Below are 56,980 nucleotides of genomic sequence, written 5' to 3'. Positions count from 1 at the left end.
CGACGCGCAGGCCCGCGACCCCGACAAGGCGTCCGCGCAGCGCCGCCTGGCCGACTCCCTGGCCACCCTGAGCCGCGTCCAGGCCGTCCCGGAGAACGCGCGGACGCTGGACAACCCGGCCTGGATCGACGTCCTCCTCCACGACAACACCGGCGCGGTCCGCAAGTCGCTGCGGCCGTTCTTCCCGAAGCCGTCCGCCGCCCAGATGGTCACCCGGCTGCGGGGCAACGCCTCGCTGCAGGAGGAGGGCGACGGCGCGCGGGTGGTCGAGCGGGCCACCGCCGGGCTGCGCTTCGACCACGCGTCGCAGATCACCACCGGCGCGCCCGTCCTGCTCCGGAACATCAACAACTACCTCCGCGGCGGCTTCCTCACCCTCGGCGCGATCTCGCTGGCGCTGATGGCCGGTCTGCTGCTCGCGGCGTTCGCGGTGCGCTGGCGGCTGCTGCCGCTCGGCGTGGTGGGCGTCGGCCTCATCTGGGCGTTCGGCCTGGCCGGATATCTGGGCGTGCCACTGTCGGTGGTGACGATCGCGGGCCTGCCGGTGCTGCTCGGGGTGGGCATCGACTTCGCCGTGCAGCTGCACAGCCGGATCGAGGAGGAGGCCCAGCTCGACCGGGCCGGCCGCGGGGCCGTCGCGGCGGCGCTGCGCGGACTGCTGCCCGCGCTCGTGGTCGCGACCGTCGCCGCCGTGCTCGCGTTCCTGGCGCTGGAGTTCAGCCAGGTCCCGATGATCCGCGACTTCGGCACCCTGCTGGCGCTCGGGCTGCCGGTCGTCGTCGCCGCCACCACTCTGCTGCTCGCCCTGCCGCTCGACGCGCGCGAGCGGCGCCGGCCCACCCCGGCGAAGGACTACACCCACGGCCCGCTCGGCCGGCTGGTCATCCGGCTAGGCGGCCTGCCCCGGATCACGGCGATCCCGCTCGTCCTCGCCGCCGTGGCGGTGTTCATCGGCGGTATCGCCGCGGACGGGCGGCTGACGATCCAGACCGACCCCGAGAAGTGGGTCGACCAGAACAGCCAGGTCATCAAGGACATCAACACCCTGCGGGCGCGCACCGGCTCGGCCAGCGAGCTGGGCGTCTACGTGCGCTCCACGAACGTGTTCGACGACGCCACCGCGAGCTTCGTCGGACGGTTCGCCAACACGCAGATCGCCGCGCACCCGGGCGACCTGCTGGACGCCTCCAGTCTGGTGACCACCGTCAGCTACCTGATGGAGGTGCCGAACACCACGATCATGATGCCGACGGGTCAGAACATCCGGCTCGCCTACGAGGTCGCGCCGCCCGACATCCAGCGCAGCACGGTGAACCTCCAGCACCAGGCCCTCAACATGATCTTCCGCACCGGCTCGGGCTCGCTGGAGCGGCGGGCCGACGTCGTCGACGACATGCGGGCCAACACCCGGCCGCCGGCCGGCGTCCAGGCGACGCCGTCGGGCCTCGCCGTCGTCGGGACGGCGCTGCTGGACGCGTTCGCCCACAACCGGGTGGTGCTCACCTACTACGCGCTCGCCGCCGTGTTCGTCCTGCTGGCGCTGTACCACCGCGGTCTCGTGCGGGCCGTGCTCTCACTCGTGCCGGTGCTGATCGCGGTCGGGCTCAGTTCGCTCGTCGCGCTGGCGATCGGGGTGAACCTCAGCCCGCTGACGGCGGTCAGCGGTCCGCTCGTCATCGCGTTGTGCACGGAGTTCACGACCCTGTTGGTGCTACGCCATCTGGAGGAACGCCGGCGCGGGCGCGACCCGCGGGAGGCCATCCGGGCGACCGCCGGGCGGACCGGGCGCGCCTTCATGGTCTCCGCGCTCGCCGCCGTGATCGGCGTCGGTGTGCTCGCGTTCAGCTCGCTGCCGCTGCTGCGCGACTTCGGCCTGGTGGTCGCGCTGAACGTGGCGGTCGCCCTGCTGTCGGCGCTCGTCGTGCTGCCGCCGCTGCTGGTCTGGGCGGACGAGCGCGGCTGGGTGCACCGCGACGGCGGAAAGCTGACCAATCGGCGTCAACCCTCCGGACCGGGCGCCCCCGGCTCCCAGGACGCCGCGGCGAGCCCCGGCGCCGCCGGGCCGAGCGCTGCCGCTCCGAGCATAAGCCCAGTTCAGAGGGCTAATCACCGAGGTTGACGGCGTGCCGCCGGGCCGCCGCGAGCTGGCTTTGCGGCCCCTGGCGGCCGGGCCGCACGTCCCGCCCTGCCCTTCGTTCCCCTGCTGGCATGTGGCACGCTCAGGACACATGTTCCCGGGCCGGCGCAGCACGGCCACCGCCGCCCGGCGGGTGATTCCCGGGACGAGGCACCCGCCACCCAGGCTCGGCAGCCGCCCGAGCGTCGAAGGAGTAGGGCATGAGTTTCGACTTCAAGGTCGCGGATCTCGCGCTGGCCGAGTTCGGCCGCAAGGAGATCCGTCTTGCCGAGCACGAGATGCCCGGGCTGATGGCCACCCGGGCCGAGTACGCGGCGAGCCAGCCGCTGCGGGGTGCCCGGATCATGGGCTCCCTGCACATGACGATCCAGACGGCCGTGCTGATCGAGACCCTGGTGGCGCTCGGCGCCGACGTCCGCTGGGTGTCCTGCAACATCTTCTCCACCCAGGACCACGCCGCGGCGGCGGTCGTCGTCGGGCCGAACGGCACCAAGGACGACCCGAAGGGCGTACCCGTCTTCGCCTGGAAGGGCGAGACGCTCGAGGAGTACTGGTGGTGCACCGACCAGGCGCTGGCCTGGCCGGACGGCGGCTACCCCAACATGATCCTCGACGACGGCGGCGACGCGACCCTGCTCGTCCACAAGGGCGCGCAGTTCGAGGAGGCCGGCGCGGTCCCGGCGACCGACCCCTCGGACAGCGAGGAGTACGCGATCGTCCTCGACACGCTGCGCAGCACCATCGCCGCCGCGCCCGGCCGCTGGTCGGCGACGGCGAAGAGCGTCAAGGGCGTCACCGAGGAGACGACCACGGGCGTCCACCGCCTGTACGAGATGGCGAAGGCCGGCACGCTCGCCTTCCCGGCGATCAACGTCAACGACTCGGTGACGAAGTCGAAGTTCGACAACAAGTACGGCTGCCGCCACTCCGTCATCGACGGCCTCAACCGCGCCACCGACGTGCTCATCGGCGGCAAGGTCGCCCTCGTGGCCGGCTACGGCGACGTCGGCAAGGGCTGTGCGGACGCGCTGCGCGGCCAGGGCGCCCGGGTCATCGTCACCGAGATCGACCCGATCTGCGCGCTGCAGGCGGCGATGGACGGCTTCCAGGTCTCCACCCTGGATGACGTCGTCGGCATCGCCGACATCTTCGTCACCACCACCGGCAACTTCAACATCATCACCGCCGCCCACATGGCCGCGATGAAGCACCAGGCGATCGTGTCCAACATCGGGCACTTCGACAACGAGATCGACATGGCCGGCCTCGGGAAGATCGCCGGCATCGAGAAGATCAACATCAAGCCGCAGGTCGACGAGTGGGTCTTCCCCGACGGCCACTCGATCATCGTGCTGGCCGAGGGTCGGCTGATGAACCTCGGCTGCGCCACCGGCCACCCGAGCTTCGTGATGTCGAACAGCTTCACCAACCAGGTGATCGCGCAGATCGAGCTGTTCACGAAGACCGAGGAGTACCCGCTCGGCGTCTACGTGCTGCCCAAGCACCTCGACGAGAAGGTCGCCCGGCTGCACCTCGACGCGCTCGGCGTGAAGCTCACCGAGCTCACCAAGGAGCAGGCTGACTACATCGGCGTGCCGGTCGAGGGCCCGTACAAGGCGGACCACTACCGCTACTAGGCCACGCCGCGACCCGTGATCTTCCCGCCGCCGCGGCGGGCAACGGCAGCGTGATGGCAGCGTCACGGCGGCCCGTGTCGCGAACAGGGTGACAGAACGGACACGACACGCGGAGTTCGCGACACGGCGCCGTTCTCCCCCCGCACGCGTTTCCCATTCACGGGAAGTCCGCCCCATCCTCGGCCTTCTGATCGAGGCCGACACCGCCCCCGGTCGTCGTCGCGTCCGGGGGCGGTGTGCTGTCCGCGTCAGTTCGCCGGCGGCTCGGTGCGCAGGCCGCGTCAACGCCCAGCGACCGCGTCAACGCCCAGCGACGGTGTCAGTGCCCAGCGACCGCGTCAGTGCCCAGCGACGGTGTCAGTGCCCGGCAGCGGGCACCGGGACGCTCGCGGAGGCCGGAACACCCGCCGACGCGGGAGATGCCGGGGCGGGAGACGCCGAGGCCGCAGCGGCCTGGGCGGAGGACGCCGCCGTGGCGGCCGCGGGTGCGGCGGGTGCCGGGGCGGCCGGCGGCGTCAGGTGCGGGCGCCGGGTCGGCGACCAGCACAGCGCCGTCCAGTTCGGATCGTCGTCGCCGGTGGGCAGGTCGTACCAGCCCTCCGGCAGGAACGTGCCCCAGGTGACGGGGGGCCCGCCCACGCCGGTGCCGCCCGCGGTGGGCCGCGGCACGCCGAAGGTCACCAGGCCGTCCGCGCAGCCCTGGTGCAGGACCTTGAGCTTCGGCTGACCGGCCGCCGGCCCGCGACCGGCCTGGGTGCGGCACAGGATGTCCGTGGACGGCGGCCAGAACGACCCGATGTGCGCGTAGAAGCCGGCGTGCACCAGCGTCTGCCCGCCCGGCTCGCCCGGTCCCGGTAGGACGCTGACGTTGGTGGTCTGGTTACTCGGGCAGCTCGCCCAGGTGGCCCCGCCGGCCTGCGCGGTCCCCGCGCCGGCGACCGCGAACGCGCCGGTCAGCGCGACCGTGGCGCCGGCCGCGACGAGCGAGGAGCGAAGGCGCCGGGAGCGCGGGAGCGCCCGGGCGAATCCACGGGGACGGCGGGGCGAGGGGCCGGGGCGGCCGATCGGATCCGTCGACTGTGCGGGCGGAGGCGACGGCAACCGCCCGTCCCCCCGTCCCGACGATGCGGCACACGGCATTGAATGCCTCCTTCTTGAACCCGCCACGGAACGACCATCGACGAAGCGGCCCGCCCGGGATCGGAACACCCGTTCCACCTTCTGGTTCGGGATTCCCGTAGATAGAACAGCAACCGGTGGCCAGGATAGCGACAGTTGCGCACGCGTTGGGTCTTGGCGTGCGGATCGGAGCCATCGTGGTCATGACATCGGATCCAGGCGTTCCGCCGCGATAGCGCGGCCCGGATCAGCCGGGCTGGGCGATTCATCCGATCCGGCCGATTAGTCCGTCCGCCGCACGCCGCGGCACCGCCGCCACCGACAGTGCACGGCGAAACTCGATTTCCGTCGCCGCGGAGAACTCGCGCAGGTCACGCGACCGCCCGGTCGCCGCATACCCGAGCCGGCGGAGGAGCCGGTCCGCGCCGGCGAGGCGGGTATCCGTCCACAGCCCCAGCTCGGCCGCTCCCCAGCCGGCGGCCTCGCGCTCGACCCGGCGCACCAGCGTGGTGCTCAGCTCCCACAGCCGGCGCGCCGGCTCACCGGCACCGGCGGAGCGGGCCGAGGCCAGGCCACCCAGCGGGGACTCCCCCGCCGGCCAGGCCGGCCGTTCGGCGGCCAGCCCGTGACCCGGGCACTCGCCGGCGGCCGAGTCCATCAGCTCCCGCAGCGTCGCGGCGTCGCGGTCGCGCGCCGCCCGCAACCCTGGCAGCAGCTCGCGTCGCATCCAGATGTGACGGACGAACACGGCGTGCCGCAGCGCGCGGGCCGTGGCCGGCGGGCCGCCGGCAACGGCCCGCGCGACCTCGAGCGCCACCGGGCCCACACCGGACCTTCCAGCGGGCCACGGTTGGACTACGGACATAGGCCGGCAGTCTAGGCCGACGTGGCCCTCCGAAACAGATCCGCCACACCCGGGAGCGGGTGCCCGCGCGGATCCCCCGAGGCGGGTCCGCGCCGTCACCGGCGCCGGGCATCCCACCGGACAGATGCGGACATCGGCGGACCCGGCATGGTCGCTGCCCCCAAGGCCGGGGTAGAAAGCAGGCCAGTACCCGCCAATGCGACCACATCCGTGCGAAGAGGAAGCAATCTGCCATCGTGAATTTCCCGCCGATGACCTGGCGTGACGACGCATGCGCACCGGAGGTCCACTAAGGATGGCCGCGACCCTCTACCCGCCGGCCCGACTGCGGCCGGTGCGCAACACGTCCGGATCGATGATCCAGCCCACCCGTGGCCTCGTCGCGCACGTCCAGGTGGGCACCGGATCCCTGTTCGGCTGGTTCGACAACGCCGCCAGCCAGGTCAGCTCACACCTGTGGCTGTCGCGGACGGGCGACTTCGAACAGTACGTTCCCTTCGACCAGCGGGCCTGGGCCCAGGCCGCCGGAAATCCCTACTGGATTTCCTGCGAATGCGAAGGATACGAAACCGAGGACTACACCCCCATACAGGTGACCCGCCTCGCGGAGCTGTATCGCTGGGGCATGCAGCAGTTCGGCTGGAAAGGCGAGATCACCGATTCGCCGGACGGCTACGGGCTCGGGACCCATCGCATGGGCGGCGCCGCGTGGGGTGGGCACAGCTGCCCGGGTGACATTCGCGCGAACCGCCGCCGCGACATCCTGGCACTGGCCCTGGGCACGTCGGCCACTCCCCTGGACCCGCGGGAGCGCTATGCCGGCCGGCCGACCCTGCGTGAGGGCGCGACCGGCGCCGACGTGGTGGAGCTGCAGAACGCGCTGAACATCATCTTCAACCACGAGGCGCCGGTCGGCGACCCGAACCGGATCACCCCCGACGGGGCCTACGGGCCGCGCACCACCGCGCGGGTGGCGTCGCTGCAGCGCTACGCCTCGCCGTGGTTCGGCCGGATCCCGGATGACGGCATCTGCGGGCCCACCACCTGGAAGAAGGCCGGCTGGATCCTGACCGGGATGAAGCGCACGGTCTGAGGCCTCAGGCCGCGTCCGCCGCGAGCCGGGCACCCGCCGCGCGCAGCCATCGGGTCGGCTCGGCCATCGCCGGCGCCGTGCCGCCGGCGAGCGCTGCCAGGGCGACCGCGGCGACGACCCCGTCCGGTTCGGGGGCGTCGATCTGACCCGCGGCGACGAGGACCGGCACGCCCGCACCCCGGGCAAGGGCGACCACGCCGCCGACGACCTTCCCGGTCAGCGACGTCCGGTCGAAGCGGCCCTCGCCGGTGACCAGCCAGTCCGCGCCGGCCAGCGCCGCCGGCAGGCCCGCGACCTCGGCGATCGCCGGCACGCCGGGGACCAGCGTGGCGCCCCAGGCCGCGGCGAGCCCGTACGCGGTGCCCCCCGCCGCACCCGCGCCCGGCGCTTCGGGCGTGCCGGCGAGCAGCCCGGCCAGGCGGCGCAGCCCCAGGTCCAGCCGGGCGATGTCGGCCGGGCTCGCGCCCTTCTGCGGACCGAACACGGCCGCGGCACCGGCCTGGCCCAGCAGGGGGGTGTCGACGTCGACGAGGCAGCGCACACCCCCGGCCGGCGCCGGCGCCAGCCCGGCGAGGTCGACCGCCGCCAGCTCGGCCAGCGCACCGCCGCCGGGCCGCAGGGACGCCCCACGGGCGTCGAGGAACCGGGCGCCCAGCGCCGCCAGGGCGCCGGCGGCGCCGTCTGTCGACGCCGAACCACCGAGCGCGACCAGGATCTCCCGGGCACCGTCGGCGAGTGCGGCGGCCAGCGCCTGCCCGACGCCCGTGGTCTGGGCTCCGAGCGGGTCCAGCGCCCGCATCAGCGGCAGCCCGCTCACCCGCGCCAGTTCGACGACGGCGACGCCGCCCGGCAGCGCGAGCCACTCGCCGTCGTGGCCCCGCCCGTCTGGACCGGTCACCCGCAGGGGCCGCCGTCGAGCCCCGGGCACGGCGGCGGCGAAGACGTCGAGGGTGCCCTCCCCGCCGTCGGCGACCGGCAGGATGACGATCTCGTCGTCGGGTCGCCGCGACCGCCAGCCGTCCGCCAGTGCGGCGGCGACCCGCGTCGCGCTCGCCGAGCCCTTGAACGAGTCGGGCGCGATCACGACCCGCCGGCGCATCAGCCGGCGCCGAGCCAGGCGTCGATGCCGGCGAGGGCGTTGTCACGCACGGACGCGGGCAGGGCGCCGGCCCGCACCGAGCTGCGGGCGCAGGCGGCCAGGTCCTCGTCCGACAGGCCGAGCTCGGCCCGGCACAGCTCGTACTCCTCCAGGCAGGTGGGCCCGAACAGCAGCGGGTCGTCGGCGTTGATCGAGCAGTTCACCCCGGCCCGCAGCAGCGCCGGCAGCGGATGGTCGGCGAGGCGCGGCACGACCGACAGCAGCAGGTTCGACGTCGGGCACACGTCCAGGCAGGTGCCGCGCTCGAGCAGGACGTCGACGAGCGCCGGGTCCTCGATCGCGCGGATGCCGTGCTGGAGTCGGTCGGCGTTCAGGGCCTCGATCGCGCCGCGCACGGACGCCGGCCCGTCGAGCTCGCCGGCGTGCGGGGTCGACAGCAGTCCGCCGTCGACGGCCAGCCGGAATGCCGCCTCGAACGGCTCCGGCGGCCAGCCGTTCTCGTCGTTGTGCAGCCCGAGGCCGACCACCCCGCCGTCAGCGAAGCGCAGCGCCAGGCGGGCCACGTCCACGGCGGCCTCGGACGAGTCGAAGACGCGGTCCACCGCGGCCATCCACCGGACGGTCACGCCGTGCCGGGCGCCTGCCTCCTCCGACCGGGCCAGCACCGTCTCCCAGGCCGCCTCCGCGCTGCCGAACACGCCGAGATGCGCGTACGGCCAGAAACTGGGCTCGACGTAGACGACGCCCTCAGCCGCCGCGTCCTCGACCATCTCGTCGACGAGGCGCTCGAAGTCGGCGGGCCGGCGGAAGACCGGCAGGATCCCGCCGATCACCTCGCTGAACCCGCCGAACTCGCTGAAACCCGTCGTCCGCGGGGTCGGGATCCCCGCGTCGGCGGCCAGGTCGGCCAGCGTCGCGGGCCGCATCGACAGCTCGAAGTGCAGGTGCAGATGTCCCTTGGGCAGGGAGCGCAGATCCCGCCTGGGCACGTCCCGCATGGGCAGATCCGGCATGGGTGGTGGGTCCTCCTCGCGGCGCGGCACGGTCGGTGCACCGAAACCTATGCCGGCCGGAGGCAGCCACGGATGCCGTGGCAGGGGTTGTTACCTCGCCGTCACGCCTTCCCGCGCGGCGGGCCGCCGTGACCTGCCCGGACGCGTCCGAGCCGGCCACGGGACGGCCGCCGCTGTCCTGCGGGCGCGGAGGTGCTCACCAACCACCCGCCGGGCGGCCCGGAGTGGGCGGGTCGGGCGCAGCGGACGGGCTGCCGTACCCCTGGCCGGACGGCGAACCGTATCCCGGCTCGCCGGCACCCGATCCATAGCCGGGCCGGCCCGCGCCCTGGCCGGGCTGGCCCGCGCCTTCGCCGTAGCCCGGCGCGCCGGACGACGTGCCCGCGGCGTCGGGGCGGGGCACCTCACCGCGCCAGGAGCCGGTCTCGGACTGGCGGCGCTCGATGAACGCCTTGAAGCGGCGCAGGTCGGCCTTGACCCGACGGTCGTCCGCGCCGAGCGCGGCCCCGGCCTTCTCGGTGAACCCCTCGGGCTGCCAGTCCATCTGCACCGTCACGCGGGTGTCGTCGTCGCCGAGGCGGTGGAAGGTCACAACGCCGGCATGGGTCGTGCCACCGGCGCTCTTCCACGCCACCCGCTCGTCGGGCAGTTGTTCGGTGATGGTCGCGTCGAACTCGCGCTCCTGGCCGCCGACCTTGACCTTCCAGTGGGTGTGGGTGTCGTCGAGCTGCGAGATCGTCTCGACGCCGTCCATGAACTGCGGGAAGGACTCGAACTGGGTCCACTGGTTGTAGGCGGTCCGGATCGGGACGTGGACCTCGATCGATTCCTGGACGGTGCTCGTCATGTTTCCTCCCGTCTCGACACGTGTTCCGGTCAGGGGCGCTCATCCCCGCCCTGCCGCAGCTAACACACGGCCCACCACATGAACATCCCGACCCAGGTCACGCGTCCCCGGCCTGTCACGCGGGCCCGCCCGGCCACGCCACACGCACACGCCCGCCCGGCCGGCCGGCCACGCACGGGTCGGCCCCGACCGCTTGTCCCTGCCAGCCAGCCAACCCCCGCGGCGACACACACCAGCAATGATCACGGGCGCGAGCGCCGCCGCGGCGTCCAGGGGTTCCGCGGAACACGATCTCTCATCAGAGAAGCGCGGCGGGCGGACCACGCGACACGGCGAGGCGGGCTCGTGGCGCCGGATGCGGGGCGCGGAGCTGGGCCTGCGGCACGGGGCTGGGTCCGCGCCGGCGCCTGCCCGGCACCGCCGTTAGGCCGCCCCACCAGGGCGGGAGCCGTGCCCGGGCCGCCGGAACCGAGCCGACCGCGGCCCGTGATCCGCGGTCCGGGCGGACGCCGGGCCCTCCCGGACCAGAAGCGGACAACCGCTGGTCCGGCGCGTCGCGCCAGCCACGGGGTAGGCTTGCGGTGTTGCTTGTTTCTCGGTGCGTGACCTAACGCGGAGAACGGCACGACCAGGCCACGGCACCCCGTCGGGGCCTGGTGCGAAGCCGGTATGCGAAGGACGCCTACCGGGAGCGCGGCAAGGAGAAAGTATCGTGGCGCAGGGTACCGTCAAGTGGTTCAACGCGGAGAAGGGCTTCGGATTCATCTCCGTCGACGGTGGCGGCCCGGACGTGTTCGTCCACTACTCCTCGATCGTGGCGGACGGCTACAAGTCCCTGGACGAGGGCCAGAGCGTCCAGTTCGAGATCGTGCAGGGCCAGAAGGGACCGCAGGCGGACAACGTGACGATCGCCTGACCGTTCACACCACTTTGTAACCTCAGCTTCGCGTTTCGGCGCGTGGCCCCGCAGTGGGTCACGCGCCGAAATCGTGTTGAGGGGCGGGCCCTGCGGTGGCGATACTGCACCGATGCCCGCTTTCTCCCAGTACGACCGGCGCGGGTACCCGTCCGTGGACGTCCGGACCGGCTACGGCGAATGGTCGGACACGTACGAGCAGACCGTTGAGGACGTCATGGATCTCGGGCTGCTCGCCCAGCTGGCCGTGCCGGCCTGGGACCAGGCTCGACGAGCGGTGGACCTCGGCTGCGGGACCGGCCGCACCGGCTCCTGGCTGCGGGCCCGCGGCGTCGCAGCCCTCGACGGAGTCGACCTGACCCCGCGGATGCTCGCGCTGGCGCGCCGCCGCGGCGTCCACGACCAGCTGCTCGAAGCCGACGCGACAGCCACCGGGCTGCCCGCCGCCGGGTACGACCTGGCCGTGTCCTGCCTGATGGACGAGCATCTCCCCGAACTCACCCCGCTCTACGCGGAGGCGGCCCGACTCACCCGGCCGGACGGTCTGTTCGTCCTGGTCGGATTCCACCCGCACTTCATCATGACGTCCGGGATGCCGACGCACTACGACGATCGCACCGGCGCCCCGAGGGCGATCACCACCCACGTCCACCTGGTCAGCGACCAGGTCGCGGCGGGACTGGCGACCGGATGGTCGCTCGCGGAGATGCGGGAGAATGTGATTGACGACACCTGGCTCGCCGTCAAGCCCAGCTGGGGTCGCTACCTCGGCCACCCGTTCACGATCGCGCTGGTCTGGCGACGAGCGGGCCGGCAGGGCCAGCCGGGCGAGTCGGGCGAGTCGGGCCCGGTCAGTGCCCCGGCAGCCGCACGACCGTGACGAAGAAGTCGTCGATGGACCGCACGTCGTCGACGAAACGATCGAAGTCCACCGCCTTGGTGACATAGGCGTTGGCGTGCAGCTGGTAGCTGCGCTCGATGTCCTCGGCCGCGTCGGAGGTGGTCAGCACCACCACCGGGATCCGGCGCAGTCGCTCGTCCCCCTTGATCTCGGCGAGCACCTCGATGCCGTTGCGTCGCGGCAGGTTGAGGTCAAGCAGCACCAGGTTCGCCTGCGGCGCGTCGGTGTACGGCGCCTCCCGGCGCAGGAAGGCCAGCGCCTCGATGCCGTCGTTCACGACGTGCAGGTCGGCGGCGATCCGGTCGTCGGCGAACGCCTCGCGGGTCATCAGGACGTCCCCCGGGTCGTCCTCGACCAGCAGAACGTCGAACGAGTTGGCGGTCAGACTCGTCGTCATGGCACTACCTCGAGATCACATGCCGCCACGTGGCGCTGACGGCGGGCGGGCCGTGGGAGCCCGCGAAGGGAGTCCTCACGGATGGACGCGGCCGCGAACCGGAGGGCGGAACCCGCGCGACGTGCGCAGAGTCGCCGGCACATGAGGACGATGTCCGGCGACATCCTCGAGGTGAGCCCGGGCGGCGACGCCGGCCGGACGCCCGGGAGCCGGGGTCCTCGGCTCGGGGGGATACCTGACGGTACGCCAGGCACGGCCCACTGTCGCCCCCTCATTCGGGACTACCCGGCCGGGGGTCCCCCGGTGACGCGGTCGCCATGGTGGTGACGGTTGCCGCCATGACGGCGAGGGAAGGTCCCGAGCACATACGCTCGGCGACGTCGGCACGGGCGTACGCGAGGCAGCGCAGGCGATGGCGCATTCAGCCGGGACGGGCAAGATGACCAGCACCTCCACGACCAGCACCTCCACGACCAGCACCTCCACGACCAGCACCTCCACGACCAACGGCCGAACGGCGACCGACACCACGACGAGCGGCCCCGCGGCTGGTGGCGGCCGCGTGCGGCGGGACATCGCGGATCGCGACGACATCACCGAGCTCGTGACCGCCTTCTACCGGCGGGCCTTCGCGGATCCGCTGCTCGGACCGGTCTTTGTCGACGTCGCGAAGCTTGACCTTGACGCCCATCTGCCGGTGATCTGCGACTTCTGGCAGGCGGTGATCTTCCGGGCGGGCACCTACCGCCGCAACGCGTTCGGCGTGCACGCCGACCTGCATGCGCGAGTCCCTCTCACCGAGGACCTGTTCGCACGCTGGCTCGCCCTGTGGACGGGCACCGTCGACGAGCTGCGCCACGGTCCGCGCGCGGACCGGGCCAAGCTGCAGGCGGGGCGGATCGCCGAGTCGATGCGCCGGCGCCTGCCCGACCGGCCCACGGGGCCTGACCCCGTCGACTGACTCCCGTCGACCGACCCCCGCCGGCCGAGCCCGCCGGCCAGGCCCTGCCGTCCAACCCCGTCGGTTGCTCTCACCTGCGACTTCACCGACCTGCGGCACCTGCGCCGCACCGGGTAGCTTGCGCCCTATGACGCTGCCGGAGCTGACGGACCCCGACACGCCGACCCCCCATCCCGCGCGCGGGCAACGGTGGCTGCGGCCGATGCGCCCTCGGCTCACCGACGAGCGGCACCGGGTGGCGACTCCCCTGGAGCTGCTGTTCGACCTGTGTTTCGTGGTCGCGGTCGCCCAGGCGTCCACCAAGCTGCACCACGCTCTCAGCGAGGGACACCTGGCGACCGGCTCCGTCGCCTACCTGGCGGTCTTCTTCTCCGTGTGGTGGGCGTGGATGAACTTCACCTGGTTCGCCTCCGCCTACGACGTCGACGACGTGCCCTACCGGGTGGCGACCTTCGTCCAGATCGTCGGAGTGCTGATCCTCGCGGCCGGGGTGCCGCGGGCCTTCGACCACGACTTCGCGGTCGTCACCCTCGGCTACGCGGTGATGCGCTGCGGGCTGGTCGCCCAATGGCTGCGGGCGGCGCGCGGGTCGACCGAACCGCCCGCCCGGCGCACCGCCCACGGCTACGCGCTCGGCATCGCGGTCTGCATGATCGGCTGGGGCGCGCTGCTGCTGGTGCCCGGCCACTGGCGGGCGGCCGGGTTCGCGGTGATGGTGGTCGCGGAACTGGCGGTGCCGATCATCGCCGAGCGGCCGCGACGTACCGCCTGGCACGCGCACCACATCGCCGAGCGGTACGGCCTGTTCACGATCATCGTGCTGGGTGAGTCGATCCTGTCGGCGACGATCGCCGTCCAGTCGGCGTTCGACGAGCATCGCGCCGGCGGGGCGCTGTTCGCCGTGGCGGCCGGCGGCCTGCTGATCGTCTTCGCCCTGTGGTGGCTGTACTTCGCCCGTTCGGCGCACGGCTTCCTGGTGTCGAACCGGGTGAGCTTCGTCTGGGGCTACGGCCACTTCTTCGTGTTCGCCGCCGCGGCGGCGCTCGGCGCGGGCCTGGCGGCCAACACCGATCGTGTCACCCACCACGGCGAACTCGGTGCCTACGCCGCGGGCGCCGCCGTCACGGTGCCGGTCGCCGTCTACCTGCTCGCCCTCACCGTGCTCCAGCTGCGCCCGCAACACGCCGGGCCGGTCCGCACCGGGCTCGCCCCGGCGGCGGCCGTCGCCGTGCTGGCCACCACCGGGTTCGCCGCGGTGAGCGCCGCGCTCACCGTCCTGGCCACCGGTGCCGTGCTGGCCGTGCTGATCGCCGCCACCGAGGCGCTCGGCTGGGATCCGGCTCCGCGGCCGGCGGGAAAAGCCTGAGGACAGGCCTGTCCGCGGCATTTTCCTCGCGCCTCGGTCCGCCGTATCGAAAACCGGCGGGCCGGGGCTGACATGTTTACTCCTCCTTTACAGCTCGTCCGGTCGGGGTGCCGCGCCCGCCTGCTACGCTTTCCTGGAAGCCGAAACGACCTGTGGAGAAGGCCAGCATGGCGTTTGTCGTCACGTCTTCCTGCATTGATGTAAAGGACACCGCCTGCCTGGACGAATGCCCGGTGGACTGCATCTACACCGGCATTCGCAAGCTCTACATCCATCCGGGCGAGTGCATCGACTGCGGGGCCTGCGAGGCCGCCTGCCCGGTCGACGCGATCATGAACGTCCGGCTGGTACCAGCGGCGGAGGCCGAGTTCATCGCGGACGAGGAGCGCTTCTTTCACACCGTCCTGCCAGGGCGGACAACACCCGTCGGCGATCCCGGCGGCGCGGGGAGGATCGGCCCGGTCGGCGCCGACACCCCCTTCGTCGCGGCGTTCGGACGCTGACGGCCTGAACCGCCGGCGAAGGCTGACGCGGCCACGGCGTCAGCGGGACCGCCGGCTATGGCCGGTGCCCTGGACCACCCCCGTCCAGGCACCGGCCTTTCAACGTTCCGGCACCGTTCGCCACCCTGGTCGGTGCCCCCGCCACACCCGTTCCATATCACCCGCGGCGAGCGCCGCACATCCGGCTCCTGTGGCGCCGTGCTGGCGCACTGTTCCGTGCGGGCGAGTTTCCGGGCCGGCCGGCATCAATGCCGACACACCTTCACGCGCACATCCACATGCGCATTCACACGCACATTCACACGCACATTCACGTCCTTGCCCGCCGCCGGTCCACGCCCGAACATCACCGCGGCGCGCGGTGCGACGCCAGAGGGGATCAGGCCGCGGTGTGATCGGCCTGATCCCCTCGCATTCGCGGACGGGCGGTCCGCCCGGCCGTCCGTCCGCTCCGGCCCGGGGCGAGAGGGCCCCCGGCCGGCAGCCGCTCCCAGCGCGACTGCTCGGGCGGTCGCCGCCTAGCTGGCGGCCACCTCCCACGAGTCGACGCCCGTCAGCAGGCTCCGCAGCTCGCCGCGGCCACCGGGCCGGGCCGTCGCCAGGCGCTCCTGGAAGAGCTGGTCGAAGCTCGGCTGGGTGACCGAGCGGTACACGCCGATCGGCGGCTCGGCCAGGGACGTCTCGGCGAGCCGGGCCAGCGCGTACGCGTAGGTGGAGTTCTGGATGCCCGGGTCGTGTACGACGACCCGGGAGTCACCGCCGTGGCCGATGGCCAGCTCCCCGGTGCTCGGGTCGCGGATGACACCCCACTGCTCGTTGGTGCCGAACACGATCGGCAGCCCGGGCGAGAGGCGGATCGGGCCCTGCTCGGGCGCCGCCGGGTTGTCCGTCTCGGGCGCCGGCGCCGCGGACCCGCGCGGCTGGCGCGGGATGGGGGTGAACGTCGGGCAGCCCTGACGGATCTCGACCAGCGCCGCGCCCTGGTGGGCGGCCGCCGCGGTGAGGGTCGCGGTGAGGTGGCGACGGTCGGAGTCGAGGGTGCGGGCCACGAAGGTGGCACCGGCGCCGAGCGCGAGCGCGATCGGGTTGAACGGGTTGTCCAGCGAGCCGTGCGGGCTCGACGGGCTCACCGTGCCGACCTTCGACGTCGGCGAGTGCTGGCCCTTGGTCAGGCCGTAGATGTGGTTGTTGAACAACAGGATCTTGAGGTTCACGTTGCGCCGCAGCGCGTGGATCAGGTGGTTGCCGCCGATCGAGAGCGCGTCGCCGTCCCCGGTGACGACCCAGACGGACAGGTCCGGCCGGTTGATGGAGATGCCGGTCGCGAACGACGGCGCCCGCCCGTGGATCGAGTGGATGCCATAGGTGTCGAGGTAGTACGGCAGCCGGGAGGAGCAGCCGATGCCCGACACCACGACGGTGTTCTCCGGCGCGACGCCGAGCGCCGGCAGCAGCCCGCGCATCGTCGACAGGATCGCGTGGTCCCCGCAGCCGGGGCACCAGCGCGCCTCCGCGCCGGTGGTGAAGTCGGCGACGGTCGGCGCCCGCCGGGCGCTGCCGCCCGCCGGCTCGTCCGCCTTCGCCCCGCTGGCCTCGTTGACCTCGCTCATCGTCCCGCCTCCAGAGTCGCGTCCCGCTTGTTGGCGCCCGCGTCCGTCTTCGCGGCCAGGCGCGCCGCCACGTCCCCGAGCGCCCGACCGTCGACCGTGCCGGTGCCGTCCTCGTCGGCGATGCCGGCGATCACCCGGGTGATGACGGAGGCGAGCTCCGACGACCGGAACGGCATGCCGCGGGTGACGTTGTAGCCGACGGTGTCGATCAGGGTCTCCCGGCGCAGATGGCCGGCGAGCTGCCCGAGGTTCATCTCCGGCACGAGCACCGTGTGGTACTCCGAGAGCACGGAGGCGACGTTCGCCGGCAGCGGGGCGATGTGGGTCAGGTGCGCCTGGGCGACCTTCAGGCCCTGCGCGCGCACCATCCGACACGCCTCGCCGATCGGGCCCCAGGTCGATCCCCAGCCGACGACCAGCACGTCCGCGCCGGAACCGGGCGGGCCGTCGGGGTCGTCGACCTCCAGCGGCGGCACGTCGATGCCGTCGATCTTGGCCTGCCGGGTGCGGATCATGAGGTCGTGGTTGTCCGGGTCGTAGGACACGGCACCAGTTCCGTCGGCCTTCTCCAGGCCGCCGATGCGGTGGGTCAGCCCGGGGGTGCCCGGGATGGCCAGCGGCCGGGCGAGGGTCTTCGGGTCACGCGCGTAGGGCAGGAAGATCGGGTTGCCCTCGGCGTCGACCCCGTTCGGCTCGGTGGCCAGGTCGATCCCGAGCGAGGGCAGCTCGTCCAGCTCGGGCACCCGCCACGGCTCGCTGCCGTTGGCGATGTAGGAGTCGGAGAGCAGGATCACCGGCGTGCGGTAGGTCAGCGCGATCCGGGCCGCCTCGACCGCCGCGGCGAAGCCGTCCGCGGGCGAGCGCACGGCGATGACGGGCAGCGGCGCCTCGCCGTGCCGGCCGTAGAGCGCCTGGAGCAGGTCGGACTGCTCGGTCTTCGTCGGCAGGCCGGTCGATGGGCCGCCGCGCTGCACGTTGACGACGACCAGCGGCAGCTCCATGATCACCGCGAGGCCGAGGGCCTCGGCCTTGAGCGCCATGCCGGGCCCGGAGGTGACCGTGACGCCGAGCATGCCGGCGAACGACGCGCCGATGGCTGCGCCGATCGCGGCGATCTCGTCCTCGGCCTGGAAGGAGCGCACGTCGAACGAGGCGAGCGCGGACAGCTCGTGCAGGACCTCGGAGGCCGGCGTGATCGGGTAGGCGCCGAGGAACAGCGGCATCGCCGCCTGGTGCGCGGCGGCGACCAGACCGTAGGCGATGCCCTTGTTGCCCTTCATGTGCCGGTAGGTGCCAGCCGGGAGCGGGGCCGGCTTCACCTCGTAGACACTCGCGAAGGCCTCGGTCGTCTCGCCGTAGATCCACCCCGCCCGCAGCGCGGAGATGTTCGCGGCCTGCACGTCGGGCTTGGCCGCGAACCGCTTGCGCAGGTAGGCGGCCGTGTCCTCGATCGGCTGGCTGAACATCCAGGACACCAGGCCGAGGGCGAACATGTTCTTCGTCCGCGCGGCGTCCTTGCGCTTGAGGTTGTGGTCGGCGACGGCGGCGGCGGCGAACCCGGTCAGGTTGATCGCGTGCAGCTGGTAGGCATCCAGCGAGCCGTCGGTCAGCGGGTCGGACTCGTAGCCGGCCTTCTCCAGGCCGAGCGCCGTGAACGCGTCGGTGTCCGTGATGATGACGCCGCCGGGCCGAAGCTCGGTGACGTTGGCCCTGAGCGCGGCCGGGTTCATCGCGACGAGGACGTCGGGCTGGTCACCCGGGGTGGTGATGTCGTGGTCGGCGATGTGCAGCTGGTAGCTGGACACGCCGGCCACCGTCCCCGCTGGGGCGCGGATCTCCGCCGGGTAGTTCGGCAGGGTGGCCACGTCGTTGCCGATCGCCGCGGCCTGGGCGCCGAAGCGGTCGCCGGTGAGCTGCATCCCGTCGCCGGAGTCGCCGGCGAAGCGGATCACCACGTTCTCCAGCCGTCTGACCCCGTCGGGTCGGGCGGACAACTGCTCGGTGGACATCGGGTACCTCATCTCGGGCGGGCGATCCGTGCCGGGTGCCGGGGCCGGACCCCGGGCTGGGTGACGGCGCGGATCGGTGATCAGGGCAGGGCGGAACGGGGCACGGGCAGCTCCGGTGCCCGGCCCGGGACGGGCGCCGCCGTGGATCCGAGACGGCCCGGCCCGGCGGACCCGCCGGGATCGGCGGGCGCGGGGAGCTCGCCGGAGCCGATCTCGCGCAGCGACTGCACCCGCAGCACGGCGCGGGCCACCGTCGCGGCGGCGGCGTGGATCTGGTCGACGGTGGTGAAGCGGCCGACGCTGAACCGCAGGCTCTCCCGGGCCGCCGTCGCCGAGCGGCCCATCGCCAGCAGCACCGGCGACGGCTCGTCGCCCCCGCCGTGGCAGGCCGACCCGGCGGAGACCGCGACGTCGGGCAGGCAGGCCTGCACGGCGTCCGCCTCGGCACCGACGAAGCGCAGGTTCAGCGTGTTCGGCAGCCGCACCGGGCCGGGGCGGCCGGTGCCCTCCTCGGCGGGACCATTGACCTCGATCGCGCCGGCTCCGAGCCAGCCGATGAGCTGGTCGTAGAGCAGCTCGGTCAGCTGCCGCTGGCGGATGGCCTCGTCGGGCAGCACCGCGGCGGCGATGCGCGCCGCCGCGCCGAAGCCGACGATGGCGGGGGTGTTGAGCGTGCCGGCACGCAGCCCCCGCTCCTGCCCGCCGCCGTGCAGGAGCGGGACGAGCCGGGCCCGCGCCGCGCGCCCGGCGAGCAGCACCCCGGCGCCCTTCGGCCCGTAGACCTTGTGCGCGGAGGCGATCGCGAGGTCGATGCCCGTCTCGGTGACGGCGACCGGAATGCGACCGAGCGCCTGGGTGACGTCGCACAGGAACAGCGCCCCCGCCCCGTGCGCGAACGCGGCGACGGCCCGCGGGTCGGTGAGCGCCCCCGTCTCGTGGTTCGCCGCCATCACCGCCACCAGCGCGACCTCGCCGCCCGCCGGCGTCGGGCGCAGCAGGGACCGCAGGTGGGACAGGTCGACGGTGCCGCCGGGATGGACCCGGACGGTCTGCACGCTGCCCTCGTGCCGGTCGGCGGCGGCGTGCGCGGCGGCGAGCACCGCGGGATGTTCGGTGGCGCCGACGAGGATGCGCCGCCGGGTCGGCGCCGCGGTGGCGAGGACGCCGTGCGTCGCCAGGTTCGCCGCCTCGGTGGCGCCGCTGGTGAACACGACGTCGCGCCCGGCGGCGCCGGCGAGGGCGGCGACGTCGCGCCGGGCCGCCTCCACCAGCCGGGAGACGGCCTGCCCGGCCGGATGCCGGCTCGCCGGGTTGGCGTAGTGCTCGCGCAGCAGCGGCAGCATCGCGCTGAGGACCTCGGGGTCGACCGGGGTCGTCGCGTTGTTGTCGAGGTAGATCACGTGCTGCTCCGCGGGGCGCAGTCCGGGCAGCGCGGGTCCCGCCGGGTCCGCGGGGCGCGCATCTCGACGTCCCACAGGTCGACGTGGACGAGCCGGCCGGCGGCGGGTTCGGCGAACCGGCCGGCGACCTTGAGCGCCTCGGTCGCCGCCAGGCAGCCGAGCGTCCCGGCGACCGACCCGAGCACCGGGAAGCCCAGCGGCTCCCAGGACGGATCCCCCTCGGGGAACACGCAGCGCAGGCACGGCTCCCCCGGCCGGACCACGAGCAGGTATCCCTCGGTGGCGTTCATCGCGGCGACGACCAGCGGCACCCCGGTGCGCACGCACATCCGGTTGATCAGGTAACGCTCGGGGAAGTTGTGCCGGGCGTCGACGACGACGTCGGCCTGCGCGATCAGGTCGGGCACCGACGGGTCGGTCAGCGCCCGGTCGACGGGGACGACCTCGACCGCCGGGTGATGCGCGCGAAGTGTCTCGGCCGCGCACAGCACACGGGACTGGCCGACCCGCTCGGGGCGCATCAGCGTCTGCCGGTTGAGGTCGGGCTCCTCCAGCTCACCCGGGTGGATCAGGATGAGCCGCCCGACGCCGGCGGCGGCGAGATAGGTCGCCGTCGCCCCGCCGACCCCGCCGACCCCAGCCACGACGATCGTCGCCTGACTCAGCCGCCGCTGCACCGAGACCCCGAAGCCGGGGATGGTCAGCTGTCGGTCGTAGCGCCGGAAGACGTCGACGTCGGCGTCGTCATCGGGCGGGGCCGCCTGGACGGGCAGGCTCCGCGCGGGCGGGCCGGGGCAGATCGACCTCAGACGCGGGTGGGAGTGGGACCGGGCAGTGACCATCGCGCGCTCCGCGGAATCGGCAGGACAGGGGCGGAATCAGCAGGAAGTGAAGGGGCAGGTCAGGCGCCGGTCGGGCGGGGAAGGGCCGGTCAGGAGACCAGCGCCACCCGCCCGATCTCGGGCAGCGCCTCCTTGAGCCGGGTCTCGATCACCCCGGTCAGGGTCGCGTTCGCGCTGGAGCAGCCACCGCAGGCACCGGTCAGGCGCAGGTGCACCTCGGCGGAGCCCGGCTCGCCGCCGCCGGCGAGGACCGCGACGATCTCGGCGTCGCCGCCGTCGCCGCGCAGGAACGGCCGAATCTCGCCCAGCACGTCCTCGACCTGGGCACGCAGCTTCGCGTCGGCCTCGGTGCGCTGCGGGGAGTCGGAGGCGCCGAACGACGAGCCGCAGCCGCACGAGCTCTTCGCGTTCGGGTTGGTGAAGGTGAAGCCGGAGGAGGTCAGCGTCTCGGCGTAGTCGACGCGCATCCCACGCAGCAGGTCCACCATCGACGTGTGCACGAGGACGTCGAAGCCGTCCTGCGGGTAGACGATGTCGTCGGCGTCGGCGTCGGGGACGAGCGAGAGGTTGTAGGTGTAGCCGGAGCAGCCGCCCGGGTCGACGCCGATGCGCAGCGCGAACCCGGCCGTGCCCGGGGTGGAGCCGAGCAGGCGGCGGACCTGCGCGCGGGCCCGGTCGGTCAGCTCGATGGCGGTGGCGGTCGCGGTCATGATGTACCTGCCTTCGCGGGGGCGCGGTGCGCGCTGAGGCGGCCGCCGACCTCGGCCACCGCCTTGTCGATCAGGTCGTAGATCTCCACCGGTTCGATGCCGGCCGCCGTCAGCGCCTCGCGCGGGCCGCCGCCGATCTTGCTGCAGAGCACGGCGGAGCAGTCGGACAGCATCGCGATCGTTTGGTCGAGACGGGACTCGTCCTCGTCGCATTCGGACGGGCCCGTGCAGTACCGGTCGACGTCGCGGGTCTGCACCAGCCGGGCCCAGCCGGCGCCGCCCTCGTAGATGAGGAACTCGCCGGCGTGACCGAAGTGCTGGTTGACGACGCCGCTGCCCTTGGTGGCGACCGCGATGAGGACGACCTCATCCGGCCGGGCCGGCTCGGCGGCCGGGGTGCCGGTCGGGGAGTCGGCCGGGGAGTCGGCCGCGGTGCCCGCGGCGAGGCCGGCCCCGCCGAGGCCGGCCGCGGCGTCCCCGGAGGACGGGGTGGCGCCGGTGAGGGTGGTGCCGGCGGGGAGCAGGGCGCCGGTGGCGATGTTGAGGCTGCGGCGGGTGGCGGCGACCTCCGCGCGCCAGCGCTCGATCTCCTCGTGCGCCGCCTGCCGGCCGGCGAGGTCGTAGGTGATCTCCCGACCCTGGTAGGTCTCCGGGGTGAACTCGTCGCCGCGGTCCTCGCCGAGCAGGCCGACCGCGTCGGCGCGGCACTGCCGGCAGTGCCGCATCATGGTCATCTCGGCGCCGTCGTGCTGCTCGCACCGGTCCTGCAGGGCCTTGAGCTCCTGCGGGGTCGGGCCGCGCTGGCCGGTCAGCCCGAAGTGGGTGCCGTGCTCGGGCGCCGAGACCAGCGGCATCACGTTGTGCAGGAAGGCGCCGAGCTCCTTGACGGTCCGGGAGACCTCGACGAGGTGGTCGTCGTTGACGCCCGGGATCATCACCGAGTTGACCTTGCAGAGGATCCCGCGCTCGGTGAGCGCCGCGAGCCCGGCGAGCTGCTGCTCGGCCAGGATCGTCGACGCCTCCCGGCCGGTGTACCGCCTGCCCTTCCAGGCCACCCACGGGTAGATCCGCTCGCCGACCTCCGGGTCGGTCATGTTGATCGTGATCGTGACGTGGTCGACGTTGAGCTCGGCGATCCGGTCGACGAACTCCGGCAGCCGCAGCCCGTTCGTGGACAGGCACAGCTTGATGTCCGGGCAGTCCCGGGCCACCAGCTCCATCGTGCGGAATGTCGGCTTCGGGTTGGCCAGCGGGTCGCCGGGGCCGGCGATGCCAAGCACGCTCATCTGCTTGATCTCGCTGGCGACCAGCTTGACCTTGGCCAGCGCGTCCTCGGGCGTGAGCAGCGAGCTGGTGACACCCGGGCGGCTCTCGTTGGCGCAGTCGAACTTCCGGTTGCAGTAGTTGCACTGGATGTTGCAACCGGGAGCGACCGCGACGTGCATGCGCGCGTAGTACTGGTGGGCCTCGGCGCTGTAACACGGATGGTTGGCGATCTTCTCCGCGAGCTCGGCGTTCCGCGCGGGCGCGCTGGTGCCGCAGCTCGTGGTGCTGGCGCAACCGCCGGGACGGTCGGCGACGGCGAGTGGCTTGCCCGTCATCACGCCCCGCCCTTCGATGCCGCAGCCTCGGCGGCCACAGCCGTGGTGTCCTCCTTCGCCGCGTCCCCCGCCGCGCCGGAACCCTTGCCGGAGCCGCAGTTCGACGACCCGTGCTTGCAGCCGCCCCCGCCGTGGCCCTTGCCACCGCCGTGCCCCTCGCCGTGGCCGCCACCGTGACCATGGCCCTGGCCAGGCCCGTCGGCGCTGACCGCGGCGATCGGCACCGCCACCGGCTGGTCGCCCGGCGCCGGGGTCGCGGCCTCGCCCTTCGCCGGGGTCGCCGCCTTCGCCGCGGCCTCGGCGGGCGCGCTCGCGGTGGCGGGGATCGGTTCGTCCCGGGCCTCGATCGCGTCCGCGTCGATCACGGGCACCGCGAGCTCGCGCTCCAGCGCGCCGACGACCCGCCCGTTGCGGAACGCGACCGCGTAGACGATGTGTTCCTGCAGGTAGAGGCCGACGTTGATGACCTCGCCGATGGTGCCGGCCTCGACCAGCACCTCGCCGACGGCGAACGCCGGGTCCGGGTACGTCCCGTCGTTGCGCAGATCCTTGACGGTGGCGACGACATCCCCGACGTCGTAGGTGTTGCTGCTCATCGGGCATCCTCCGGCTGCTCGGACGGTGCCGGCGACGGGTCCTCGCCCGGTCGCCGGACGGTGATCTCGGATGACGGCACGAAGGCCGACTCGGGTGCGCGGTCCTTGAGGACCTTGAAGACGCGGTGGTCCAGCGCGGTGGCGGTGAGGAAGGCCTCGTACGAGCGGACGAGCGCCGCACGGTAGTCGCGCAGCAGCTCCTCGGGATCGGTGCGCTCGCCGTCCCCGGCGTCGTGCAGCTTCACCAGCTCGCCGGAGAACACCCGCAGGATGTGCAGCCGGTTGACGGCGACGACGCGGGGGTCGAAGTCGACATCGAGCAGCGCGAAGTACTCCTCCGCGGTGGAGCAGCGGTGGAAGCCCGCGAGCCGGGCGGCGGCGGTGCCGGTCGCGCTCATGCCGACGCCTCCCTGTCGGCCCGGGACGGTGCGTCGGCCAGCGTCTGCAGCAGGGCGATCTCGGCGTAGGCGTCGTAGGTTCGGCGCGCGAGGTCGGGGATGTTCTCCCAGCCCAGCGGCAGGTCCTCGGCCAGGTCGTGCAGGTCGAGCTTGAGCTGCGACGCCTTCATGCCCAGCTTGCGCAGCCGCTTGCGGGCCTCCTCCGGGTCGAGGTTCGCGACCTCGACGGACGCGGCGTCGGCGGACGCGGGGCCGGCGGTGGTCGGGGTGTCAGGAGTCATCGCGGGCCACCTCGGGGAACCGCTCGGCGATCTTCGCCGCGTTGATCACCAGCGACTCGCCGCGGGCGGCGAGCTTGTCCAGCGAGTCGAAGCCGAAGCGCTGCACGTCGCGCAGGGCGTCGTCGAGGACGACGAGCCGGCCGGCGAAGACGATCGCCCGGCCGAAGCCCTCGTGGTTGATGTCGAGGACGGTCGTGCTGAACGCGCCGGTCGCCTTCTCGATGGCGCCCGCCACCGCCTGGTAGAAGCACCGCAGCCGGGCCTCGGTGGCGGGCTCCAGGTCGCAGGACGCCGGGATCTTCCGGCGCTCCTCCTTCGTGACCACGAACGGGGCGAGCAGCCGCTCGTCAGAGAACCGGCCGAGCTGGCCGTAGGCGTCGTCGGCGCGGACCTGGTCGAGCAGGTCCCGCAGGAATCCGGTCATCTCGGTCATGCGGCGTCTCCCTTGAGCACCGCGGCGACGCTGCGGGTCCAGTTCTGGGTGGTCGGCTGCGGGTCGCGGGCGCGCAGCACCTTGCGCAGCCAGGGCGGCGGCGTGCCGGCGAGGGTCGCGACGTACCGGTCGAGCAGGTCGGCGACGCTCGTCCCCTTGGCCACCTTCACCGGGTGGATCCGGGCCTTGACGACCCGCGCGGCGGCCGTGCCGCCGATGTCGCTGATGTTGAGGATCACGCAGTCCGCGACGGCGGACAGCCGTGACTCGATCTTGCTTTCCTCATCGTTGGCGGCCTCGTCCAACAGCCGGCTCTCCAGCAGGCGGGATCCCTCGGGGCCGACGTCGTACACGTCGAACCGGCGGCACCAGCCGAAATGCTGGTCCACTGCGGTCCCGTCGCTCGTCGCGAAAGCGATCTTCAACACGGTGACTCCTGGAACAGGTTGTCGAGTTCATCGGGGTCGGCCGTGGCGCGCGGCTGGCGGGGGATGTCCGTCGAGGACTGCCCTGCGTCGGACGCGGGTCCGGTCGACGCGGTATCCACTGGGGCCCGCGCGTCCACCTGGCCCGGGTGCGCGTGCTCGGCGCGCTGGTCGTCCGGAGTCCGATGGTGCGTGTGGCCGTGGTCGAGGACGCGGTTCGCCGCGTCGATGAGCAGGCGCAGGCTTCCGCCGTAGCCCGCGGTGCCGGTCAGGGTCGCCCCCAGCCGGTCGAAGATCGGGAAGCCGAGCGGCAGGAACGCCGCGCCGAGCTGGTGCGCGATCTCGCGCAGGTGGCTGGAGCCGACGACCAGGTCGGCACCGGCGGCCCGGGCCCGCGCGGCGAACTCGGCCAGGTCGCCGACGACCACCTCGTCGAAGGGTGCGTCGGCGAGCGCCGGCGCGGGGGTCGGCGACATCGCGGTCACGATCTCGGCGCCGGCGTCGTGCAGCAGCGAGCCGGCGGCGAGCAGGGTGTCCGGCTCGGCGGCGATCGCCACCCGCACCCCGCCGAGGACGAAGTGCGCGTCGAGCAGGCCGTCGGCGAGCCGCGCCCGCGCCCGGCGCACCGCGCGCGGCGCGGTCCGGCCGCTGATCGCCATCAGCTCGCCGACCAGCGCGTCCGTCTCGGTGAGGCCGGCGAGGTGCCGGTGGCGCAGCAGCGGCGCCCCGGTCCGCGCGGCGAGCAGCTCGCCGGCGGCGGACGCGGTCGCGCCGGCGATCAGGACGGCGGACGCGTCGCGCAGGCGGCGCAGGTCGGCGACGGTCGTCCCCCCGGTGGTCGTCGGCTGCCAGGCCGGGGCGAGATGCCCGTCGACGGAGCTGGACAGGTCGGGGACCAGCACCGGGGTGAGCCCGAAGGCGCGGACCAGCTCGGCCAGCTCGTCGAGGTCGGCGGCGGTCAGGCCGGGACCGGCGAGGACGGCGACGAGATCAGGGTCACCGTCCTCGCCGGTGGTCTGCGGGGGCGTGGGCAGCGCGGACGCCGCGAGCAGGGCGGTGTGACCCTCCACCGCCTCGCGTCGCGCCACGGGCGTCCGGCCCCGCGCGCCGACCGGTGACACCAGGCCCGCCGCGCCACCGGGCGGCGCCGGGACGACCGCCCGGACCAGCGCTTCCAGGGCCGCGCTCCAGCCGTCGGACAGGCCACCGAGGAATTCCGGGGTCGACACCCCGATGATCAGCGGCCCCAGGTCGTGACCGGTGTCCGCGCCGTGTCCGGCGTCCGCGCCGTGTCCGGCGTCCGCGTCGGCCCAGGCGTCGAGGTAGGCGCGCAGCTGGCCGCCGACGTCCTCACCCGACACCTCGGTGACGCCCGTGGTGAGCAGTCCGATGACTTCCGGGCGCTGCTTCTTGCGGATGGCGTCGAGGGTGGCGACCAGCGACTCGCCGCTGCCGACGACCGCGGTCACCTCGGTGATGCCGGTGGTCTGCAGCGGGATCGGCTCGTTGAAGTGCCGGGTCAGCAGGGCCTTCGCGAACGACGCGCAGCCCTTCGAGCCGTGCATGATCGGCATCGAGCGGGCGAGGCCGAGGAAGACCAGCGCCGCGCCGAGGGGCTGGGAGAACTTGAGCGGGTCGATCGTCGCGCCGCGCTCCACCACGGTGATCCGGGCCATCACGCCGCCTCCGCCGCGTGGCCGTCGCGAGCGCCGGCGTCGGCCGCGTCCCAGGGGGCTGGGCGGCGGACCTGCTCCCAGACGGGGCTCGCGATCGCCATGTCGAGCTGGCGGGCGAACTCGACCATCCCGGTGTAGCCCGCGTAGGGGATGTGCCGTTCCTGGTTGATGTCGAGGAAGGGCAGCCGGCCCTTGAGCGCGGTGTACTGGTTGCGCCCGCCGGCGACCAGGATGTCCGCCCCGGTGTCCTCGGCGACCCGCAGCAACTCCCGCGGACTGCTGTCCTTGATCATCTTGCTGTCACCGAGCAGCTCGCGGATCCGGTCCACGTCACCGTCGGAGCTCTTGGTGATGCCGCTGCCGACCACCTCGATGCCGAGTTCCTGCAGCGCCGAGACGATCGACCAGCTCTTCACCCCGCCCGTGTAGAGGACCGCCTTGCGTCCCGCCAGGCGGGCGCGGTACGGCGCGATCGCCGCCTCGGTGGCGGCCTCCTCGGCGGCGATGAGCTCCTCGGTGCGCCGGGTGAGGTCGTCGTCGTCGAGCAGGCGGGCGAAGCCACGCAGGCTGTCGGCCATCGCGCGGGTGCCGTAGAAGCTGCCCTCGAACCAGGGGATGCCGTAGCGCTCCTCGAGGCCGCGGGCGAGGCCGAGCAGGGCCCGGGAGCAGACGACCATCGTCGCGCGGGCCCGGTGGGCGGCGGCCACGTCGCGGTAGCGGGCGTCGCCGCTGATGCAGGCGCGCACCCGCAGGCCGAGTCGGCGCAGCACCGGCAGCACGTCCCACAGCTCGCCGGCGATGTTGTACTCGCCGATGAGGTTCACGTCGAGCGGTCCGGCGTCGTCCGGTTCGACGGTGCCGATCACATGGTCCAGCAGCGCCTGGCCGGCGATCTTGTTGCCGAGGTTCTTGTTGCCAACGAAGCCCGGGGCCTCGACCGGGATGACCGGCACGCCGGTCTGGGCGGACGCGGAGGCGCAGACCGCGTCCAGGTCGTCGCCGATCATGGCGGTCACGCAGGTGGAGTAGACGAAGACCGCGGGGGGCGCATACCGCTCGACGATCTCGCAGACCGTGTCGAACAGTCGCTGCTCGCCGCCGAGGACGACGTCGTTCTCGGACATGTCGGTGGTGAAGCCGTGTCGGTAGAGGGTCGGGCCGGAGGACAGGCTGCCGCGGCCGTCCCAGGAGTTGCCGGCGCAGGCGATCGGGCCGTGCACGACGTGGGCGCTGTCGGCGATCGGGACCAGGGTGATCATGGCGCCGTCGAAGGTGCAGCCGCCGGCGGTGCCACCGGGCTGGGGTTTGGGGCAGCCCGCCTTGCGCTGCTTCTCGCTCTTGGCGTTGTTGGTGTCGCAGGCCGTCTCGCTGAACAGGGCGGCGCGTTCCGGAGCGGACATAGGCCATCCTCGGGAGGGGGCGGTCCTCGGGTGAGGCTGGATGAATACGCATAAATAGGACAGTGAGCCGCAGGCGGAGGGCGGCAGGGAGAGGGTCGGTCGACCCGGGAGGGAGTCGACCGACCCGCTCGGGGGGCGGGGAGTCAGCACGGGCGACCTGGGGTGGGAGCCGCCACAGGTGGCCTGGGTGGGAGCCGCCACAGGTGGCGCCGGCTGCCTCGACCCGCGGGAGTGGCCGGCCGACCGCAGGGAGCGCGGTGGGCGCGGCCGGCCGGCCACGTCAGTGTCCAGTTCGTCCCGCCTGGCCCGACTCGACGGCGCTGTCGAGTCGGGCCGTCGGCGGCCTCGTCGGGCGACGGGGCGCCGGGGGCGGCGGAGCCGGAGGCGCCTCGGGCGCTACAGCGGGCGACGGGTCAGCGGACCGCGTCGAAGCTGTGGTCCGGGGCGTTGCGGTCCATCTCGTCGAGGATCGTGTTGACGAGCTGGCTGAGCAGCTGCAGGCCGCCGGTGTACCCGACGATCGGGAAGCGGTGCAGGTGATGCCGGTCGAAGATCGGGAAGCCGACCCGGACCAGCGGCACGTTCGCCTCACGGGAGATGTACTTGAGCTGCATGCTGCCGATGAGCAGGTCGACCGGCTCGGTGAAGACCAGCGACCGCAGGTGCCAGAGGTCCTTCTCCGGCCAGACGGTCGCCTCCTGGCCGAACGGGCTGGCCGAGAGCACCTTCTCCATCCGGGCCTTGAAGCTGGAGTCGGAGTTCGTGCTCACCACGTGCACCGGGATCATGCCGAGCTCAAGCACGAAGCGGGTCAGCGCGACGACGAGGTCCGGGTCGCCGGCGATGCCCACCCGCTTGCCGTGCAGGTAGGCGTGCGAGTCGGTGATCGCGTCGACGAGCCGGCCGCGCTCGGCGGTGAGCTCCGCGGGGATCTCCACGTCGGCGATCCGGGCGACCTCGGTGAGGAAGACGTCGGTGCCGCGGACCCCGAGCGGGGTCTCCAGCACGACCGTGTCCTGCTTCCAGGTGTCCCGGATGAGCTCGGACGTCTTGCGGGTCGCCGTCTCCTGCAGCGAGACGGTCGCGCGGCTGAACTTCGCGAGCGCGCCCTCGAGCAGCGTGGTGCCGCCCGGGTAGAGGTCGTACTCACCGTCGGCCGGGGAGTCCAGCGAGCTGGAGTGGTCGCCCAGGATGATCGGGTCGACGCCCATCAGCTCGAGGATGCGGCGGTACTCGCGATGGTTGCCGACGTAGGTGTCGAAGCCGGGGATCACGTTCAGCCGGACCCGGTCCGACTTCTCGATCTTCGACGCGTCCGCGTCCGGCGACTTCGCCAGCATCTCGAGGATGCCCTTGAGCATCGCGTCGTAGCCGGTGATGTGCGAGCCGACGAACGACGGGGTGTGGGCGTACGAGACCGGGAAGTCCTGGGTGATCGCCTCCTGCTCGCGCGCCGCGCCGATGTAGGCGAACAGGTCCTCACCGATGACCTCGGCCATGCAGGTGGTGCTGACCGCGATGTGCTTCGGCTTGTACAGCGCGGTGATGTTCTCCATCGCCTCGACGAGGTTGTTGATGCCACCGAACACGGCGGCGTCCTCGGTCATCGAGGTGGAGGCGGCGGGCACCGGCTCCTTGAAGTGCCGGGCGAAGTGGCTGCGGAAGTAGGCCACGCAGCCCTGCGAGCCATGCACCAGCGGCATGGTGCCCTCGAACCCGAGGGCGGCGAGCACCGCGCCGAGCGGCTGGCAGGCCTTGGCCGGGTTGACGGTCAGGGCCTCGCGGGCGAAGTTCTTCTCCCGGTACTCCCAGCCGCGGGTCCACTCGAGGACCCGCTCGACCTCTTCCTTCGGGGCCGCGTTCTCGAACTCGCGCTTGCCCTCGAACTGCTTCTGGTAGACCTCGTCACGAAAGATGTCGTTGTGGTCGAGGACACGCAGTGGGACCGCGTTCGTGTGCTCCGGGGTCGTCGTCACCGGACGTCCTCCTCTCCCCTGCGGGGCCCGCCCCAGCGGGGGCTCGATGCCTGCCGGCAGCAGCCGCCGCGCGCAGCGGCCGCGGCTGCTGCCGGCAGTGCTGGAAAAACTGCTATGCCGTCTGGACGGCAGGCCTGGCTGGACGGCTGCCTAGCCGGGCGGATTCCGCCTGGTCGGTCGCCGGCCGGACCAGCTGGTCAGGCCACCTGGCCGGACTTCGACCAGGGAGCCTCCAGGAGGTCCCAGGCCGGGCTGTTGATCGCGATGTCCATGTCGCGGGCGAACACAGCGAAGCCGTCCACGCCGTGGTACGGGCCGGAGTAGTCCCAGGAGTGCATCTGGCGGAAGGGGATGCCCATCTTGTGGAAGACGTACTTCTCCTTGACGCCCGCGCCCATCAGGTCCGGCTTGAGGAACCTGGCGAACTCCTCCAGCTCGAACGCCGTCGGGTCGTCGTAGAGGACGGTGCCTTCCTTGAGCATGGCGTAGGTCCGGGTGTAGTCGTCCTTGTGGGCGAACTCGTAGCCGGTCCCGACGACCTCCATGCCGAGGTCCTCGTAGGCGCCGATCGTGTGCCGCGGGCGCAGGCCGCCGACGGCGAGCATGACCCGCTTGCCCTCCAGCCGCGGACGGAAGGCCTTGGTGATCTCGTCGAAGCGCACCTGGTAGCGGGCGATCGCCGCCTCGGTCTTCGCCTTGATCTCGTCGTCGAAGAACTCGGCGATCTTACGCATGGAGGAGATGATCTTCGAGGGACCGAAGAAGTTGAACTCGGTCCAGGGAGTGCCGAAGCGCTCCTCCATCGTCGTGCAGATGTAGTTCATGGACCGGTAGCAGTGGATCAGGTTCAGCTTCGACAGATGCGTCGAGGCCATCTCGTTGATCGTGCCGTCTCCGGACCACTGGGCGATGACCCGCAGGCCCATCTCCTCGAGGATCCGCCGGGACGCCCAGGCGTCCCCGCCGATGTTGTAGTCACCGATGAGCGCGACGTCGTAGGGCGTCTGCTCGAACGTGTCGCCGCCGGTGCCGAGCACGTGGTCGCGGACCGCGTCGTTCGCGATGTGGTGGCCCAGCGACTGGCTGACGCCGCGGAAGCCCTCGCAGCGAACCGGGATGACCGGGATGCCGAGCTTCTTCGCGGACTTCTTGGAGACGGCCTCGATGTCGTCGCCGATCAGACCGATCGGGCACTCGGACTGCACCGAGATGCCCTTGGCCAGTGGGAACATCTCGACGATCTCGTCGCAGACCTGCTCCAGCTTGGGGTCACCGCCGAAGACGATGTCCTTCTCCTGGAAGTCGGTGGTGACCTGCATCGCCGTGAAGTTGTTCACGCCCAGGTGGCCGTGCGCGTAGTTGCGCCGGGTGGCCCAGGAGTACTGGCCGCAGCCGACCGGGCCGTGGCTGATGGTGACCAGGTCCTTCACCGGGCCCCACACCACGCCCTTGGAGCCGGCGTAGGCGCACCCGCGGATCGTCATGACCCCGGGGCGGGACTTGATGTTGGACTTGACCTCGCACTCCTTCGACCCCTCGGGGTCGTTGGCCTTGATGTGCTTGGCCCGGAACTTCGCGGCCTTCTTGGGGTACTGACCCAGGACCTCGGCGATCATCGCCTCGGTCTCGGCCCGGGACGGGGCCGGCGTCGTCGTCATGATCGGGACCTCATCCTCGACGGTGTCGGAGCAGGGAGCGTCGGGTGCGCGTCGGTGTCTGGCTGGGGTCAGGCGACGGCGGCGGCCTTGCCGATGATGCTCTCGTCCTCCTGCTGCATGATCCCGAACTCGATGAGAAGCTCCTCGAGCTCGTCCATGGTGATCGGCGTCGGGATCGTCTTCATGTCGTTGTCGACGATCTTCCGGGCCAGCTCGCGGTACTGGTCGGCCTGCGAGTTCTTGGGGTCGTACTCGATGACCGTCATCCGGCGCAGCTCGGCGTGCTGCACGACGTTGTTGCGCGGGATGAAGTGGATCATCTGGGTGTTGAGGCGGCGGGCGAGCTCCATGATCAGCTCGTCCTCGCGGTCGGTGTTACGGCTGTTGCAGATGAGCCCGCCGAGCCGGACACCACCGGAGTGCGCGTACTTGAGGACTCCGCGGGCGATGTTGTTCGCCGCGTACATCGCCATCATCTCGCCGGAGGTGACGATGTAGATCTCCTGCGCCTTGCCCTGGCGGATCGGCATCGCGAAGCCACCGCAGACGACGTCGCCAAGGACGTCGTAGGTCACGAAGTCGAGGTCCTCGTAGGCGCCGGCCTCCTCCAGGTAGTTGATGGAGGTGATGACGCCACGGCCGGCGCAGCCCACGCCCGGCTCCGGGCCACCGGACTCCACGCACTTGATGCCCCACTGGCCCTCGACCAGGACCTCGTCGAGCTCCAGGTCCTCGACCGACCCCTTCTCGGCCGCCAGCTGGATGACGGAGGTCTGCGCCTTCGAGTGCAGGATCAGGCGGGTCGAGTCGGCCTTCGGGTCACAGCCGACGATCATGACCTTCTTGCCCATCTCGGCCATGGCCGCCATGGTGTTCTGCTGGGTGGTGGACTTGCCGATACCACCCTTGCCGTAGAAGGCGATCTGGCGCATGTGGTGCTCCTCCTTGGTACGGTCTGCCGCGGCTCGCGGATCACCGGGCGTGACCAGGCCGGTCGGGCCGGTCACACGGTTCGGGTCTGCGGGATGCCGGGCGTGCCGCCGGTCGGGTTGGACCGGGACGTCGGCACTACCGTTGCTGGGTCGTGCTGAACCCTGCTGGATGTGCGGGGCCTTGCTGGTCGTGCTGAACCCGTCGGCGCGGATGCGGTCGGTCAGACCGGTTCCTCGCGCGTCGGGGTCCCCGCTCGGGGGGCCGGCATCTCGACCCGCCCGAGAAGTTCCTGGAAGTCACGGCTGTCGAGGCCGCGCTTGTGCCGGGTGGCGGCGAGCCGAACCTGTTCCACCAGCGGTTCGAGCTCGCTCTCCTCGGCGGTGATGCCGCACTGCTCGAGCGCGTGGCGTAGGGACGCCCGCCCACTGTGCTTGCCGACGGTGAGCCGCCGCCGACCGCCGACCTCGGCGGGGTCGAACGGCTCGTAGGTCGCCGGATGACGCAGGATGCCGTGCACGTGGATGCCCGACTCGTGCGCGAACACCGACTCGCCGACCACCGCCTTGCCCGCCGGCAGCGGGCGGCCAGCCGCCCGCGAGACCAGCTGGGCCAGCGTGCGGAACGAGGTGGTGTCGAGGTCGATCGGCAGCTTCAGCAGGTGCCGAAGCGCCATCGCGACCTCCTCGATCGGAGCGTTCCCGGCGCGTTCACCGAGGCCGAGCACGGTGGTGCTGACCCAGGTGAACCCCGCCTGGACGGCGGCGATGGTGTTGGCCGTCGCCAGGCCGAAATCGTCGTGGGCGTGGATCTCCCACGGCCCCGGGACCGCCCTGACCAGTCGCCCCAGCCGGTCGTACGCGCTCACCGGGTCGAGCAGGCCGACGGTGTCGGCCCAGCGCAACCGGGTGACGCCCAGCTCCCGCAGTTCGCCCGCCAGGTCCGTGACAAACGCGTCGTCGGCGCGGGAGGCGTCCTCGAAACCGACGCTCACCCGCATCCCCCGGTCGGTCGCGTCCACGACGCAGTCGCGGACGCGCCGCCGCGCCCAGGCCCGGTCCCGCTCCAACTTGCTCTTCAGGTGCAAGTCGGAGACGGGGATGGTCAGGTGCGCGGTGACAAGGCCGCAGCTGGCCGCGGCCTCGACATCGCGGTGATCGGCCCGGCACCAGCCCACGATCTCGGCCTTCGGGTCGGTCGCGAGGATCTCCCGCAGCACGTCCCGTTCGGTGACACCCATGGCCGGGATGCCGGCCTCGATCTGGTGTACGCCGATGGCGTCCAGAGCGCCGGCGATGGCGAGTTTCTCGGCCGCGGTGAACGCGACACCAGGCGCCTGCTCGCCGTCGCGGAGCGTGGTGTCGCAGAATCTGACCACCGCGTCCGGCTGTGTCGCCGTGGCAGATGAGCTGGGAAAACGGGTCTCGCGCACTGTCATCACCAGCCGTCGCTCCGGAACTGAAGGACATGGGCCGCGCCGCGAACTGCGGTTCACCGTTTGTTCGGCGGCGACATGAATCAGACTAGGAGCCGATTATTTCGAGTCGGCAAGCGCCGGTAACTTCGCGGTTAACAGGTATTCTGGCGAGATGTTCGGAAGCTTTCCCGGCGAGTTGTCCGTGAAGATATTCCGCAGGATAAATCCAAGGATGAATTTTTCTTCGGGGTCCCGCTACCGAGCCGGCGTGGCGCCGTCATGGAGTCGCTGTGGAGTCGCCGTGGAGTCGCCTCCGCGCCGCCACGGAGCCGCCTGACATGGGCCCGGTCACACTGCTGGGGTGGGCCCACCTGGCAGGTCGGGGGCCCACGGGGTCGCGAACCTGACCGAGGGTGCCAGTGGCCGCGGAGCGAATAACGCCATCCGCCGGGCGGCATCCGCCCGTGCGGATGCCGGGGTATCCGATCGAGTGAACCAGGACCATCAATCCGTGACACAGAGACTACGGAATGGTGTTTTCGACCCTTCTCCACTCCCTCTCCACCCCTTCTTCGACGCTGGCGGCGGGCGGTGCGGAGTACGCACTAATCGGCACGGCCAGATGGCGTCACCATCGTCCTGTGCAGCGAGGGTTAACGGTTTCGAAACCCTTGCGGGCGTTCTTGCCTTGGACCTCACGAGGCCTGTCGGATATCTTATGGATAACAAAAGAATGGCAGTAGATAACGGCAGGGTACGCACCCTGGTCCGGACAGGACCGCGCCAGGTGGTGCTTTCCCTGCCGGGCGAGCGGAAGGAGCTGGACGTGTCCGTACACACAGACGCGAGGTGCGTCGGTTGCCTGCTGGGACGGTAGAGATGTCGGAGGCCCAGATGATCGGTATGCCAACCGATGCCCCGGGCAACTGGGAGGACCTGCGGGCGGCAGTGGTGGGGAACAACGGAGTCTTCAGGACCACCATGGGCTTGCTGCGGGAGATCGGTGGCTACGGCCGGCTCGGCACGAACGTACGGCAGATCCTCAGCCGCAACCTCGCCGGTATCGGCCTGGGGCACCTGCCGATGGAACTGCCCGCCTACCAGGACAAGGAGATCCTGCTCTTCCAGTACGGCACGCCGGCCGCCGAGATCGTCGAGGCGGTCCGCGAGGGCGCCTCGGACGGCGCCGAGTCGGCCCTGATCCGCCTGAACTCGTCGCAGGACATCGCCAAGGTCCGCGACGCCTCTCTCAAGGCCGTCGAGCTCCTGTCCATCCTCAATGACCGCTGCCGGGACTGCGCCCGCGACCTGCCCTGACCGCCGCCGGGTGGTCGGCCCCGCCCGGCGACACTCGCCGGTCGCCGGACGGGGCCGACCCGCCCACCCGCCCCACCGCCGCGTGAACGCGCGCCGGCTTCCCGTCCGATCGCGGGCGGGAGGCCGGTCGTGCTCACTCGAGACCGCACTGCCCCCGCGGTCTTCCCCTTGTTCCCGGGCTCCGCGACTCCGCCGTGGCCCCGCGGGCGGAACCCGGGACGAAGTGACACCTCCATGATCATCTCTGCGGCCGGCCGTTCCCCGCGAACCGTCTGTCAAGACGACTTCCCACAAGCGGGAAGCGTGCACGAGTGACAGCGGCTCCGTGGGCCACGCGGGTCCGCCCTGCTCCGCGGATCCGCGTCCTCGCGTCCTCGCGTCCTCGCGTCCTCGCGTCCTCGCGTCCTCGCGTCCTCGCGTCCTCGCGTCAAGTGTTGGCGGCCAAGCGGTGCCGCAGCCTGCGTCTCAGGCCTGGCGGGCCGTTTCGGTGACGCCCTTGAGCTGCCCGGCGTCGGGGACGGTGGCGTTCGCGGTCCGCATGCTGCGGGGCAGCTCGATCGCGGCGACCGCGGCAGCTGCCGAGCAGGCCGCCGCCACCAGGTAGGCGACCTGGAACCGACCGGCACCGGGAGCGCCACCGGCCGCCGTGACAGCGCTGGCGGACAGGACCGCGGTCACCAGACCCACCCCGAGCGCGGTCGACACGTGCCTGTTCATCGTCAGCGCGGCGGCCGCCCTGGAGATCTCGTCGGCACCGATGTTGCCGAACATCGACGCCTGCAGGCCCACCATTGCCATCCCGTTCACCAGCCCGGCGACCAGCATCGCCGCGCAGAACGCCCAGAGCGGGGTGTCGCCGTCGAACCTGCTCAGCACCACGAGGTCGACGGCCAGCAGCGACTGGCCCACGACAACCAGGACCCGCGGCCCCAGCACGTCGAAGGCCCGTCCGACGGTCTGCGAGGAGATCACCACGCCCACCGGGACCACCGCGAGGACCAGGCCGGCGATGAGCGGGGACCGTCCCGCGGCCTGTTGCAGCATGAGGGGCGTGATGTAGAGCATGCCGCCGAGAAACGCCATCGTCTGGAAGGCCGTGGCCAGGTTCGAGTAGCGGAACAGCGAGTCCCGGAACAGCCCCAGATCGATCAGCGGTTCCCGGGCCCGCAACTCGATCGCGACGAACAGCCTGACCGCAACGATGGTGACCACTGCAACACTTAGGGTGATCGGATGCGTCCAGCCAAGCTCCGGTCCCTCGCCCAGGACGTACAGCGCACCGCTGAGTCCCACCGCTGCCGTCGCGAAGTTGCCCGCCCCCAGTCGCACCCGCTGGCGCTGCTCGGCGGCGGCGGGGGCCAGCAGCACCATCGCCGCGGTGACCAGGCCGATGGGAGCGTTGAGGAAGAAGGCCAGCCGCCAGCTCAGGTGGTCCACCAGCAGGCCGCCGAGCGGCGGGGCCAGCGCGGGGCCGAGCGCGATCGGCATCAGCAGCAGCCGGGTCATCCGGGCCCGCTCGCTCTGTGGGTAGGCGCGGTAGAGCATCGCCGTGCCGACCGGGCCGATCAGGCCGCCGGCCGCGCCCTGCAGGCCGCGGACGGCGATGAGTTCGGGCAGGCTGCGGGCCATGCCGCAGGCGGCGCTCGCGAGCACGAACAGACCCAGCGCGGTGACGAACACCCGTCGCTCACCGAAGCGTCCGGTCAACCACGCGGCCGCCGGCATCGTGATGGCCAGCGCCAGGATGTAGCCGATCACCGTCCACTTGACCGACGCGAGCGGCGCGTCGAAGTCGCGGCCCAGCGTCGGCAGCATGACGTTCACGATGTGGGTGTCGAGCGCGGCCATGAACAGGCTCGTCACGTAGGCGGTCGCCGCCGCGGCGCGCGGGGTGACGCGGGGGCGCGGCCGAGCCGGGTCGCAGAAGTTGGTCATCCGAGCCGATCCCGGGTGCTGTGCGAACCTTGCGGCAACGCGGAACCAATCGGTCTCGACCCCATGCGCCTATTCAGCCGAGTCAGATTCGTGACGGTCAAGGAACGCGTTTCACTCAGCGGACCAGACAGCTTGCCGGGCTCTCGACGAACGTGATTCAAAACAGGAATCGCGTGTTTCGCAGGGTCGGCGCGGCCCCTGCGGACAACAATTCCCGCCGCAGCCCGGACGGGATCCGCCGAGCCCGGAGGTGCCCGCATGCCCACCGCTGACCCGACTCCCCGGGAGCTGCTCCCGCCGGACGGCCTCGCGCACGTGATCGACTCGCCCGAGGGGCCGATCTACTACCTCGACGTCGGCTCCGGCGAGCCGTTGCTCCTGGTGTCCGCCTGGGGCCCGCAGCCGGGATCGACCGCCTGGCTGCTCTACCGGGACGTGCTCGCCGTCCTGGCGAAGTCCCGGCGCTGCATCGTCGTCGAGCTGACCAACTACGGGCACACCGGGCCGGTCACCTTCCACGAGCCGGCCCATGACGTCTGCGTCCGCGCGGTGGTGCGGGTGCTGGACCACCTCGGCATCGAGCGGATCACCGCGGTCGGCACCTCGCAGGGCGCGACCACCTGTCTGGACCTGGCGCTCCAGCACACCGGGCGGGTGGAGCGCCTCGTCATCGGCGCGTGTCACGCCTCGACCGGCGGAGACCCGTACCTGCTGGCGCCGTTCCCCGGCGAGGTGATGCGGCTGCAGCTGGAGAGCCAGGCCGACCCGGGCAGCCGCGACAAGCTGGAACGCCTGCTGCGCGGGCTCTGGTACGACGAGTCGCTGGTCACGGCTGAGCTGGTGGACGAGTTGATGGCCTTCCGCGCGCAGCGGATGGACCACTGGCAGGCGACGCAGGACTCGGTCAGCGTCCCGCACAGCAACGTGGTGGACCTGCCGAGGGTCACCGTGCCGACGCTGGTGATCCACGGCCGCTTCGACCGCATGGTGCCCTTCGAGCAGGCCCTGATGATCATGAGTTACCTGCCCAGCGCGGACGTGGTGGTGCTCAACGAGTGCGGCCACTGGCCGCCGATGGAGCGGCCGGACGCGTTCGCGTCGCTGGTCCTCGACTTCCTCGCCCGCACCTCACCGGCGGCCTGACACCGGGGCCGCGGGGTGTGACAAATGCCGCCCCCGGCCCCGGGAACGCGACTGCGGCACCCGAACGCTGCGCGGTCCCATCAGTGCACTGCTGATCCGGCCTGTGACGTCCGGGTAAGCGGACCGTGCTCCGCGGCGCAGGCCGTCGAATTCCCGAAACAATGGTTATTCAGAAGTAACAGACCGCGGACCGGTGAGCGGACCGCCGTCCATTCACCGATCCTTGGGATCCGCCTAGCATCAGTCCACACACCCGCAAATGATGATGCCGAAACTCCGCGGGCGATCAAGGAGTGTTATGACCACCATCGCGAGTGAGACCGCTGCGGTGTATGCCCTCGGCGCTCCCGAGGGGAAACTCGTGCCCGCCGGCGAGGACGCCCTGTGGGTCGCCGAGCTGGGGTCCGGCAAGCCCACCGTCTTCCTGCACGGCGGCGGCCCGGGATGCACGTCCTGGACGGACTTCGCACCCGTCGCCCCGCTGTTCGCCGCCGACCGGCGCGTGCTGCTGGTCGACATGCTCAACTACGGCTTCTCCAGTGTCGCGAGGATCGACGGTCCCCGCTGGACGGCGCACGCGCGGCGCATCGCCGCCACGCTTACGACCCTGGGCGTCACCGAGGCCGACTTCGTCTGCAACTCGATCGGCGGGTCGGCGGCGATCGCGCTCGCGGCCGACTATCCGCACCTGGTCCGCAAGATGGTGATCACGGGCAGTGAGCCCGTGCACCGCGGGCGCGGCGCCAAGACCCCGGAGCTGGGTTTCGAAGGCATGACCGCGTGGGCCAACTACTACGGCGGCGACGGCCCGTCCCCCGAGAAGATCGTTCCGATCATGGAACGGCTGGAGTACTGGGATCCGGCGAACGTCGCGCCCGACCGCGTGGAGCTGCGCTACCTCTACAGCCTGTCGGACGGGCAGCGGATGCTCGCCTCCGCCGAGGCCTGGGGCGAGCCCGAGGACCTCGCGGACAAGCTCGCCACGGTGCGGGCCCGGATCCTGTTCTTCTTCGGCAAGCAGGACATCTTCGTCCAGAACACCTACCCGGTCCTGCTCTCCGACATCGCTCCCTACGGCGACGTCTACCTCATGGACGAGGCGGCGCACCACATGGAGGAGGAGCGGCCCGCGGACTTCGCGGCGGTCGTCAAGGCCTTCCTCGACTCACCCGTCACCAACGCCTGAGCGTCACCACGCACCGGAAGGGAGCGCCGCATGTCCATCGAGATCGATGACCTGGCCGACAAGGTCCAGTGGGAGAAGGGCCTCATCAGCCCGGAGATCTTCATCGACGAGAAGGTCTACCGGGAGGAGCTGGGGCGCCTGTTCGGGCGGGCGTGGCTCTTCCTCGCGCACGACAGCATGATTCCGAAGCCGGGCGACTTCTTCAACACCTACATGGGTGGCGACCCGGTGATCGTCGCGCGGCAGAAGGACGGCTCGGTCCGGGCCTACCTGAACGCCTGCCGGCACCGCGGCATGAAGGTCTGCCGGGCCGAGGACGGCAACGCCAGGAACTTCATGTGCACCTATCACGGCTGGGCGTACGACATCTCCGGGGAGCTGATCAACGTCCCCAACCTCGCCGACGCCTACCACAACGATCTGGACCGCAAGAAGTGGGGCCTGGTCCAGGTCGCACAGATCGACAACTACAAGGGTCTGTGGTTCGCCACGTTCGACCCGACCGCGCCGCCGCTGCACGAGTACCTCGGCGACATGACCTTCTACATCGACTCCTGGGTCGACCACGTGCCCGGCGGTATCGAGATCCTGCCCGGCGTCATCAAGTGGACGATCCGCGGCAACTGGAAGATCGCGGCCGAGCAGTTCGCCGGTGACGGTTACCATGCGCAGGTCACGCACTCCTCCTCGCTCGGCAAGATCGGCGAGGGCATGTGGGGGAAGATGCCGGAGGGTGCCCAGTTCTCCTCCCGGCACGGCCACGGCCATTCGATGGTCTTCGGCCGGGTGACCCGTTTCGACGACGACCCGCTGTCGGTCTACAACGCTGAGCGCAATCCGGTCGTCGAGGAACGGCTGGGCTCGTCCCGCACGAACATGCTGGGCAACTTCACCGTGTTCCCGAACATGTCGGGCCTGCCCGCCTCGGCGAACCTGCGAGTGTGGCATCCGAAGGGCCCGAACACCTTCGAGATCTGGTCCTTCACGGTCGTCGACAAGGACGCCCCGGAGCAGGTGAAGAAGGCCCAGCAGCTGTCCGCCACCCTCACCGAGGGTGCCGCCGGCATCGTCGAGCTCGACGACGGCGAGAACTGGAACCTGATGGGCCAGATCCTCGAGCAGGGCTACCAGACCCGGCGCATGGACTGGAACTACCAGATGGGCCTGGGCCACGAGACCGAGGACCACGAGACCTATCCCGGCCGGATCAACGGGACCTACTACGGCGAGGGTCCGCAGCGCACCTTCTACCGGCGCTGGCTGGAGTTCATGACCAGCGAGAAGTGGCCGCGCGTCGATGCCGTGCGCGAGTCCGGTGACGAGAGCTGAGCGGAGGGGCGACATGACCACACAGGTCGAGGCGGAGCTGACGGCGTTCACCGCGGCGACGCAGGAGCTGCAGTTCCGGATCGAGCAGTTCTACTACTACGAGGCCGAACTGCTGGACGAGTGGAAGTACCACGCCTGGTACGACCTGTTCAGCACGGACAGCCACTACCGGTTGCCGGTGCGACGCAACCGGCTGCGGCGGCAGCGGTTCGCCGACGAGGCCGCCGCGCGCGGCATCGAGATGGCGCACTTCGACGCCGACATGAAGACCCTCAAGCTGTACGTGAATCAGCGCGAGTCCGGCTCCAACTGGGCGGAGGACCCGCCCTCGCGGACCCGGCACCTGATCACCAACGTGCGGATCAGGTCGAGCGCGGACGAGGCCGGCAGCTACGACGTGCGCTCGAACTTCCTCGTCTACCGCAACCGGCTGGAGGCGGAGGTCGACCTCTGGGCCGGCGAGCGTTACGACCGCCTGCGCCCGACCGACGACGGATCCTTCCAGATCGCCGATCGGGTGGTCCTGCTCGACCAGAACGTCGTCCTCTCCAAGAACCTCAGCGTCTTCTTCTGACTTCTGATGACTTCTGATGACTTCTGATCGGACGCGGCCGTGCCCCGCCCCGTCCGGCTGATCTCCCGGTGCCGGGTGGCGGACCGGAGGACGGGCGACGAATGACGATGGCGGCGCGGCGGCTCGAGCAGGCGGCGGAGCGTACCGAACAGAACCCCGATTCGGTGATCGAGAAGGTGCGGTGCCTGGTCGAGACGCTGGCCGAGTTCGGGCCGCTCGGCCTGACCGCGCTCTCCCGCGAGTCGGGGATCTCCAAGACCACCGCGCACCGGCTGTGTGGCGAGCTTGTCGACTGGGGGGTCGTCGAGCGACGGGCCGGTGCGTTCGCGCTCGGCGCCCGGTTGTCCGAACTGGGCCGGATGGCCCCGGCGAACAGCTCGCTCACCCGCATCGCGCATCCCTATCTGGCTGAGCTGTTCGCGCGTTTCCGGTATGCGACGGTGCTGTCGGTCCTGCAGAACAGGACCAGCGTGCGGTGCGTCGACAAGATCTGTGCGGTGGGCGAGGACCCGTCCAGCTGGATGGATGTCGGCACCCGCGCCCCGGCGTACTGCACCTCGGCGGGCAAGGCGATCGTCGCCTTCAGCCCGCGCGAGGTGTTCGACGCCGTCGTCGCCGAACCGCTGGTGGCGATGACGCCCTACACGATCAGCGGTCCGGATCGACTCGCCCGCGAGATGGCCGAGATCCGTCGCACCGGCGTCGCCTGGATGCGGCACGAGATCCGGATGAACTGTGTGGCGGTCGCCGTCCCGGTCATCGACGCCTCCGGTGCCGTGCTCGGCGCTGTGAGCTGCTCGGTCAGCAGCACCATGACCCGCGCCGACGAGCTCGAGCAGGCCATGAAGGTGCAGGCCCGCCGGATCGCCCAACAGATGCGCGGCGGCGCCCACGGCGGCGGCACCCGCAGCGGTGGCGCGGACGGCAGAAGCGCGGACGGCAGAAGCGCGGACGGCAGAAGCGCGGACCGCCGGACGCCCGACGCGCACACACACCAAGGAGACAGCTCGTGGACAGGCCCGTTTTCGCTGTCATCGGCGCCAGCCTCGCCGGCGCGCGGGCCGCGCAGGCCCTACGCGCCGGGGGTTTCGACGGCCGCATCGCGCTGATCGGGGCCGAGGAGCACCCGCCCTACGAGCGGCCGCCACTGTCCAAGGCGGTGCTGCTCACCGACCGCGGGGCGGAGTCGGTCCTGCTGCCCGTCGACTGGGACGACCTGGGCGTGGAACTGCGCCTGGGGGACCGTGCCGTCGGGTTCGACCCGTCGGCACGGACGGTCGCGCTCGCCTCGGGCGGTGCGGTCATCGCCGACAAGGTGCTGCTGGCCACTGGTGGTCGCTGCGTCCGGCTGGAGGTGCCGGGCGCCGGTCTGCCGGGCGTGTTCCACCTGCGCGACCTCGACGACGCGGTCGCGCTGCGCTCGGCGCTGAAGACCGCCGGGGAGGTGGTGGTCGTCGGCGGCGGTTTCATCGGCCTGGAGGTGGCGGCCAGCGCGCAGGCCCTGGGCTGCTCCGTGACCGTGGTCGAGGCGGCGAGCGTTCCGGCCTCCCGCAGTCTCGGTCCGACCTGGGGTGCCTTCGTGGCCGAGCAGCACCTGCGGCGGGGGGTGCGGATCGGGATCGGCGTGGGCGTGCGGGCGATCCGCGGCGGGCGCGGGGTGACCGGCGTCGAGCTGGACGACGGCACGACACTGCCGGCGGACGTCGTCGTCGCGGGCATCGGCATGGCGCCGCGGACCGAACTCGCCGCCGACCTGGGCCTGCACCTCGCCGGCAGCCGCCACGGGGTCGTGGTCGACCGTGCGGCCCGGACGTCGCACCCCGCGGTCTTCGCCGCGGGTGACGTGACGGTGCAGCCGTCCTGGTTCGGTGAGCGGCTGGTGCGGTACGAGTCCTACCAGAACGCCCAGGAGCAGGCCGCGGTCGCGGCCGCCGCGATGCTCGGGGCGCCGCTGCCGGCCCGCGACGTGCCGTGGTTCTGGAGCGACCAGTTCGACATGAACATCCAGCTCGCCGGGGAGCTGGGGGCCGCCGACGAGGTGGTGCTGCGCGGTGACCGGGAGTCCTCGTCGTTCGCCGCGTTTCATCTGCGGGCCGGGACCGTCGCCGGAGTCTTCGCGATCGGTCGCGGGCGGGACGTGCGGGCCGCGATGAAGCTCATCGCGGGGCGCGTCGCCGTCGACGCGGATGAGCTCGGCGACGAGTCGGTTGACCTGCGTCAGCTCGCCCGCCGTACTCCCACGCCGCTCTTCCGCTGAGCTGACCCGCCGTGCTCGGGCGGTTTATTTCCGGCGGGAAACAGTTCGAGGACAAATCCCGCTGACGGGACCGGCGCACTTCCGGCGCCAGCCCGCCGCCAGCAGATTCTAGGCACCACAGATGCCAGATACCACTACAGCCTACGGATGACGGACCGAGGAAAGGTCGTGATGGACAGCTCCGACAGCTCGCGATCCGGCGACGCGCCGTTCCTTCGCGTCGAGGGAATCAGCAAGGCGTTTCCGGGTGTCCTGGCTCTGAACAACGTCAGCCTCGAACTGCACGCGGGCGAGGTCCATGCGCTGACCGGAGAGAACGGCTCGGGCAAGTCGACGATCTCGAAGGTGATCGGCGGCGCGCACCAGCCGGACAGCGGCTCGATCTGGCTGGACGGCAGGCGCATCAGCATTCCCAGCCCGGCCGCCGCACTGCGCCACGGCATTGTCTCGATCAGCCAGGAACTGACCCTCGCCACCAGCCTGAGCGTGGCGGAGAACGTCTACCTGGGCCGGCTCCCGCGTACCCGCCTGGGGATCATCGACTGGAACCGCGCCTACCGCGACGCGGCCCGGGTCCTCGACTCCCTCGGCGTCCACGTCGACCCGCGCACCCAGGTCTCCAGCCTGAGCATCGAACTCCAGCAGGAGATCGAGATCGCGCGGGCCCTGTCCACCCAGGCCCGGCTGCTGATCCTGGACGAGGCCACCAGTTCGCTGTCCGAAGCGGCGACCGACCGGCTGCTGGGAATCGTCGAGGAGCAGCGGCGCCGCGGCGTCGCCGTCCTGATGATCAGCCACCGGATGCCGGAGCTGTACCGCTCGGCCACGCGGGCCACGGTGTTGCGAGACGGCCGGCTCGTCGGCACCGTCCCGTTGCCGGCGACGTCCGAGGACCGGTTGGTGCAGATGATGGTCGGCCGCGACCTCGACGACTACTTCGGCAACCGCGATGTCACCCCTGGCGACACCGTGCTGGAGGTACGCGACCTCGCGTCGGTGGACGGGCGGCTGCGGCCGACGAGCTTCACCCTGCGCCGCGGCCAGATCCTCGGCGTCGCCGGCCTGGTCGGCTCCGGCAAGACCGAGCTCGGGCTCGCCCTCGGCGGCGTCCTCGCGGCCACCGGACAGGTGCGGGTCGACGGCCGGCGGATCAGCGTCGCCAACCCCCGGGCGGCGCTCGACGGCGGCATCGGATTCGTCCCGGAGGATCGCAAGGGACAGTGCATCCTCCCCGGCCGCAGCGTGGCCGAGAACTTCTCCCTGGCGTGGATGTCCCAGCTCAGCACCAAGGGCCTGCTGCGGGTGCGGGAGGAGCAGCGCCGGGTCGCGGACAGTATGCGGCGCTACGGGGTGGTCGCCGCGGGCGACGGCGTGCGGATTTCGACCCTGTCCGGCGGAAACCAGCAGAAGGTCGTCCTGGGGCGGGTCTTCGCGCGTGGCTGCGCCGTCTACGTCCTGAGCGAGCCGACCCGCGGCGTGGACGTGGGCGCCAAGAGCTCGATCTACGGGCTGCTCCAGCAGCTCGTCTCCGACGGCGCCGCCGTCGTGATCATCTCGTCCGAACTCCCGGAACTGCTCGGACTGGCGGACGAGGTGATCGTCTTCTACCAGGGAGAGGTGCGGGGCCACTTCGACGCGGCGGAGTTCGACGAGGAGTCCGTGGCAAACGTGGCCGTGTCCGGCCGGCTGGTCCAACGAGCCTCGTAACGAAGGAAGAACCGTCATGACCACACGTGAGATCGACACCTCACCGATTCCGACGGCGGCGCCGGGCCCCACGGACGCGAACGGTACGCAGGCCGGTGGCCTCGCGGCTGGCCGCATGCGCGAGGCGGGCCGAGCCGCGACCATCCTCCGGGGCCGCCGGCCGTCCCTGGGCCGCTTCACCGGCGTCGTGACCGCGCTGGTCGCGGTATGCGTCTATCTGTCCATGACCCAGCCGGTGTTCCGGACCTGGGGAAACGTCACGAACATCGTGGCGAGCAACAGCGTGGTGCTGGTGCTGGCCATCGGGGCCACCTTCGTCATCATCTCCGGTGGCATCGATCTGTCGGCCGCGTCCGCGGCCGGCGCCTGTGGCATGGGTATGGGCATCGCGCTGGAACACGGCGCACCGTTCGTCCTGGCGGTGCTGGTGGCGATCGGCCTGGGCCTGCTGCTCGGCTTCCTCAACGGATTCCTGATCAGCTGGGTCCGGATGTCGTTCATGGTGGTCACGCTGGGGGCGATGTCGGTCTATTCCAGTATCGCCCTGGTCAGTAATGACGGCCGCACGATCAGCGTATTCTCGACGGACGGCTTCGGCCCGCTGAAGACGTTCATGAACGGCAGTGTCGGCAGTATTCCCTATATTCTTCTCTTCGATGCGGCACTGGCCCTGTTCGCCGCGGGCGTGCTGCGCTACACATCGTTCGGGCGATCCCTTTTCGCCGTCGGCTCCAATGCCGAGGCGGCCCGTATCAACGGCATCAACGTGGCCGGCGTCGTGCTGCTCACCTATGTCATCGCCGGCTTCACCGCGGGCCTGGCCAGCGTGCTGCAGGTCGGCCGGCTCGCCGGCGCCGCCCCGCAGGTGGACGCCACCCTGCTGATGACCATCATCGCCGCGGTCCTGATCGGTGGCACCGCGTTCAGCGGCGGTGAGGGCGGTGTGCTGGGCACGGTGATCGGCGTGGCCTTCCTCGGTGTCATCGCGAACGGCCTGACCCTCAGCGAGATCTCGGCCTTCTGGCAGGGCTGCGTCAACGGCGGAATTCTCATCGTGGCGGTCGGGATCACGACCGCCCGCGACCGAGGCTGGTTCCGGCGGATCTCCCGCGGCAGCGGCTCGGCCCGTCCGCTGGCCGCCGCACCGTCCAGCTCCGGCTGACGCCCGGTGCGGCAATGCGGTTGCCCGGCCGGCACCCGCGCCCGACCTACGATCAACTCTCCTGGAATGGAACGTCAATGCGCATGAGAAGAATCGCCCCGCTCAGTATGGGGTTGGCCGCGGTTCTCGCCCTCGCGGCGTGTGGTGGTTCGGGTGGCGACGGTGGGTCGAGCGAAGCCGGCGCGTCCGGAAAGACCATCAAGGTCGGCTACGCCGCACCGGTCCTGGCGCAGCCCGGACAGCAGGCGTTCGGCCAGGGCGCCGGGGAGGCGGCCAAGGTCATCGGCGCGAAGCTGACGCAGTACGACTCGAACGTGCAGTCGGCCCGGCAGATCACCAACCTGCAGACCATGCTGCAGCAGAAGATGGACGTGATCGGCACCTGGACCCTCGACCCCGGGGCGACCGCCGCGATCTACGGCCAGATCAGGTCCGCCGGCATTCCGCTGATCGGCACGAACTCCGACGACAACGGCATCCAGTACTCGGTGTGGACCGAGAACACCACCTGTGAGAAGGGCGGCCCCTGGGAGCAGACCGCCGACCTGATCGCCAGGAAGGCACCCGGCGGCAAGGTCATCACCATCGGCCTGGATGGCGTGCCGTCCATCGACGCCAACGTCAAGTGCTTCACGGACGCGGCCAAGGCCAAGGGCCTGCAGATCGTCGCCCACGTCTCCAACACCTCCGACGACTCCGCGGGCGGCCAGCGCCTGATCGCCGACATGCTCACCCGGCACCCGGACGTGGACGCGATCTGGGGCTACAACGACGCCTCCGCGCTCGGCGCGTCGGCCGCGCTGGGCGCCGCCGGAAAGAAGATCTCCGACGGCACGTCCGACGGTGTCGTCGTGACCGGTAGCAACGGTGACACCGCGGCCATCGACGCGGTCCGCGAGGGCCGGCTGACGGCCACCTGGGACCCGAACAACCGCGAGTACGGCTGGCTGTTCATGAAGATCGTCAAGGACGTCGAGGACGGCAAGGCCGCTGCCCGCACCGTGCTGAAGTCGACGCTGATCACCAAGGACACCGTCGGCAGTTGGGTCGACCCGTCCAAGCGGACGATCAGTTTCGACACGCTCCAGTTCACCACGGCCTCGTAGTTCCAGCCCGTAGCGGGCCGTGGGCATCGACGCCACGGAACCGCGATACCGGAGCCGCCGGGAGGGCACTTCCGACGGCTCCGGCGTGGCCGTTCCTCGATCGGCGTGTGCACCGATCGGCGTATTCATGGAAAGGACCAGGGCATGACGCAGTCGACACGCGTGTGGCAGGCGGTCTGCGGGGTCGGCGAGATTCCGGACGGCGGCGCGGTCGTTGTTCCGGTGACCCCGCCGATCGCGGTGTTCAACGTCAACGGCGAGTTCCTCGCCACCGACGACACCTGCACCCACGCGGACTTCTCCCTGGCGGAGGGCTACATCGAGGACGACACCGTCGAGTGTTCCCTGCACTACGCGAAGTTCTGTCTACGGACCGGCAAGGCGCTCACCCCGCCGGCCTGCGTTGCGCTGGCCACCCACGAGGTGCGGATCTCCGGCGGGACGATCCAGGTCGACGTCGGCAGCCGCGGCTGATGGAACACCGCGCTCTGATGGAGCACCGCATTCTGGGCAACAGCGGCCTCAAGGTTCCCGTCCTCGGATTCGGCACCGCGACCTTCGGCGGCGCGTCGGAGATGTTCCGGGTCTGGGGATCCTCCGGGCTCGCGGAGGCGCAGCGCCTGGTCTCGATCTGCCTCGACGCGGGAGTGACCTTCTTCGACACCGCCGACTTCTACTCCCACGGCCTCGCCGAGACGCTCCTGGCGAAGGCGTTGGGGCGCCGCCGCGACGAGGTGCTGCTCGCGACCAAGATCGGGACGCCGCTCGGTTCCGGGCCGAACGACGGCGGAGCGTCGCGCTGGCACATCGTCCGAGCGGTCGAGAACAGCCTGCGCCGGCTCGAGGTCGACCATGTTGACCTCCTGTACGTCCACCAGTTCGACGCGACCACCCCGGTCGAGGAGACCGTGCGGGCCCTCGACGACCTGGTGCGCGCGGGCAAGGTGCGCTACCTCGGCGCGTCGAACTTCCCCGGCTGGGGCCTCGCGTCGTCTGTCGCCGTCGCCGAGCGGTACGGGCTCGAACGCTATGTCGCCCATCAGGTGAGCTACTCGCTCGCGGCGCGGGAGTTCGAGTGGGAGCTCGCGCCCGCCGGGGCCGCGCACGGGGTCGGCGCGATCGCCTGGAGCCCGCTGGCCGGCGGCGCCCTGTCCGGGAAGGTCCGACGCGCGGCCGCGGTACCGGAGGACTCGCGGGTGCACCGGCTCGGCCGTCCCGTCGAGGAACGGGTCCTGCACGTCGTCGACGAACTGACCGCCGTGGCCGAGGAGGTCGACCGGACCGTCGCTCAGGTGGCGGTGAACTGGGTGCTGAACCGGCCGAACGTCGCCTCGGTGGTCCTCGGCGCGCGCACCGAGGACCAGCTGCGCGACAGCCTCGGCGCCGTCGGCTGGACGCTCACCGCCGACCAGATCGCCCGCCTCGACAAGGCCAGCGAGCTCGACCCGCCCTACCCCTACGCCAACCAGCGCGCCTTCCCCGAGCTCCTGCGCTCCCACTGGAACTCCTGACGCGCCGCCGCACCTGAAACCGGACAGCCGATTGCCCGACATGGGACGATTGACCGTCCTGAGCATGGCTGAGGTTCGGAGGGGGGCGTCGGTGTCGGCGGCCTTCCTCAACATCGTCATCGGTCTCATCATCATCCTCCGCGTCCAGCACCTACGGCCACGAGGCGGCGCGGCTGGCGGACGATGTGTCGACCGAGGCCTTCGCGGCCCCCTGACCTGCGTTTTGACCGCCGTACCGCGATATTCGTATAGAGAATTACCGTCGGCTCGTCGCGTCATCGCCATACTCGCCGGTCAGTCACCATTTCCTTTGATACGATCCTTGTGGATCATGACATCATCCGATATGTGGAAGCCATGTTCTGACGGGTTTCCTCGTTCGGGGTTCGGGGATGGCATCGGGGGATGGCTCCGTGAACGACGAAACCGACGTCCACGTCGGCGGCGACCTGCTCGGCCAGCTCGTGGTCGGCAACAACAACGTGGTGGTGCACGCGAGCCGTGGCTCGGTCGTCTCGCTGCGCTCCGAACCGGTGCCGCCGCCGCGCCGCCGCCGCCCGGCCGCGCCGGCGACCCCGCGCGCCGGGATGGCGCTGCTGGGGCGGGACGAGGAGCTGGCCCGCATCGGCGGCTGGCTCGACCAGCACCAGCCCGTCCAGGTGTACGGAGCGGCCGGCATCGGCAAGACGGCGCTGCTTCGCGCGGCCGCCGCGGCTCGCGGCGACCGGGACGTCGTTCTGCTCAGCGCGGCCGGCCTGTCCGCCGACGAGCTCGCCCAGGAGATCTTCCAGGCCTTCTATGACGCCGAGGGGTACCGGCCCGAGCGCCACAAGTTGCGCCGGCTGGTCGGCTCGGTCAGCGCGCTGCTCGTCATCGACGACTACGACGGCACGCCGGACGCGCTGCGTGACCTGCTGGACCTGGTGCCCTCCTGCGATGTGCTGATCGGCTCGTCCGGGCGCCATCTCGTCGGCGACGGTCAGGCGCTGCACCTGACCGGCCTGGCGGAGGACGCCGCGCGGGCACTGGTCACCCGCCATCTCGGGCGCCGGCTGACCAGCGACGAACGCGCCGAGGTGGGCCGGCTGCGCGCGCTCGCCGAGGGCAGCCCCCGGGCGTTGATCCAGGTCGCGACGGCGGTCCGGACGCTGCTGGAGGCCGCCCAGCGAGCGGAACCCGCCGATCAGGCCGGGCCCGGCGCCGGCGTCGCCACAGCCGAGGGCGAGCTGCCCCGGATCACCCTGGACGCCGGTGCCGACGCCCTGGCACCGATCATCGCCGGGCGGCTCACGGTCGCCCAGCGGCGCGCGCTCGGAGTGCTGCGCGTCATCTCCCCCGACGTCCTGCCCGCCGGCGCGCTGCGGGCCGCCGCCGCGGCCACCCCGGCCGAGGCGTCCGCCGTCCGCGGCAGGAGCACCGGTGGCGGCGGGGATCCGATCGGGCTCGCCGAGCTCGCCGCGACCGGGCTCGTCGACGAGGCGGCGAACGGGTGGCGACTGTCCGCCTCGCTCGGGGTGGCGGTGGCCGGGCGGCTCGCCGACGTGACCGCCGCTGGCGAGGTTCCCGGCACGGGCGAGGTCCCCGGCACGGGCGGCGCTCCCGCGGCGGGCGAGATCGCCGCCGGGCTCGTGTCCTGGGCCACCAGCGCGCGGCCGCGCGAGATCGCCGGCGCGGTGCCAGCGCTGCTCGGCCTGCTGGACGCCGCGGTCGCGGCGGGGCGTCCCGGCACGGCCGTGGCGCTCGCCCGCGCCGTGGCGCCGCGGGTGGCCTTGTCGCTGCGCTGGGACGCCTGGTCGGCGGTGCTGACCCGCGGCCAGTCCGCGGCGGTGATCGCCCGGGCGGCCGGCGACGAGGCCTACTTCCGGGAGGAGGCCCGGCAGCGGCATCGGGTGCTGTCCAGCCTGCTGGCCGGCGGGCTCGGGGGTGCCCTCGGCACCATGGCCGCACCGTCGCTGCAGGCCACCCTCACCTCGGCGAGCGGCAGCGGTGGCACGGCGGGTGCTGGCAGTGGCACGTCGGCGAGCAGCGGTGGGACGCCTCCTGGCGGTGGCTCGCACGCGGTTGGCAGCGACGGCACGTCAGGCCTGCGAACTCACCAGAGTCCCGTCCGCACAGCGCTGCGCGGCGCGGCCACCAACCCGACGATCATCGTCATCGTGGTGGCCGTCGTGACGGCCGCCACCCTCGTCGGCCTGCGGGGCACCGGCAAGCAGCAGGTCGACAGCAGCGAACCAGTGATCCAGCCGAGTACCGCGACAACGACGACCACCACCACCGTCACACCCACCGCGAGCCCGATCATCCCCACGGCACCGCTGGTGACCAGCACGCCGTCCGTGGCCGAGCCCGCCAGCGGCGGCTGCGACCCGGACCCCAACGACTACACCTTCAGCGGGGTGCGTCCGGGCGGCGTCTCGGCGCCCCAGGAGGTCACCCTCCTGGCGTCCTGCACCTACGACCGGCGACGTTTCGCTCTCAGTGGCCAGGACGCCGGCCAGTTCCGGGCGATCTGGGCGAAGTCCTGCCCCGCCGGCCTGTTCACCAGCGCCCAGTGCAGCCTGCGGGTCGCCTTCAGCCCGACGCGCGACGGACCCGCGCAGGCGCACATCGCGCTGCCGCAGAAGGGCGGCGGCGTCGGCATCGACGACGAGCTCGAAGCGAGCGATGCCACCCCGTCCCCGTCGGTCTCGCCGACGACCACCACCCCGTCGACCACCACCACCACACCGGTGTCGTGCCCCACCGAGCCGGCGTCCGAGATCACCTTCCCCACGACCGACGCCGGCAGCTCGACCGCGCAGACCTTCACCTTCACCCCGGTGGACTGTGCCGAGCGCACCTACGACCTCACCGCCATCACCGTGCCGGCGCCGTTCTCGGTCAGCCCCAGCCGCAGCTGCCCGTCGACGATCCGCGGCGGAAGCGGACAGGCCTGCCAGCTGACCGTGGTCTTCGAACCGCCTTCGGGCGGCAGCGGCTCCGCCTACGCCGGCACGCTGCGGATCCCCGGCAGCGACGGGGTGGACCGCCGGATCTCCCTGTCCGGCTCCGCGCGGACGGTGATGATGTCCTCGACGACTCCGGCGCCCACGCCGTCCTAGCTGGTCACGGGTCGCCGGTGCGGGTCACCGAGTTGCCGGAACCGATGACCACCTGTCCGGACAGGTTCCGCCCGACGTGGACATGGACTCCGCCCCGGCCGTCGCGCCGATCATCGTCCTCGTCGGCACCGCGTCGCCGGTCCGCCCCGTGCCCGTCGGGCGGCGCGGGCCGGTCCGGCGGCACGGGAGGGACGGGCGGAGCGATGGGCCGCTGCCCTGCGCGCATCGCCGCCACAGCGTCGAGAAGCTGGCGACGGGCGTCGTCGACAAGCAGGTCGGCGACGTCGACGCACGGGGCCGCGCGCAGGGCCCCGGGACGCTCGCACGGTTCGGTCAGGGCCGCGAGAGCCCCACCCCGGAGCTCCTCCGCCACGACGCTCTGCCATTCCCGCTGGCCGGCGGCCGCGGACACATATTCCCGCGACAGAACAATGACGAGATGTTCCGCGCGGACGAGCACTCGGCGAAATCGGTCGACACTGTCCGCCGGCCCGCCCCAGACGTCGACGGCGAGACGGTACCCGACGTCGTCGAGATGCCAGGCCAGCCAGGTCGCCCACGCCTCATCGGCGGCCACGCAGGAGAGCACGAGATCCAGCCGGCCATCCCCCGCGTCGCCATGTGAACCATCATCCGACCGGACGTCACCGTATTCGGCTCCGGAGAATCCGGCGTTCCTCTCGGCGCACATATGGGAAAGGATAGCCGCCGCACCAGTACAGGCCGGCCCGAATCAAGAACACCTTTCACGCGGCGGAGAGGGCTTCGGTCGGGGTGAGGCGCGCGGCCCGGGCGGCGGGGTAGAGGCCGGCGGCGGCGCCGATCAGCAGGGTCGTGCCCGCCGCCGCGAGCATCGCCCAGGGCGGAACGACGGCGGGCCAGCCGCGGCTGGCCGCGTAGGCGATCGTGGCGCCCGCGCCGAGCAGCAGGCCGCCGAGGCCGCCGGCGGCGGACAGCAGCAGCGCCTCCACGAGGAACTGGTTGCGGACGTCGCCGCGGGTGGCACCGAGGGCGCGGCGCAGGCCGATCTCGCCGCGGCGCTCGAGCACGGAGATGACCATGGTGTTCGCGACGCCGATGCCGCCGATGAGCAGCGCCACGGCGCCGAGGCCGAGCAGCAGCGCGTTCAGCGTCGCGTCGGCGGCCTGTTGGGCGGCGAGGGCGTCGGAGTGGCGCGAGACGTCGACCTCGTTCGGCGCCGCCGGGTTCGCGGCCCGGGCGAGCAGCCGCTGGGTGGCCTCGACCTGGCCTGGCCGGGCCTTGACGTAGACGGTGGTGGGGTGGCCGTCGAAGCCGAGCAGGGTGGTGGCGACGGGCCAGCCGACGAGGGCCGAGGTGTCGAGCTCGGGGGCGAGTGGCGCCGGGGCGAGCACGCCGACGACCGTGAACAGCTGATGGCCGAGTTCGACCTGCTGGTCGGCGCCGACGGGTCCGACCCCGAGCCGGTCCGCCGCCCGGGCGCCGAGCACGACCGTCGGATACCGCTCGGACGCGGCGTTCAGGTCGGCGCCCTCGGCGATGTGCGCGCCCACGGTCGCCGCGAGCCCCGGCCGGGCCGCGACGACGGTGATGCCGCCGGACTCGGCCTTGGGGATGTGGTCATTGCGGTAGACCTTCGTCTCGGGCAGTAGCCCGGTGGCGCTGACCGACGCCGTCCCGCCAAGCACCTGGATCATCGGGATGGCCTCGGCCGGCAGGCTCGCCTGCTCACCGAACAGGCTGTGGCCGGGACTGACGGTGAGCAGATCGGTGCCGAGCGCGGCGATCTGGCGTTCCAGGTCGGCCCGGCTGGACGCCGAGACGCCCACGACGGCGACCATCGCCGCGATCCCGATCGCGATACCCAGCGCCGACAGCACGCTGCGCAACGGCCGCACCCGCAGGCCGGCACCCCCCACCCGGGCCAGTTCACTCGGCCCGAGCCGGGCAGGCCGCAGGTTCATGACGTTCTCCCCTCGGTGCGCACGTCGCTGATCGCCCGCCCGTCGCGCATCTCGATCCGCCGGGGCAGCGACGCGGCGAGGTCGCGGTCGTGGGTGATCACGACGACGGTGGTGCCGGCGCCGCGGCTACGGCCTGGGCCTCGCCATCGTCCGGGCCGTCGTCGACAGCCACGGCGGCCATCTGTCCGCCGCTCCCGGCCCGGACGGTGGCCTCGACCTCCACATCGTCCTCCCGCCAGCCGGCGCCGGCTCCGTCTTCCATCCCGATGGCCCTCACAGCCGGCGCACAGCGAGCGCACAGGAGGTGCCGAGTTCGCCCGGCGATGCTGGCGCGACAGCGGAGTGAAGCGGTGATCCGGGCATCGAGGAGGACTTATGGCTGGCGAGGCGCGGGATCCAGATTGCCGACCCGGCAGGAAAGGTGCGATTCACGAATATCTTCCCGGCCCGCTACTCGGACGCTGGCCACAGCTTGACGGATGGGTGGACCGCCGCCGAACGGCGGCTGAACAACTCCGAACAACCCGGCATCCGACATAGCGATACACCCGACTCTTCAGGGTGTCGCCCGCCGGCTGCGGCATCCCGATAACACGGGAGGCGGTTCAGTCCCCACCGCTGGATAGCGGATCGGTATGGGGCGATAGCGAGTTCAGAACGGAGGTTTTCGTCGTCGGCGCCGCCGCCTACGGTGTCGGAAGATGCTGCGAAAATCGCAGGGAGGGGTTCAGCCATGCCGACCGCCACGGCCGACACCGCGCACAGCTTCGAAGTCTTCCAACACTACGAGCGTCTTCAGTGGAAGGTTTCCGACCTCGACCTGAACAACATCCGCCAGGACCTCGTCAACCCCGTGTACGTCCCGCTCGTCAAGGGCGTCGTCATGGGTGAGGCGACGTCGTTGCCCGGATTGCACGGATTCCTCAGCGAATTCGACGACGACTACGACTGCTCGGCGTTCGTCGCCGTCTGGGCGTACCAGGAGCTGCAGCACCACTACGCCTTCCGGGCGTGGCTGCGCGGCGTCGGCGTGAACATCGACCAGAGCAAGATCGAGTCGCTGCGCGAGCCGTACGAGGCCGGCGTGACGCCGAGCGCGACCCTCACCACGAACGTGATTTCCGAGATCATCGTGAACACGGTCTACCGGGCGCTGTCCGAATGGGTCGAGGAGCCGGTCCTGTCCGACCTGTTCCTGCGCGCCAGCCGGGACGAGGCCGGCCACGCCCGCGAATTCCTCTACTACCTGAAGCGTCGCCTGGAGCAGCGTCCCCACGAGCTGAAGTCCGTGCTCGAGCGGATCCACTTCTACGTCACCAGCGCGCGGCTCAACCACCCGGTCGGCGTCTACAAGCACCAGCGCGTCGAGGAGATGCGCGGCTACGAGACCGTCGACGACGTCATCGACGTCTACCTCCAGATCTCCCCGCCGGACGCGCTCGACAAGCTGCAGGCGAAGCTGCGCCGCATGCTCGGCACCGCGGTCGGCCTTGACCTGAGCCGCAACTCGGCGATCCGCGGCGCGATGGCCGACCTGTCCGACGTTCCCGCCGCGGCCGACCTGGCCCCCGTCGCCAGCGCCGCCCCCGTGGCCGGCTGAGCCGGGCGTCCGCGTCCATGCGCCTTCTGCCATCCGAGCCCACCGACCTGCCCACCGAGGCGGCCGACCGGGCCGTGGAGCAGGCCACCACCGACGAGTACCGGCCGGTGCCCTGGTCCACGCTGGAGGATCACCACTGCTTCGGCTGCTCCCAGACGAACGCGAGCGGCCTGCGCCTGCGCTTCGCCGCCCGGCCCGACGGAGCGGCCGTCCCCGAGAGCATCGACACGCGGTTCCGGCTGGACCGCACGTTCGAGTCCTACCCGGGAATCGTGCACGGCGGCCTGATCGGGGTCATCTGCGACGAGACGATGGGCAACCTGATCGTCCTGCGCAGCGGCCTGACCTCGCTGACCATCGGCATGCGCCTGCGTTATGTCACCGCGATGCGGGTCGACGCCGAGTACATCTGCGTCGCCCGGCTCGTCGACGGCGCGGAGGAGGCGCTGCGCGCCGGCGCGGGCGGCCTGGTGCGCGCCGAGTCCGAGGTCCTCGACACCGCCGGCAACCTGGTCGCCTCCGCGACCGCGACCTACCGCCCCATCTCGATGGACGACGCCCGCCAGCACCTCACCCTGCGCCCCGACGCGTTCGACCGCGCCGAGGCCGCCCTCACCACCTCCGCCGCACCTCCCACCGCCATCCCCGCCCCCGCCCCCGCTGTGGCCGCCGCGGCAGCCACAGCCGCGAGCGGCGCCCACATCCAGGAGCACGGCAGCCGATGACACACTCCCGCGACGACATCGTCCACACCGTCACCGAGATCGTTCACCGCGAGATCGGCATTCCCGTCGAGCGCCTGGCCCCCGATCTGGACCTGCGTGGCGTCGAGGGCGCCGACTCGGTGAAGGTCCTGGTCATGATCTCCCGCGTGGAGCGCACCTACGGGATCG

General features: G+C 71.7%; 51 protein-coding genes (2 of these 51 cut by a window edge). 25 read left to right on the top strand and 26 right to left on the bottom strand.

Annotated features, from left to right (window positions below):
* Together AC6EXY_RS00975 and ahcY are read left to right on the top strand one after the other, a co-directional pair.
* On the top strand, positions 1-2,119 hold the 3' portion of the coding sequence (locus tag AC6EXY_RS00975) for an efflux RND transporter permease subunit (protein WP_101834324.1). 524 nt of this gene lie to the left of the window's left edge; the window shows 2,119 of its 2,643 coding nt (coding positions 525-2,643); its start codon lies beyond the left edge, outside the window; its stop codon occupies positions 2,117-2,119.
* Positions 2,120-2,337: 218 nt separating this feature from the next.
* A complete protein-coding gene (gene ahcY / locus AC6EXY_RS00970) occupies positions 2,338-3,774 on the top strand; it encodes an adenosylhomocysteinase (RefSeq protein ID WP_101834323.1) in 1,437 nt (478 codons plus the stop codon).
* Positions 3,775-4,131: 357 nt separating this feature from the next.
* Here ahcY and AC6EXY_RS00965 read toward each other — a convergent pair whose 3' ends face one another.
* Entirely contained in the window at positions 4,132-4,875 is a 744-nt protein-coding gene (locus AC6EXY_RS00965) for a hypothetical protein (protein ID WP_101834321.1), read from the bottom strand.
* 283 nt (positions 4,876-5,158) lie between these two features.
* On the bottom strand, positions 5,159-5,710 hold the full coding sequence (locus AC6EXY_RS00960; protein WP_133150841.1) for a hypothetical protein: 552 nt from the start codon (positions 5,708-5,710) through the stop codon (positions 5,159-5,161).
* Between the two features lie 343 nt (positions 5,711-6,053).
* On the opposite strand from AC6EXY_RS00960, the gene AC6EXY_RS00955 reads away from it, so the two are divergent.
* On the top strand, positions 6,054-6,851 hold the full coding sequence (locus tag AC6EXY_RS00955; RefSeq protein WP_101834316.1) for a peptidoglycan recognition protein family protein: 798 nt from the start codon (positions 6,054-6,056) through the stop codon (positions 6,849-6,851).
* A gap of 4 nt (positions 6,852-6,855) precedes the next feature.
* Here the strand turns inward: AC6EXY_RS00955 and AC6EXY_RS00950 are convergent, their stop codons facing one another.
* From AC6EXY_RS00950 to AC6EXY_RS00940, 3 genes are all read right to left on the bottom strand, one after another.
* Positions 6,856-7,950, bottom strand: a complete 1,095-nt coding sequence (locus tag AC6EXY_RS00950) for a glycerate kinase family protein (RefSeq protein ID WP_101834314.1) — start codon at positions 7,948-7,950, stop codon at positions 6,856-6,858.
* A complete protein-coding gene (gene add, locus AC6EXY_RS00945; RefSeq protein WP_243407974.1) occupies positions 7,950-8,963 on the bottom strand; it encodes an adenosine deaminase in 1,014 nt (337 codons plus the stop codon). Before add ends, AC6EXY_RS00950 begins: the two co-directional genes overlap by 1 nt.
* 196 nt (positions 8,964-9,159) lie before the next feature.
* Entirely contained in the window at positions 9,160-9,810 is a 651-nt protein-coding gene (locus AC6EXY_RS00940; RefSeq protein ID WP_101834312.1) for an SRPBCC family protein, read from the bottom strand.
* Between the two features lie 712 nt (positions 9,811-10,522).
* Between AC6EXY_RS00940 and AC6EXY_RS00935 the strand changes: the two genes are divergently transcribed.
* On the top strand, positions 10,523-10,726 hold the full coding sequence (locus AC6EXY_RS00935) for a cold-shock protein (protein ID WP_101834310.1): 204 nt from the start codon (positions 10,523-10,525) through the stop codon (positions 10,724-10,726).
* A 112-nt stretch (positions 10,727-10,838) separates the two neighbouring features.
* Positions 10,839-11,606 carry a class I SAM-dependent DNA methyltransferase gene (locus AC6EXY_RS00930; protein ID WP_101834308.1) on the top strand — a complete coding sequence of 256 codons (768 nt, stop codon included), beginning with the start codon at positions 10,839-10,841 and terminating at the stop codon, positions 11,604-11,606.
* Here AC6EXY_RS00930 and AC6EXY_RS00925 read toward each other — a convergent pair.
* Complete coding sequence (locus AC6EXY_RS00925; RefSeq protein WP_499816810.1) at positions 11,578-12,024, bottom strand: response regulator; 447 nt, start codon at positions 12,022-12,024, stop codon at positions 11,578-11,580. The genes AC6EXY_RS00930 and AC6EXY_RS00925 overlap by 29 nt on opposite strands.
* Positions 12,025-12,463: 439 nt before the next feature.
* Between AC6EXY_RS00925 and AC6EXY_RS00920 the strand changes: the two genes are divergently transcribed.
* The 3 genes from AC6EXY_RS00920 to fdxA all read left to right on the top strand — a co-directional run bounded on the left by AC6EXY_RS00920 (position 12,464) and on the right by fdxA (position 14,854).
* The gene (locus tag AC6EXY_RS00920; protein ID WP_499816809.1) at positions 12,464-12,985 is read left to right on the top strand and encodes a group III truncated hemoglobin; all 522 of its coding nucleotides are present in this window, start codon (positions 12,464-12,466) and stop codon (positions 12,983-12,985) included.
* Positions 12,986-13,112: 127 nt separating this feature from the next.
* A complete protein-coding gene (locus tag AC6EXY_RS00915) occupies positions 13,113-14,351 on the top strand; it encodes a low temperature requirement protein A (protein WP_243407972.1) in 1,239 nt (412 codons plus the stop codon).
* Between the two features lie 167 nt (positions 14,352-14,518).
* The gene (gene fdxA, locus AC6EXY_RS00910; RefSeq protein WP_499816823.1) at positions 14,519-14,854 is read left to right on the top strand and encodes a ferredoxin; all 336 of its coding nucleotides are present in this window, start codon (positions 14,519-14,521) and stop codon (positions 14,852-14,854) included.
* 518 nt (positions 14,855-15,372) lie between these two features.
* On the opposite strand, the gene AC6EXY_RS00905 is transcribed toward fdxA, so the two are convergent.
* From AC6EXY_RS00905 to nifV, 17 genes are all read right to left on the bottom strand, one after another.
* Positions 15,373-16,464 carry a 2-oxoacid:ferredoxin oxidoreductase subunit beta gene (locus AC6EXY_RS00905; RefSeq protein ID WP_101834306.1) on the bottom strand — a complete coding sequence of 364 codons (1,092 nt, stop codon included), beginning with the start codon at positions 16,462-16,464 and terminating at the stop codon, positions 15,373-15,375.
* Complete coding sequence (locus AC6EXY_RS00900; RefSeq protein WP_101834304.1) at positions 16,461-18,473, bottom strand: 2-oxoacid:acceptor oxidoreductase subunit alpha; 2,013 nt, start codon at positions 18,471-18,473, stop codon at positions 16,461-16,463. The genes AC6EXY_RS00905 and AC6EXY_RS00900 overlap by 4 nt, the downstream gene beginning before the upstream one ends.
* A gap of 80 nt (positions 18,474-18,553) precedes the next feature.
* On the bottom strand, positions 18,554-19,873 hold the full coding sequence (locus tag AC6EXY_RS00895) for a cysteine desulfurase family protein (RefSeq protein ID WP_101834330.1): 1,320 nt from the start codon (positions 19,871-19,873) through the stop codon (positions 18,554-18,556).
* A complete protein-coding gene (locus tag AC6EXY_RS00890; protein ID WP_101834303.1) occupies positions 19,870-20,715 on the bottom strand; it encodes a HesA/MoeB/ThiF family protein in 846 nt (281 codons plus the stop codon). The genes AC6EXY_RS00895 and AC6EXY_RS00890 overlap by 4 nt, the downstream gene beginning before the upstream one ends.
* Before the next feature lie 89 nt (positions 20,716-20,804).
* Positions 20,805-21,425: an iron-sulfur cluster assembly accessory protein gene (locus AC6EXY_RS00885; protein WP_101834302.1), complete on the bottom strand. Its 621-nt coding sequence runs from the start codon at positions 21,423-21,425 to the stop codon at positions 20,805-20,807.
* Positions 21,422-23,026 (bottom strand): nitrogenase cofactor biosynthesis protein NifB, encoded by a 1,605-nt coding sequence (gene nifB, locus AC6EXY_RS00880; protein WP_499816808.1) that lies wholly within the window; start codon positions 23,024-23,026, stop codon positions 21,422-21,424. The genes AC6EXY_RS00885 and nifB overlap by 4 nt, the downstream gene beginning before the upstream one ends.
* Positions 23,026-23,622, bottom strand: coding sequence for a nitrogen fixation protein NifZ (locus AC6EXY_RS00875; protein WP_243407971.1), 597 nt, complete (start codon positions 23,620-23,622; stop codon positions 23,026-23,028). The genes nifB and AC6EXY_RS00875 overlap by 1 nt, the downstream gene beginning before the upstream one ends.
* Positions 23,619-24,020: a nitrogenase-stabilizing/protective protein NifW gene (gene nifW, locus AC6EXY_RS00870; RefSeq protein WP_101834298.1), complete on the bottom strand. Its 402-nt coding sequence runs from the start codon at positions 24,018-24,020 to the stop codon at positions 23,619-23,621. Before nifW ends, AC6EXY_RS00875 begins: the two co-directional genes overlap by 4 nt.
* A complete protein-coding gene (locus AC6EXY_RS00865) occupies positions 24,017-24,301 on the bottom strand; it encodes a CCE_0567 family metalloprotein (RefSeq protein WP_499816807.1) in 285 nt (94 codons plus the stop codon). Before AC6EXY_RS00865 ends, nifW begins: the two co-directional genes overlap by 4 nt.
* Positions 24,291-24,734, bottom strand: a complete 444-nt coding sequence (locus tag AC6EXY_RS00860; RefSeq protein WP_101834294.1) for a NifX-associated nitrogen fixation protein — start codon at positions 24,732-24,734, stop codon at positions 24,291-24,293. Before AC6EXY_RS00860 ends, AC6EXY_RS00865 begins: the two co-directional genes overlap by 11 nt.
* On the bottom strand, positions 24,731-25,162 hold the full coding sequence (gene nifX / locus AC6EXY_RS00855; RefSeq protein WP_101834292.1) for a nitrogen fixation protein NifX: 432 nt from the start codon (positions 25,160-25,162) through the stop codon (positions 24,731-24,733). The genes AC6EXY_RS00860 and nifX overlap by 4 nt, the downstream gene beginning before the upstream one ends.
* Positions 25,156-26,835, bottom strand: coding sequence for a nitrogenase component 1 (locus tag AC6EXY_RS00850; protein WP_101834290.1), 1,680 nt, complete (start codon positions 26,833-26,835; stop codon positions 25,156-25,158). The genes nifX and AC6EXY_RS00850 overlap by 7 nt, the downstream gene beginning before the upstream one ends.
* Complete coding sequence (gene nifE / locus AC6EXY_RS00845; protein ID WP_101834288.1) at positions 26,835-28,235, bottom strand: nitrogenase iron-molybdenum cofactor biosynthesis protein NifE; 1,401 nt, start codon at positions 28,233-28,235, stop codon at positions 26,835-26,837. Before nifE ends, AC6EXY_RS00850 begins: the two co-directional genes overlap by 1 nt.
* Before the next feature lie 413 nt (positions 28,236-28,648).
* Positions 28,649-30,211 carry a nitrogenase molybdenum-iron protein subunit beta gene (nifK, locus tag AC6EXY_RS00840; RefSeq protein WP_101832445.1) on the bottom strand — a complete coding sequence of 521 codons (1,563 nt, stop codon included), beginning with the start codon at positions 30,209-30,211 and terminating at the stop codon, positions 28,649-28,651.
* A 197-nt stretch (positions 30,212-30,408) separates the two neighbouring features.
* Positions 30,409-31,869, bottom strand: a complete 1,461-nt coding sequence (nifD, locus tag AC6EXY_RS00835) for a nitrogenase molybdenum-iron protein alpha chain (protein WP_101832444.1) — start codon at positions 31,867-31,869, stop codon at positions 30,409-30,411.
* A 68-nt stretch (positions 31,870-31,937) separates the two neighbouring features.
* Positions 31,938-32,801 carry a nitrogenase iron protein gene (gene nifH, locus AC6EXY_RS00830; protein ID WP_101832446.1) on the bottom strand — a complete coding sequence of 288 codons (864 nt, stop codon included), beginning with the start codon at positions 32,799-32,801 and terminating at the stop codon, positions 31,938-31,940.
* Between the two features lie 221 nt (positions 32,802-33,022).
* Positions 33,023-34,240 (bottom strand): homocitrate synthase, encoded by a 1,218-nt coding sequence (nifV, locus tag AC6EXY_RS00825; protein WP_101832443.1) that lies wholly within the window; start codon positions 34,238-34,240, stop codon positions 33,023-33,025.
* Between the two features lie 870 nt (positions 34,241-35,110).
* Between nifV and AC6EXY_RS00820 the strand changes: the two genes are divergently transcribed.
* On the top strand, positions 35,111-35,533 hold the full coding sequence (locus AC6EXY_RS00820; RefSeq protein WP_499816805.1) for a hypothetical protein: 423 nt from the start codon (positions 35,111-35,113) through the stop codon (positions 35,531-35,533).
* A gap of 465 nt (positions 35,534-35,998) precedes the next feature.
* Here the strand turns inward: AC6EXY_RS00820 and AC6EXY_RS00815 are convergent, their stop codons facing one another.
* Complete coding sequence (locus AC6EXY_RS00815) at positions 35,999-37,468, bottom strand: DHA2 family efflux MFS transporter permease subunit (protein ID WP_499816804.1); 1,470 nt, start codon at positions 37,466-37,468, stop codon at positions 35,999-36,001.
* Between the two features lie 258 nt (positions 37,469-37,726).
* Between AC6EXY_RS00815 and AC6EXY_RS00810 the strand changes: the two genes are divergently transcribed.
* From AC6EXY_RS00810 to AC6EXY_RS00755, 12 genes are all read left to right on the top strand, one after another.
* On the top strand, positions 37,727-38,611 hold the full coding sequence (locus AC6EXY_RS00810; RefSeq protein WP_101829983.1) for an alpha/beta fold hydrolase: 885 nt from the start codon (positions 37,727-37,729) through the stop codon (positions 38,609-38,611).
* 298 nt (positions 38,612-38,909) lie between these two features.
* Positions 38,910-39,797 (top strand): alpha/beta fold hydrolase, encoded by an 888-nt coding sequence (locus tag AC6EXY_RS00805; RefSeq protein WP_499816803.1) that lies wholly within the window; start codon positions 38,910-38,912, stop codon positions 39,795-39,797.
* Between the two features lie 30 nt (positions 39,798-39,827).
* On the top strand, positions 39,828-41,126 hold the full coding sequence (locus AC6EXY_RS00800) for an aromatic ring-hydroxylating dioxygenase subunit alpha (protein WP_101829981.1): 1,299 nt from the start codon (positions 39,828-39,830) through the stop codon (positions 41,124-41,126).
* 13 nt (positions 41,127-41,139) lie between these two features.
* The gene (locus tag AC6EXY_RS00795; protein ID WP_101829980.1) at positions 41,140-41,700 is read left to right on the top strand and encodes an aromatic-ring-hydroxylating dioxygenase subunit beta; all 561 of its coding nucleotides are present in this window, start codon (positions 41,140-41,142) and stop codon (positions 41,698-41,700) included.
* Positions 41,701-41,801: 101 nt separating this feature from the next.
* The gene (locus AC6EXY_RS00790; RefSeq protein ID WP_499816802.1) at positions 41,802-42,809 is read left to right on the top strand and encodes an IclR family transcriptional regulator; all 1,008 of its coding nucleotides are present in this window, start codon (positions 41,802-41,804) and stop codon (positions 42,807-42,809) included.
* A complete protein-coding gene (locus AC6EXY_RS00785; RefSeq protein WP_165818205.1) occupies positions 42,710-43,957 on the top strand; it encodes an NAD(P)/FAD-dependent oxidoreductase in 1,248 nt (415 codons plus the stop codon). The genes AC6EXY_RS00790 and AC6EXY_RS00785 overlap by 100 nt, the downstream gene beginning before the upstream one ends.
* Positions 43,958-44,128: 171 nt before the next feature.
* The gene (locus tag AC6EXY_RS00780; protein ID WP_101829978.1) at positions 44,129-45,664 is read left to right on the top strand and encodes a sugar ABC transporter ATP-binding protein; all 1,536 of its coding nucleotides are present in this window, start codon (positions 44,129-44,131) and stop codon (positions 45,662-45,664) included.
* A gap of 16 nt (positions 45,665-45,680) precedes the next feature.
* The gene (locus AC6EXY_RS00775) at positions 45,681-46,826 is read left to right on the top strand and encodes an ABC transporter permease (protein WP_207770131.1); all 1,146 of its coding nucleotides are present in this window, start codon (positions 45,681-45,683) and stop codon (positions 46,824-46,826) included.
* Positions 46,827-46,909: 83 nt separating this feature from the next.
* Complete coding sequence (locus tag AC6EXY_RS00770) at positions 46,910-47,932, top strand: sugar ABC transporter substrate-binding protein (protein WP_165818204.1); 1,023 nt, start codon at positions 46,910-46,912, stop codon at positions 47,930-47,932.
* A 144-nt stretch (positions 47,933-48,076) separates the two neighbouring features.
* A complete protein-coding gene (locus AC6EXY_RS00765) occupies positions 48,077-48,406 on the top strand; it encodes a bifunctional 3-phenylpropionate/cinnamic acid dioxygenase ferredoxin subunit (protein ID WP_101829976.1) in 330 nt (109 codons plus the stop codon).
* A gap of 17 nt (positions 48,407-48,423) precedes the next feature.
* Entirely contained in the window at positions 48,424-49,443 is a 1,020-nt protein-coding gene (locus tag AC6EXY_RS00760) for an aldo/keto reductase (RefSeq protein WP_101829985.1), read from the top strand.
* Positions 49,444-49,856: 413 nt separating this feature from the next.
* Positions 49,857-52,544 carry an ATP-binding protein gene (locus tag AC6EXY_RS00755; protein ID WP_165818203.1) on the top strand — a complete coding sequence of 896 codons (2,688 nt, stop codon included), beginning with the start codon at positions 49,857-49,859 and terminating at the stop codon, positions 52,542-52,544.
* A gap of 4 nt (positions 52,545-52,548) precedes the next feature.
* Here the strand turns inward: AC6EXY_RS00755 and AC6EXY_RS00750 are convergent, their stop codons facing one another.
* Both AC6EXY_RS00750 and AC6EXY_RS00745 read right to left on the bottom strand, forming a co-directional pair.
* Complete coding sequence (locus AC6EXY_RS00750) at positions 52,549-53,133, bottom strand: toll/interleukin-1 receptor domain-containing protein (RefSeq protein WP_499816799.1); 585 nt, start codon at positions 53,131-53,133, stop codon at positions 52,549-52,551.
* 157 nt (positions 53,134-53,290) lie between these two features.
* Positions 53,291-54,487, bottom strand: coding sequence for an ABC transporter permease (locus AC6EXY_RS00745; RefSeq protein WP_499816798.1), 1,197 nt, complete (start codon positions 54,485-54,487; stop codon positions 53,291-53,293).
* Between the two features lie 133 nt (positions 54,488-54,620).
* Between AC6EXY_RS00745 and AC6EXY_RS00740 the strand changes: the two genes are divergently transcribed.
* The 4 genes from AC6EXY_RS00740 to AC6EXY_RS00725 all read left to right on the top strand — a co-directional run.
* Positions 54,621-54,833: a hypothetical protein gene (locus tag AC6EXY_RS00740; protein ID WP_499816822.1), complete on the top strand. Its 213-nt coding sequence runs from the start codon at positions 54,621-54,623 to the stop codon at positions 54,831-54,833.
* Between the two features lie 387 nt (positions 54,834-55,220).
* A complete protein-coding gene (locus AC6EXY_RS00735; RefSeq protein WP_101829971.1) occupies positions 55,221-56,087 on the top strand; it encodes a ferritin-like domain-containing protein in 867 nt (288 codons plus the stop codon).
* 17 nt (positions 56,088-56,104) lie between these two features.
* Positions 56,105-56,812: a PaaI family thioesterase gene (locus AC6EXY_RS00730; protein WP_499816797.1), complete on the top strand. Its 708-nt coding sequence runs from the start codon at positions 56,105-56,107 to the stop codon at positions 56,810-56,812.
* Positions 56,809-56,980 carry the 5' portion of an acyl carrier protein gene (locus AC6EXY_RS00725; protein WP_101831642.1) on the top strand. Its footprint extends 89 nt past the window's final position, so the window shows 172 of its 261 coding nt (coding positions 1-172); it begins with the start codon at positions 56,809-56,811; its stop codon lies off the right edge, out of view. Before AC6EXY_RS00730 ends, AC6EXY_RS00725 begins: the two co-directional genes overlap by 4 nt.

The organism is Frankia sp. RB5, from assembly GCF_059816245.1.
The sequence above is the reverse complement of the archived record's forward strand: the minus strand, read 5'-3'. Positions and strand labels throughout refer to the sequence as shown.

Bases quoted from the DNA above. Each gene is read 5' to 3' on its own strand.
- ahcY (WP_101834323.1), top strand. From the start codon at position 2,338: ATGAGTTTCGACTTCAAGGTCGCGGATCTCGCGCTGGCCGAGTTCGGC.
- AC6EXY_RS00955 (WP_101834316.1), top strand. From the start codon at position 6,054: ATGGCCGCGACCCTCTACCCGCCGGCCCGACTGCGGCCGGTGCGCAAC.
- AC6EXY_RS00950 (WP_101834314.1), bottom strand. From the start codon at position 7,950: ATGCGCCGGCGGGTCGTGATCGCGCCCGACTCGTTCAAGGGCTCGGCG.
- add (WP_243407974.1), bottom strand. From the start codon at position 8,963: ATGCCGGATCTGCCCATGCGGGACGTGCCCAGGCGGGATCTGCGCTCC.
- AC6EXY_RS00940 (WP_101834312.1), bottom strand. From the start codon at position 9,810: ATGACGAGCACCGTCCAGGAATCGATCGAGGTCCACGTCCCGATCCGG.
- AC6EXY_RS00930 (WP_101834308.1), top strand. From the start codon at position 10,839: ATGCCCGCTTTCTCCCAGTACGACCGGCGCGGGTACCCGTCCGTGGAC.
- AC6EXY_RS00925 (WP_499816810.1), bottom strand. From the start codon at position 12,024: ATGACGACGAGTCTGACCGCCAACTCGTTCGACGTTCTGCTGGTCGAG.
- AC6EXY_RS00920 (WP_499816809.1), top strand. From the start codon at position 12,464: ATGACCAGCACCTCCACGACCAGCACCTCCACGACCAGCACCTCCACG.
- AC6EXY_RS00915 (WP_243407972.1), top strand. From the start codon at position 13,113: ATGACGCTGCCGGAGCTGACGGACCCCGACACGCCGACCCCCCATCCC.
- fdxA (WP_499816823.1), top strand. From the start codon at position 14,519: ATGGCGTTTGTCGTCACGTCTTCCTGCATTGATGTAAAGGACACCGCC.
- AC6EXY_RS00905 (WP_101834306.1), bottom strand. From the start codon at position 16,464: ATGAGCGAGGTCAACGAGGCCAGCGGGGCGAAGGCGGACGAGCCGGCG.
- AC6EXY_RS00900 (WP_101834304.1), bottom strand. From the start codon at position 18,473: ATGTCCACCGAGCAGTTGTCCGCCCGACCCGACGGGGTCAGACGGCTG.
- AC6EXY_RS00890 (WP_101834303.1), bottom strand. From the start codon at position 20,715: ATGGTCACTGCCCGGTCCCACTCCCACCCGCGTCTGAGGTCGATCTGC.
- AC6EXY_RS00885 (WP_101834302.1), bottom strand. From the start codon at position 21,425: ATGACCGCGACCGCCACCGCCATCGAGCTGACCGACCGGGCCCGCGCG.
- nifB (WP_499816808.1), bottom strand. From the start codon at position 23,026: ATGACGGGCAAGCCACTCGCCGTCGCCGACCGTCCCGGCGGTTGCGCC.
- AC6EXY_RS00875 (WP_243407971.1), bottom strand. From the start codon at position 23,622: ATGAGCAGCAACACCTACGACGTCGGGGATGTCGTCGCCACCGTCAAG.
- nifW (WP_101834298.1), bottom strand. From the start codon at position 24,020: ATGAGCGCGACCGGCACCGCCGCCGCCCGGCTCGCGGGCTTCCACCGC.
- AC6EXY_RS00865 (WP_499816807.1), bottom strand. From the start codon at position 24,301: ATGACTCCTGACACCCCGACCACCGCCGGCCCCGCGTCCGCCGACGCC.
- AC6EXY_RS00860 (WP_101834294.1), bottom strand. From the start codon at position 24,734: ATGACCGAGATGACCGGATTCCTGCGGGACCTGCTCGACCAGGTCCGC.
- AC6EXY_RS00850 (WP_101834290.1), bottom strand. From the start codon at position 26,835: ATGGCCCGGATCACCGTGGTGGAGCGCGGCGCGACGATCGACCCGCTC.
- nifE (WP_101834288.1), bottom strand. From the start codon at position 28,235: ATGTCCGCTCCGGAACGCGCCGCCCTGTTCAGCGAGACGGCCTGCGAC.
- nifD (WP_101832444.1), bottom strand. From the start codon at position 31,869: ATGACGACGACGCCGGCCCCGTCCCGGGCCGAGACCGAGGCGATGATC.
- nifH (WP_101832446.1), bottom strand. From the start codon at position 32,801: ATGCGCCAGATCGCCTTCTACGGCAAGGGTGGTATCGGCAAGTCCACC.
- AC6EXY_RS00820 (WP_499816805.1), top strand. From the start codon at position 35,111: ATGATCGGTATGCCAACCGATGCCCCGGGCAACTGGGAGGACCTGCGG.
- AC6EXY_RS00815 (WP_499816804.1), bottom strand. From the start codon at position 37,468: ATGACCAACTTCTGCGACCCGGCTCGGCCGCGCCCCCGCGTCACCCCG.
- AC6EXY_RS00810 (WP_101829983.1), top strand. From the start codon at position 37,727: ATGCCCACCGCTGACCCGACTCCCCGGGAGCTGCTCCCGCCGGACGGC.
- AC6EXY_RS00805 (WP_499816803.1), top strand. From the start codon at position 38,910: ATGACCACCATCGCGAGTGAGACCGCTGCGGTGTATGCCCTCGGCGCT.
- AC6EXY_RS00800 (WP_101829981.1), top strand. From the start codon at position 39,828: ATGTCCATCGAGATCGATGACCTGGCCGACAAGGTCCAGTGGGAGAAG.
- AC6EXY_RS00795 (WP_101829980.1), top strand. From the start codon at position 41,140: ATGACCACACAGGTCGAGGCGGAGCTGACGGCGTTCACCGCGGCGACG.
- AC6EXY_RS00790 (WP_499816802.1), top strand. From the start codon at position 41,802: ATGACGATGGCGGCGCGGCGGCTCGAGCAGGCGGCGGAGCGTACCGAA.
- AC6EXY_RS00780 (WP_101829978.1), top strand. From the start codon at position 44,129: ATGGACAGCTCCGACAGCTCGCGATCCGGCGACGCGCCGTTCCTTCGC.
- AC6EXY_RS00775 (WP_207770131.1), top strand. From the start codon at position 45,681: ATGACCACACGTGAGATCGACACCTCACCGATTCCGACGGCGGCGCCG.
- AC6EXY_RS00770 (WP_165818204.1), top strand. From the start codon at position 46,910: ATGAGAAGAATCGCCCCGCTCAGTATGGGGTTGGCCGCGGTTCTCGCC.
- AC6EXY_RS00765 (WP_101829976.1), top strand. From the start codon at position 48,077: ATGACGCAGTCGACACGCGTGTGGCAGGCGGTCTGCGGGGTCGGCGAG.
- AC6EXY_RS00760 (WP_101829985.1), top strand. From the start codon at position 48,424: ATGGAGCACCGCATTCTGGGCAACAGCGGCCTCAAGGTTCCCGTCCTC.
- AC6EXY_RS00745 (WP_499816798.1), bottom strand. From the start codon at position 54,487: ATGAACCTGCGGCCTGCCCGGCTCGGGCCGAGTGAACTGGCCCGGGTG.
- AC6EXY_RS00735 (WP_101829971.1), top strand. From the start codon at position 55,221: ATGCCGACCGCCACGGCCGACACCGCGCACAGCTTCGAAGTCTTCCAA.
- AC6EXY_RS00730 (WP_499816797.1), top strand. From the start codon at position 56,105: ATGCGCCTTCTGCCATCCGAGCCCACCGACCTGCCCACCGAGGCGGCC.